At 59.0% G+C, this 57,322-nt stretch carries 55 protein-coding genes, 1 tRNA gene and 1 pseudogene (2 of these 57 only partly in view); 45 read left to right on the top strand and 12 right to left on the bottom strand.

What is annotated here, in order from left to right:
* The 7 genes from dxs to pdxA all read left to right on the top strand — a co-directional run.
* Window positions 1-1,693, top strand: partial view of a 1-deoxy-D-xylulose-5-phosphate synthase gene (gene dxs, locus SCM96_09080; protein MDW7760777.1) — the 3' portion only. 188 nt of this gene lie to the left of the window's left edge; the window shows 1,693 of its 1,881 coding nt (coding positions 189-1,881); the start codon falls outside the window, past its left edge; it ends in the stop codon at window positions 1,691-1,693.
* A gap of 37 nt (window positions 1,694-1,730) precedes the next feature.
* Window positions 1,731-2,528 (top strand): TlyA family RNA methyltransferase, encoded by a 798-nt coding sequence (locus tag SCM96_09075; protein MDW7760776.1) that lies wholly within the window; start codon window positions 1,731-1,733, stop codon window positions 2,526-2,528.
* Window positions 2,512-3,363 (top strand): NAD(+)/NADH kinase, encoded by an 852-nt coding sequence (locus SCM96_09070; protein MDW7760775.1) that lies wholly within the window; start codon window positions 2,512-2,514, stop codon window positions 3,361-3,363. Before SCM96_09075 ends, SCM96_09070 begins: the two co-directional genes overlap by 17 nt.
* 791 nt (window positions 3,364-4,154) lie before the next feature.
* On the top strand, window positions 4,155-5,639 hold the full coding sequence (locus tag SCM96_09065) for a glycogen/starch synthase (protein MDW7760774.1): 1,485 nt from the start codon (window positions 4,155-4,157) through the stop codon (window positions 5,637-5,639).
* Window positions 5,629-5,967, top strand: coding sequence for a thioredoxin (gene trxA, locus SCM96_09060; GenBank protein ID MDW7760773.1), 339 nt, complete (start codon window positions 5,629-5,631; stop codon window positions 5,965-5,967). The genes SCM96_09065 and trxA overlap by 11 nt, the downstream gene beginning before the upstream one ends.
* 141 nt (window positions 5,968-6,108) lie before the next feature.
* Window positions 6,109-6,432, top strand: a complete 324-nt coding sequence (locus SCM96_09055; GenBank protein ID MDW7760772.1) for an RNA chaperone Hfq — start codon at window positions 6,109-6,111, stop codon at window positions 6,430-6,432.
* Window positions 6,429-7,376, top strand: coding sequence for a 4-hydroxythreonine-4-phosphate dehydrogenase PdxA (gene pdxA, locus SCM96_09050; protein ID MDW7760771.1), 948 nt, complete (start codon window positions 6,429-6,431; stop codon window positions 7,374-7,376). The genes SCM96_09055 and pdxA overlap by 4 nt, the downstream gene beginning before the upstream one ends.
* Window positions 7,377-7,406: 30 nt before the next feature.
* On the opposite strand, the gene smpB is transcribed toward pdxA, so the two are convergent.
* Genes smpB through SCM96_09035 form a run of 3 tightly spaced genes read right to left on the bottom strand, consistent with a single transcriptional unit; the run spans window position 7,407 to window position 9,642 of the window.
* The gene (gene smpB, locus SCM96_09045) at window positions 7,407-7,856 is read right to left on the bottom strand and encodes an SsrA-binding protein SmpB (GenBank protein MDW7760770.1); all 450 of its coding nucleotides are present in this window, start codon (window positions 7,854-7,856) and stop codon (window positions 7,407-7,409) included.
* A complete protein-coding gene (locus SCM96_09040) occupies window positions 7,853-9,118 on the bottom strand; it encodes a hemolysin family protein (protein MDW7760769.1) in 1,266 nt (421 codons plus the stop codon). The genes smpB and SCM96_09040 overlap by 4 nt, the downstream gene beginning before the upstream one ends.
* A gap of 5 nt (window positions 9,119-9,123) precedes the next feature.
* Window positions 9,124-9,642, bottom strand: coding sequence for a CarD family transcriptional regulator (locus SCM96_09035; protein MDW7760768.1), 519 nt, complete (start codon window positions 9,640-9,642; stop codon window positions 9,124-9,126).
* Between the two features lie 131 nt (window positions 9,643-9,773).
* On the opposite strand from SCM96_09035, the gene rpmH reads away from it, so the two are divergent.
* The 29 genes from rpmH (at window position 9,774) to SCM96_08890 (ending at window position 39,535) form a co-directional block, all read left to right on the top strand.
* A complete protein-coding gene (gene rpmH, locus SCM96_09030) occupies window positions 9,774-9,911 on the top strand; it encodes a 50S ribosomal protein L34 (protein ID MDW7760767.1) in 138 nt (45 codons plus the stop codon).
* Window positions 9,904-10,257 carry a ribonuclease P protein component gene (rnpA, locus tag SCM96_09025; GenBank protein ID MDW7760766.1) on the top strand — a complete coding sequence of 118 codons (354 nt, stop codon included), beginning with the start codon at window positions 9,904-9,906 and terminating at the stop codon, window positions 10,255-10,257. The genes rpmH and rnpA overlap by 8 nt, the downstream gene beginning before the upstream one ends.
* Entirely contained in the window at window positions 10,254-10,463 is a 210-nt protein-coding gene (gene yidD / locus SCM96_09020) for a membrane protein insertion efficiency factor YidD (protein ID MDW7760765.1), read from the top strand. Before rnpA ends, yidD begins: the two co-directional genes overlap by 4 nt.
* A gap of 11 nt (window positions 10,464-10,474) precedes the next feature.
* Window positions 10,475-12,145 (top strand): membrane protein insertase YidC, encoded by a 1,671-nt coding sequence (gene yidC / locus SCM96_09015; protein ID MDW7760764.1) that lies wholly within the window; start codon window positions 10,475-10,477, stop codon window positions 12,143-12,145.
* Entirely contained in the window at window positions 12,129-12,800 is a 672-nt protein-coding gene (locus tag SCM96_09010; GenBank protein MDW7760763.1) for a Jag N-terminal domain-containing protein, read from the top strand. The genes yidC and SCM96_09010 overlap by 17 nt, the downstream gene beginning before the upstream one ends.
* 52 nt (window positions 12,801-12,852) lie before the next feature.
* Window positions 12,853-14,235, top strand: a complete 1,383-nt coding sequence (mnmE, locus tag SCM96_09005) for a tRNA uridine-5-carboxymethylaminomethyl(34) synthesis GTPase MnmE (GenBank protein MDW7760762.1) — start codon at window positions 12,853-12,855, stop codon at window positions 14,233-14,235.
* On the top strand, window positions 14,232-16,127 hold the full coding sequence (gene mnmG / locus SCM96_09000; GenBank protein MDW7760761.1) for a tRNA uridine-5-carboxymethylaminomethyl(34) synthesis enzyme MnmG: 1,896 nt from the start codon (window positions 14,232-14,234) through the stop codon (window positions 16,125-16,127). Before mnmE ends, mnmG begins: the two co-directional genes overlap by 4 nt.
* Window positions 16,120-16,875: a ParA family protein gene (locus SCM96_08995; GenBank protein ID MDW7760760.1), complete on the top strand. Its 756-nt coding sequence runs from the start codon at window positions 16,120-16,122 to the stop codon at window positions 16,873-16,875. The genes mnmG and SCM96_08995 overlap by 8 nt, the downstream gene beginning before the upstream one ends.
* A complete protein-coding gene (locus tag SCM96_08990; protein ID MDW7760759.1) occupies window positions 16,872-17,720 on the top strand; it encodes a ParB/RepB/Spo0J family partition protein in 849 nt (282 codons plus the stop codon). The genes SCM96_08995 and SCM96_08990 overlap by 4 nt, the downstream gene beginning before the upstream one ends.
* Window positions 17,717-18,118 carry a polymer-forming cytoskeletal protein gene (locus SCM96_08985; GenBank protein MDW7760758.1) on the top strand — a complete coding sequence of 134 codons (402 nt, stop codon included), beginning with the start codon at window positions 17,717-17,719 and terminating at the stop codon, window positions 18,116-18,118. The genes SCM96_08990 and SCM96_08985 overlap by 4 nt, the downstream gene beginning before the upstream one ends.
* Window positions 18,112-18,837, top strand: a complete 726-nt coding sequence (gene kdsB / locus SCM96_08980) for a 3-deoxy-manno-octulosonate cytidylyltransferase (protein ID MDW7760757.1) — start codon at window positions 18,112-18,114, stop codon at window positions 18,835-18,837. Before SCM96_08985 ends, kdsB begins: the two co-directional genes overlap by 7 nt.
* Entirely contained in the window at window positions 18,834-20,447 is a 1,614-nt protein-coding gene (locus tag SCM96_08975; GenBank protein ID MDW7760756.1) for a CTP synthase, read from the top strand. Before kdsB ends, SCM96_08975 begins: the two co-directional genes overlap by 4 nt.
* Window positions 20,413-21,255 carry a 3-deoxy-8-phosphooctulonate synthase gene (kdsA, locus tag SCM96_08970; protein ID MDW7760755.1) on the top strand — a complete coding sequence of 281 codons (843 nt, stop codon included), beginning with the start codon at window positions 20,413-20,415 and terminating at the stop codon, window positions 21,253-21,255. The genes SCM96_08975 and kdsA overlap by 35 nt, the downstream gene beginning before the upstream one ends.
* A gap of 29 nt (window positions 21,256-21,284) precedes the next feature.
* The gene (locus tag SCM96_08965; GenBank protein ID MDW7760754.1) at window positions 21,285-22,256 is read left to right on the top strand and encodes a KpsF/GutQ family sugar-phosphate isomerase; all 972 of its coding nucleotides are present in this window, start codon (window positions 21,285-21,287) and stop codon (window positions 22,254-22,256) included.
* Window positions 22,256-22,816: an HAD hydrolase family protein gene (locus SCM96_08960; protein MDW7760753.1), complete on the top strand. Its 561-nt coding sequence runs from the start codon at window positions 22,256-22,258 to the stop codon at window positions 22,814-22,816. The genes SCM96_08965 and SCM96_08960 overlap by 1 nt, the downstream gene beginning before the upstream one ends.
* A 13-nt stretch (window positions 22,817-22,829) precedes the next feature.
* Window positions 22,830-24,197 carry a phosphomannomutase/phosphoglucomutase gene (locus tag SCM96_08955; GenBank protein ID MDW7760752.1) on the top strand — a complete coding sequence of 456 codons (1,368 nt, stop codon included), beginning with the start codon at window positions 22,830-22,832 and terminating at the stop codon, window positions 24,195-24,197.
* The gene (locus SCM96_08950; protein MDW7760751.1) at window positions 24,190-25,269 is read left to right on the top strand and encodes a sugar phosphate nucleotidyltransferase; all 1,080 of its coding nucleotides are present in this window, start codon (window positions 24,190-24,192) and stop codon (window positions 25,267-25,269) included. Before SCM96_08955 ends, SCM96_08950 begins: the two co-directional genes overlap by 8 nt.
* A 51-nt stretch (window positions 25,270-25,320) precedes the next feature.
* Window positions 25,321-26,874 carry a hypothetical protein gene (locus SCM96_08945; GenBank protein ID MDW7760750.1) on the top strand — a complete coding sequence of 518 codons (1,554 nt, stop codon included), beginning with the start codon at window positions 25,321-25,323 and terminating at the stop codon, window positions 26,872-26,874.
* Window positions 26,875-26,912: 38 nt separating this feature from the next.
* Window positions 26,913-29,501 carry a hypothetical protein gene (locus tag SCM96_08940; GenBank protein ID MDW7760749.1) on the top strand — a complete coding sequence of 863 codons (2,589 nt, stop codon included), beginning with the start codon at window positions 26,913-26,915 and terminating at the stop codon, window positions 29,499-29,501.
* Between the two features lie 139 nt (window positions 29,502-29,640).
* Complete coding sequence (locus SCM96_08935) at window positions 29,641-30,339, top strand: glycosyltransferase family 2 protein (protein MDW7760748.1); 699 nt, start codon at window positions 29,641-29,643, stop codon at window positions 30,337-30,339.
* A 12-nt stretch (window positions 30,340-30,351) separates the two neighbouring features.
* A complete protein-coding gene (locus tag SCM96_08930) occupies window positions 30,352-30,723 on the top strand; it encodes a DUF2304 domain-containing protein (GenBank protein ID MDW7760747.1) in 372 nt (123 codons plus the stop codon).
* Window positions 30,720-31,073: an EamA family transporter gene (locus SCM96_08925; protein MDW7760746.1), complete on the top strand. Its 354-nt coding sequence runs from the start codon at window positions 30,720-30,722 to the stop codon at window positions 31,071-31,073. The genes SCM96_08930 and SCM96_08925 overlap by 4 nt, the downstream gene beginning before the upstream one ends.
* Entirely contained in the window at window positions 31,057-32,199 is a 1,143-nt protein-coding gene (locus tag SCM96_08920) for a GNAT family N-acetyltransferase (protein MDW7760745.1), read from the top strand. The genes SCM96_08925 and SCM96_08920 overlap by 17 nt, the downstream gene beginning before the upstream one ends.
* Window positions 32,200-32,874: a methyltransferase domain-containing protein gene (locus SCM96_08915; protein MDW7760744.1), complete on the top strand. Its 675-nt coding sequence runs from the start codon at window positions 32,200-32,202 to the stop codon at window positions 32,872-32,874.
* Entirely contained in the window at window positions 32,874-33,707 is an 834-nt protein-coding gene (locus SCM96_08910) for a polysaccharide deacetylase family protein (GenBank protein MDW7760743.1), read from the top strand. The genes SCM96_08915 and SCM96_08910 overlap by 1 nt, the downstream gene beginning before the upstream one ends.
* Window positions 33,708-33,858: 151 nt before the next feature.
* Window positions 33,859-36,573 carry a glycosyltransferase family 39 protein gene (locus SCM96_08905; protein ID MDW7760742.1) on the top strand — a complete coding sequence of 905 codons (2,715 nt, stop codon included), beginning with the start codon at window positions 33,859-33,861 and terminating at the stop codon, window positions 36,571-36,573.
* Window positions 36,574-37,479, top strand: a complete 906-nt coding sequence (locus SCM96_08900) for a class I SAM-dependent methyltransferase (protein MDW7760741.1) — start codon at window positions 36,574-36,576, stop codon at window positions 37,477-37,479. It begins immediately after the preceding gene.
* A complete protein-coding gene (locus SCM96_08895) occupies window positions 37,466-38,179 on the top strand; it encodes a hypothetical protein (GenBank protein MDW7760740.1) in 714 nt (237 codons plus the stop codon). The genes SCM96_08900 and SCM96_08895 overlap by 14 nt, the downstream gene beginning before the upstream one ends.
* Window positions 38,180-38,245: 66 nt before the next feature.
* Window positions 38,246-39,535: a TonB family protein gene (locus SCM96_08890; GenBank protein ID MDW7760739.1), complete on the top strand. Its 1,290-nt coding sequence runs from the start codon at window positions 38,246-38,248 to the stop codon at window positions 39,533-39,535.
* Between the two features lie 7 nt (window positions 39,536-39,542).
* Here SCM96_08890 and SCM96_08885 read toward each other — a convergent pair whose 3' ends face one another.
* On the bottom strand, window positions 39,543-41,294 hold the full coding sequence (locus SCM96_08885) for a hypothetical protein (protein ID MDW7760738.1): 1,752 nt from the start codon (window positions 41,292-41,294) through the stop codon (window positions 39,543-39,545).
* Window positions 41,295-41,427: 133 nt separating this feature from the next.
* Here SCM96_08885 and SCM96_08880 point away from each other — a divergent pair, with 133 nt between their 5' ends.
* The gene (locus SCM96_08880; GenBank protein ID MDW7760737.1) at window positions 41,428-42,663 is read left to right on the top strand and encodes an aldo/keto reductase; all 1,236 of its coding nucleotides are present in this window, start codon (window positions 41,428-41,430) and stop codon (window positions 42,661-42,663) included.
* Window positions 42,664-42,669: 6 nt separating this feature from the next.
* On the opposite strand, the gene SCM96_08875 is transcribed toward SCM96_08880, so the two are convergent.
* The 4 genes from SCM96_08875 to SCM96_08860 all read right to left on the bottom strand — a co-directional run bounded on the left by SCM96_08875 (window position 42,670) and on the right by SCM96_08860 (window position 47,475).
* Window positions 42,670-43,290, bottom strand: a complete 621-nt coding sequence (locus tag SCM96_08875) for an NYN domain-containing protein (GenBank protein MDW7760736.1) — start codon at window positions 43,288-43,290, stop codon at window positions 42,670-42,672.
* Between the two features lie 130 nt (window positions 43,291-43,420).
* On the bottom strand, window positions 43,421-45,184 hold the full coding sequence (aspS, locus tag SCM96_08870; GenBank protein MDW7760735.1) for an aspartate--tRNA ligase: 1,764 nt from the start codon (window positions 45,182-45,184) through the stop codon (window positions 43,421-43,423).
* A gap of 84 nt (window positions 45,185-45,268) precedes the next feature.
* Entirely contained in the window at window positions 45,269-46,522 is a 1,254-nt protein-coding gene (gene hisS / locus SCM96_08865; protein MDW7760734.1) for a histidine--tRNA ligase, read from the bottom strand.
* The gene (locus SCM96_08860; GenBank protein MDW7760733.1) at window positions 46,519-47,475 is read right to left on the bottom strand and encodes an acetyl-CoA carboxylase carboxyltransferase subunit alpha; all 957 of its coding nucleotides are present in this window, start codon (window positions 47,473-47,475) and stop codon (window positions 46,519-46,521) included. Before SCM96_08860 ends, hisS begins: the two co-directional genes overlap by 4 nt.
* A 179-nt stretch (window positions 47,476-47,654) precedes the next feature.
* Here SCM96_08860 and SCM96_08855 point away from each other — a divergent pair, with 179 nt between their 5' ends.
* From SCM96_08855 to SCM96_08825, 7 genes and pseudogenes are all read left to right on the top strand, one after another.
* A complete protein-coding gene (locus SCM96_08855; GenBank protein ID MDW7760732.1) occupies window positions 47,655-48,491 on the top strand; it encodes a 2-hydroxyacyl-CoA dehydratase family protein in 837 nt (278 codons plus the stop codon).
* Complete coding sequence (locus tag SCM96_08850) at window positions 48,488-48,931, top strand: 2-hydroxyacyl-CoA dehydratase family protein (GenBank protein ID MDW7760731.1); 444 nt, start codon at window positions 48,488-48,490, stop codon at window positions 48,929-48,931. The genes SCM96_08855 and SCM96_08850 overlap by 4 nt, the downstream gene beginning before the upstream one ends.
* Before the next feature lie 7 nt (window positions 48,932-48,938).
* A complete protein-coding gene (locus SCM96_08845) occupies window positions 48,939-49,718 on the top strand; it encodes an acyl-CoA dehydratase activase (GenBank protein MDW7760730.1) in 780 nt (259 codons plus the stop codon).
* 173 nt (window positions 49,719-49,891) lie between these two features.
* A pseudogene (selD, locus tag SCM96_08840) lies at window positions 49,892-50,899 on the top strand (selenide, water dikinase SelD).
* Window positions 50,900-50,911: 12 nt separating this feature from the next.
* Entirely contained in the window at window positions 50,912-51,301 is a 390-nt protein-coding gene (locus SCM96_08835; GenBank protein ID MDW7760729.1) for a carboxymuconolactone decarboxylase family protein, read from the top strand.
* A 16-nt stretch (window positions 51,302-51,317) separates the two neighbouring features.
* The gene (locus SCM96_08830) at window positions 51,318-51,506 is read left to right on the top strand and encodes a hypothetical protein (GenBank protein ID MDW7760728.1); all 189 of its coding nucleotides are present in this window, start codon (window positions 51,318-51,320) and stop codon (window positions 51,504-51,506) included.
* Between the two features lie 153 nt (window positions 51,507-51,659).
* Complete coding sequence (locus SCM96_08825; protein MDW7760727.1) at window positions 51,660-52,880, top strand: hypothetical protein; 1,221 nt, start codon at window positions 51,660-51,662, stop codon at window positions 52,878-52,880.
* A gap of 21 nt (window positions 52,881-52,901) precedes the next feature.
* Here the strand turns inward: SCM96_08825 and SCM96_08820 are convergent.
* From SCM96_08820 to SCM96_08805, 4 genes are all read right to left on the bottom strand, one after another.
* Window positions 52,902-52,998 (bottom strand) — tRNA-Sec (locus SCM96_08820).
* Between the two features lie 14 nt (window positions 52,999-53,012).
* Entirely contained in the window at window positions 53,013-54,923 is a 1,911-nt protein-coding gene (gene selB, locus SCM96_08815) for a selenocysteine-specific translation elongation factor (protein ID MDW7760726.1), read from the bottom strand.
* Window positions 54,924-54,942: 19 nt separating this feature from the next.
* Window positions 54,943-56,385 carry an L-seryl-tRNA(Sec) selenium transferase gene (gene selA / locus SCM96_08810; protein ID MDW7760725.1) on the bottom strand — a complete coding sequence of 481 codons (1,443 nt, stop codon included), beginning with the start codon at window positions 56,383-56,385 and terminating at the stop codon, window positions 54,943-54,945.
* Window positions 56,382-56,948, bottom strand: a complete 567-nt coding sequence (locus SCM96_08805) for a protein-disulfide reductase DsbD family protein (GenBank protein MDW7760724.1) — start codon at window positions 56,946-56,948, stop codon at window positions 56,382-56,384. Before SCM96_08805 ends, selA begins: the two co-directional genes overlap by 4 nt.
* 152 nt (window positions 56,949-57,100) lie before the next feature.
* Here SCM96_08805 and SCM96_08800 point away from each other — a divergent pair, with 152 nt between their 5' ends.
* A protein-coding gene (locus SCM96_08800; protein MDW7760723.1) for a TlpA disulfide reductase family protein crosses the window boundary here: on the top strand, window positions 57,101-57,322 show its 5' portion. 1,701 nt of this gene lie beyond the right edge of the window; 222 of the gene's 1,923 nt are visible here — the first part of the coding sequence; it begins with the start codon at window positions 57,101-57,103; its stop codon lies beyond the right edge, outside the window.

The raw sequence follows: 57,322 nt of genomic DNA, 5'->3' as shown, positions 1-57,322 counted from the left end.
GAAAAGGGACAAGATCATCTGGGATGTCGGGCATCAGTGCTACACGCATAAGCTTCTTACGGGACGCAGGGACAGATTCTGCACCCTTCGCCAGTGCGACGGCCTGCTGGGTTTTCCCTGCCTGGCGGAGAGCCCTCACGATGCCTTCAACACCGGGCATGCCTCGACCTCGCTGTCGGCCGCTTTGGGCATGGCCGTCGCCCGGGAAAAGAAGAAGGAAAAATTCAACGTCATCGCCGTGGTCGGTGACGGCAGCCTGACCGGGGGCATGGCCCTCGAGGCGCTCAATCAGATCGGACATCTCCGCGAGAAATTGGTCATCGTTCTGAACTTCAATGAAATGTCGATTTCTCCGAATGTCGGCGCCTGGTCGAAGTATTTGTCCTATCTCGTTTCAGGACAGCACTACCTGAGAATCAAGGATCAGGCCAAGTCCCTGCTCAAAACGATTCCGAAAATCGGCTGGCCGCTCATCCGCGTCGGTCGGGCCATGGAGGAAATGATCAAGAAGACCATTTTCCCCGGGCTCGTTTTCGAAGAGCTGGGCATCCGCTATATCGGCCCCGTGCAGGGGCACAGCATCGGATCGCTGATCGAAGTCTTTGAACTGGCCCGCGACTACGACGGCCCCATTCTGGTGCATTGCGTCACTCATAAGGGACGCGGTTATGCCCCGGCCCAGGCCAACCCGGCCAAATTCCACGGTGCGGGGCCTTTTGATATCGCCTCAGGCGAATCGTTGGACAAGGATCCCCGGCCGACCTATTCCTCGGTTTTCGGACGGACCATGATCGAACTGGCCGCGGCCGACGAACGCGTCCTGGCCATCACCGCAGCCATGCCGGAGGGCACGGGACTCGGCGCCTTCGCCGAGACATACCCCGACCGCTTCTTCGACGTCGGGATCGCCGAACAGCATGCCGTGACCTTCGCCGCCGGGCTGGCCATTTCCGGATTCAAGCCCATGGTGGCCATCTATTCGACATTTCTCCAGAGGTCCTACGATCAGGTCTATCACGATGTCTGTCTGCAGGATCTTCCGATCGTTTTCGCCCTGGACAGGGCCGGGTTGGTGCCCGACGACGGGCCCACTCACCAGGGTGTCAACGATATCGCCTATCTCAGCCACATGCCCAACATGATCATCATGGCGCCCCGGGATGAAAATGAAATGCGGCACATGCTCTATTCCGCATTTCGCTATAAACACCCCGTTGCCGTCAGGTTTCCCAAGGCCAAGGGCGCCGGGGTTCCCCTGGACAAGGAATTTCAGGAACTCCCGGTCGGCCGGGCCGAAGTCCTGAAGGAAGGCCGGGATCTTTTCCTGGCTCTCGGCAGCATGGTTGCTCCGGCATTGGAAGCCGCGATCCGGGTGGAAGAGGTCGGGATTTCCCTGGCTGTGGTCAACGCCCGGTTCGCCCATCCGATCGATGAAGCCTTGATTCTCGAGCGCGCACGGGACGGTGGAACGGTGTTGACCGTGGAGGAGGGCATCGTGACCGGAGGCTTCGGCAGTGCCGTCCGCACTCTTCTTGACCGTGAGAAGCGGTTCGATGTCCGCTTCAAGGCGATGGGGCTTCCCGTCGATATTTTTCCCGTCGGCCGGTCCGAGATCATCAGGAGCAGATATGGGCTGGATGTCGACGGTCTTGTGGCGGACATCCGGGCGTTTTACGGGAAGACCGCGTCCTGATCTCCCTTGAGACGGCGGGGTATCGAACGGAATGAGGATGAAGGAACGAGCGGATAAGCTCCTTGTCGAGCGGGGCCTGGCCGACACGCGCCAAAAAGCTCAGGCCCTGATCATGGCCGGGCGGGTCTACTCCGGCGAGGAAAAGGTCGACAAGGCCGGGCGTCTTTACGATGCCGTCGTCCCCCTTGCGATTCGCGAAGGCTTGCCGTTCGTCGGTCGCGGCGGACTGAAACTGGCCGAAGCGCTGGACCGATTCGATGTGGATGTCGGGAATGCGGTCGTCCTCGATATCGGGGCCTCCACGGGGGGTTTTACGGATTGTCTTCTCCAGCGCGGCGCCGGGAAAGTCATGGCCGTCGATGTCGATATCGCCCAGCTTGACCACGGCCTGCGCCGCGACCCCCGGGTGATCACCATCGAAAAGAACGCCCGCTATCTTTCTCCGGAAGATCTCCCCGAGCGACCCGACTTTGCCGTCATGGATGTCTCTTTCATATCCATAAGAAAAATTCTTCCGGCCTTGAAACAGATTCTAGGATCCGGCCTTCTGGCGGCGCTCATCAAGCCGCAATTCGAAGCCGGCCGCGGCCGGGTCGGGAGGAAGGGCATTGTCCGCGATCCGGCCGTTCACGAAGAGGTTCTGAGCGCCGTCGCCGCCGGAGTTGCGGAAGACGGATTCGCCGTTCTGGACATCATGTCCGTTTCGACGCGGGGACGGAAAGGCAACCGGGAGTTCTTTTTCCTCCTGGCGCCTGAAAGACGGTCTCTGTCGGAGAAGGAGATTTGCCGGCGGATCAAGGAGGCGATAGGAGAGGAGCATGAAAAAAATCACTAAAGCCGGGTTTGTCATCAAGCCCCACGCCGTCGGTGTGGAGGAAGTTCTGATGCAGACCATTGCTTATTGCGAGCGACGCGGCATTCGATGTCTTCTTGAAAAAGACGCGGCTGAAAAAATCGGCGCTAAAAAAGGCCTGGCCCGCGAACGGATCCCCGGCGCCTCCGATCTCGTGGTCGTGCTGGGGGGAGACGGCACTCTTCTCAGCATCGCTCACCTGGCTGCTCAGGCCGGAATTCCCGTCATGGGCGTCAACATGGGGCGCTTGGGATTTCTGACCGAAATCCCGACGGAGGAAGCCGTTCTGACCCTCGATAACCTGCTCGGCGGAAACCGGGATATCATCAGTTCCCGCTGGCTGTTTGAGGCCCGAGTCGGCCGGCGAAGGTCTTATTGTCTCAACGATGCGGTCATTACCAAGGGTGCGCTGGCCCGCATGATCGATTTCACGATCGCCGTCGACGGCGAGCCGGTGGCCCGGCTCAAATCCGACGGCCTGATCATTTCAACTCCGACAGGATCCACAGCCTATTCTCTATCCGCAGGCGGCCCCATCGTTCATCCCGGTCTTCATGCGACCGTCATCACCCCCATTTGTCCCCACACGTTTTCGTTCCGCCCGCTCCTCATCCCTTCCGAATTCCGGGTTTCCGTCCGGCTCCTGACGGCCGGAGAAGAAGTTCATTACACGCTCGACGGCCAGCGCGGCGGCGCCATGGTTGAGGGCGACGTGCTGAACATCCGACGGGCTCCGCTCGAACTGCTGCTTGTGACCTCGCCGAAGAGGAATTATTTTGATCTCGTCAAAGAGAAGCTAGGCTGGGCCACCTCCTAGGCCGAAACTGTGCGTTAAAAGAGCCGGGGATTTCAATTTTTTCCCCTATTTCCGGCTCTTTTAACCCTTCGGGCGTGCCGATCTTCCCGCATCGATTTCGTCCCGGCCTGCTCGACGTAGCTCAACTACGCCTGCGCAGTCCGCTCCTTATCGCTACGGCAATCTCGACCCGCGCACAGCCTCGGCCTTCCGGGCGAGCCGATCCGGCCGCATCTGCTGCGTCCCACAGTTTTTTCTTAGGCTTTCGCGGGGCGCAGGGGGGATCCCGGAGCAAGCCGTCGGAGGGTCGAGCGGGCACGGATCCGAAACCGCAGGTTGAGGAGAGCGAGACCCGGGAACCGAGACTGTGCGCAGGCCAAGATGGCCGTTCCGGCAAGGATGCAGTTTGTGAGGGCGTAGTTGAGCTACGTCGAACAGGCTGCGACGCAGCCGGAATGGCCAGATTGGCTTGCCCGAAGGGTGAAAACTCCAAATAAGAAGAAAGAAAAAAAATCTTGGAGTTTTCACGAACGGTTTCGGAGCCGGAGTGGACGGGACTCGCCGGGGCCCGGACACGTCTTGAGAAGGGATTCCCCCGAGCCCGAAGAGCGAAAGCCGTCTCCGCCGCCTCGGCCCGTGAATAACCAGTCTCCGCCCGAGGCTGTGCGTGAAAACGCCCGGATTTCTTCTTTTCTTCATATTTCCGGCTCTTATAACGCACAGCCTCGGCCCTGCGGGCGAACCGATCCGGCCGCATCTGCCGCGTTGCTCCGCAAGTTGACTTTTGGGAGGGCGTCTTCTATGATCCAAACATGAGACGGAACCTCCGGATTGTCTTTGTCACGCCCGAGATTTCCCCGCTTGCCAAGTCCGGGGAATTGGCAGATTTGTCCGGCTCACTGACACGGACTCTGGCTGACGCCGGGGCCGAAGTTTCCGTTTATCTCCCCAAGTATCGCAAGCCGGAGATCGATTCCCTGGCCGCCTCGGCCGTCCGGACGGAACTCACCGTTCCCCTTGGAGAAGATAGAGTCAGGGTCTCTGTCCTGACCGCGGTCATGGGCAAAGTCCAGGTTTTCATGATCGACAGTCCCCGGCATTTTTTAAGGGAAAGCATCTACGGTTCGCCTCAAGGCCCGTTTCTCGACAATGACGAGCGGTTCGTTCTCTTCGGCCGGGCCGTCTGCGAACACATGATCAAGTCCCGGATGAAGCCGGATATCATTCACTGTAATAACTGGCCGTCCTCTCTGGTTCCCGTTTTCATGCGCACCCATTATGGACGCCGGGTTCTTTTCAGGAACGCCGTTTCCGTGCTCACGCTTCACAACGCCGGCTACCAGGGAGATTTTCCTCCGGAAAGCCTGGCCCTGACCGGGCTCAACTGGGATTTTCTCAATTCCGAGGCGGCTTTTTTTGAAAACCGGTTCAATTTTCTCAGGTCGGGAGTTTTATATGCCGATGCGGTCAACACCGTCAGCCGGACCTATAAAAAAGAAATCCTTTCCGGACTTCACGGTGGTAAGCTCAAGGAAATCCTGAATCGGCGTCCACGGACGTTCTCAGCCATCCGCAACGGCATCGACCCCGTCGAATGGAATCCCGAATCGGACGCCTATATCGCCGCCGGCTTCAAAGGGTCCAATCTTGACGGAAAGGCCGTCTGCCGCCGGGACCTGAAAGAAGAACTGAGGCTGAAGAATCCGGAGTTGCGGCGGCCTCTTCTGGGCATGGTGTCCTATCTGGCTCCGCAAAAAGGGGTCGATCTCATCATGGAATCCCTGGGCGATATGATAGCCATGGATATCGGACTGGTTGTTTTGGGCGTTGGGGAGGAAAAATACGAAAAGTTTTTCCGGCAGGCGGAAATCGATTATCCGGGCCGTGTGGCGGTTCGATTTGAGCCCGGGACCGCTTTGACTCATAAGGTCATAGCCGGATCCGATATCCTTCTGATTCCTTCGATCCATGAGCCATGCGGTTTGAGCGCGATGTTCGCCATGAAATACGGAACAATTCCTGTTGTGCGGGCGACCGGAGGGCTTAAGGAAACCGTCTCTCCCCATGACCCGAAGACGGGGAAAGGCGTTGGATTTGTTTTTGAGGAATTTTCCCGTTCGGCGTTCATGGATGCCGTGAGACAGGCCGTGCGCATCTTCGAGCGGCAGGAGGAGTGGCGGGGCATCATGAATGCAGCTATGGACAGGAATTACAGCATCCGGAAAACCGCCGGAGAATATTTGAAGCTCTATCGAAAAAGTTTGGAAATTCAAGGAGGAAAAATCCATGTCGAGTGAACACATCATCGACGGCTCCGACGCCGGGTTCGAACAGCTTGTGCTGAAATCGGGACTCCCCGTTCTGGTGGATTTCTGGGCTCCCTGGTGCGCACCCTGCGGCATGATTGCCCCTGTTCTTGAGGAAGTGGCCCGGACTTATCAGGGCCGTCTTCAGGTCGTCAAGGTCAATGTCGATGACAATCCCCAGTCGTCCCAGACTTACGGTGTCATGACCATCCCCACCCTGATGCTGTTCAAGGGAGGAGAAGTCCGGGATAAAGCCGTTGGGGTTGTCTCCAAGGAAAAGATCGAGACGCTCATCGCGTCGCACGTCAAGGCCGGCTGACTCTTCGGGCGTACCGATCTCACCGCATCGATTTCGTCGCACACCCTCGGTTTTCGCAAAAAAGTTGCATTTTGCCGGCTCAGGATGTTATGATTCAAACAATAAGGCTGTCCAACCAGTAAAAACCGAGGAGGAGTTCCCATGAACAGGAAACTCATACGTCCCGATCTTTCGGAGATCAAAGAGAAGATGTCCCAGGAAAAAGATCCGGCGAAAAGGAAAATGCATCCTCCGACGGATACGCATGCCGAGAGCTACTATTATCTCAAGCAGATGAACAAGAAAACACCTGTTGCGGTTGTTTTAGCCGATGGAGAGGTGCTCAAGGGATCCATCGAGTGGTATGACAGAAACTGCATCAAGCTCACCCGCCAGGAAGATCCCAACCTTCTCATTTACAAAGCCAATATCAAGTACATTTATAAGCTCGAAGAAGAAGAAACGGCGGCAAAAAAACGGCGATGACGCCCCCCCGCATCGGGGTCACCCTCGGAGATCCGGCCGGGATCGGCCCTGAAATCGTCGTAAAAGCTCTAGCGGAGTTACAAACCCTCCCCTCCGCACAATATGTGATCTATGGAGAATCACGAATCATCCAAAGCGCCGAGCAGGCTTTGGGCCTGCGTTTGGGATGGAATCATGAGATTGAGCTGCGCGATCTTCCGCCCGGTGTCACTTATCCCAAGACAAGGGGTCCGTCTGAAGCCGGTGGACGAGCCTCTTTCTTATGGTTCGAGGCTGCCGTGGAGGATGCACGGCGAGGCGAATTGCAGGCCTTGGTGACGGCGCCCATTTCCAAGGAATCCTGGAGCCTTGCCGGTCTGTCCTGGCGGGGACACACGGAATATCTTGAACGCGACCATCCCGAGGCCATCATGTCCTTCTGGTCACGGAACCTGCGCGTCGCTTTGCTCAGCCATCATTTGCCGCTTCGGGAAGCGCTCGAGAGGATCAAAAAAGAAGCGATTCTGGCGTTTCTAAGATCGCTGCGGCAAAGCCTCGATAAACTGTCATCCGGGATTACGACGCTCCTCGTGGCCGGGTTGAATCCTCATGCCGGGGAAAAGGGAATTCTGGGGCATGAAGAGGAAACGGAGATCCGCCCGGCCGTCGAAGAGGCTGTCAAGGAAGGGATGGATGTCGCCGGCCCTTTCCCTCCCGATACCGTTTTCCTGATGTCCCGCGGCAAATCGGACAGAATGGTCGTCGCTCTTTATCATGATCAGGGTTTGATTGCCTTTAAAATGGAGGCCTTTTCGACCGGCGTCAACATGACGCTCGGGACGCCTTTTGTCAGAACGTCTCCCGACCACGGAACGGCCTTCGAAATCGCCGGGATGAATTGCGCGGATCCCTCGAGTATGCAGGAGGCCCTGATTCTGGCCGCAAACCTTGTCACCAAAAAATAACCCCGCACTTTTGATAGCCGACCCGTTCTATTAACGAGTCCGCTTGAGATGCCCCCGAATCTCCCGGTCCACGTCGCGCTTTTTGATCGTTTCGCGCTTCTCGTAGGCTTTTTTGCCGCGCCCGAGACCGAGCACGACTTTAATTTTTCCTTTGGGATTGAAAAACACCTTGGTCGGGATCAGGGTCAGCCCGCGCTCCTGGATCTTTCCGGCCAGCCGCCGGATTTCCCGGCGGTGCAAGAGAAGCTTGCGGTCCCGCAGCGGTTCGTGGTTGAAGATATTGGCCGCCTCGTAGGGACTGATATGGCATTTGACAAGAAAGATTTCACCGTCCCGAACATCGGCATAGCTCTCCTTGAGGCTGACGCGCCCTTCTCTCACGGACTTGACCTCGCTGCCGAGAAGCACAATGCCGGCCTCGAAGGTTTCCAGGATTTCGTATTCATGTGAGGCGGCTTTATTGACCGCGGCGGTTTTCACGGCGATTCCCCGGACACCCCGGTTTCCACCCGGATGAGGCTGATGTGACGCTTGTTCATTTTCTCGACGGTGTAGCGGTCGCTTCGGAAAATCAGAGTGTCGCCCTCTTTCGGCAACCGGCCGAATTCATAGAGAAAAAATCCGGCCAGGGTGGTGTAATCGGCTTTCTCGGGGATTTTCAAAGGGAGCCGTTCATTCACGTGCTTGATGGATGCCGAGCCTTTCATGATGTAGGCGTTGCCCCCGAGAGTCGTGAGCCAGTCCTCGGGACGGATATCGTACTCGTCGTGGATATCCCCCGTGATTTCCTCGATGATGTCTTCGAGAGTGACGAGGCCCTCGATGGTTCCGAATTCGTCGACAACCAGAGCCATGTGGACGGCCTTTTCCTGCATCTGGAGAAGAGCTTTTTCGAGAGGAGCCAATTCCGGAATAAAGAAAGGTTTCCGCAGAACGCTTCGGATATCGAAATCCCCCACGTCGCAGAGCTTGGAGATGATGTCCTTGGCGTGAATGACGCCTTCGATGTTGTCCAGTCTCCCCGTGTAGACGGGAAAGCGCGAATGCCCCGAATCCCGGATGGCGGCCGCGATGTCCTTGAGAGGCGTGTTGATCTCGATGCCCCGAACCTGGGGTCGGGGGATCATGATTTCCCGGACGGGCCGTGTGCTGATATCCAGGATGCCGGCGATCATTTTTTTCCTCAAGCTCGACATTCCCCGGATTCCCGAAGTCAGGAAAATACGGATTTCCTCTTCATTGAGCTTTCGGGCCAGAGGGTTTTCCTCGGACGTCAGTTTCGGGAAAACGATCCCGGACAGGACGGAAAAGCCTTTGGCCAGGGGAAAGAAAATCAGTTTAAAAAATCGGATGGGATGAATGACCAGGTAGGTCACCTTGAGCGGATTATGGGCGGCGTAGGTTTTCGGATTGAGTTCTGAGAAAAAAAGCAGAAGCGCCGTGGTGGCGACGGTTGCCAGCGCGACGGCCTGGTTCTGGTTGTCGGGAAAAAGAGACACGAAGATGTATGTGGCCAAGGATGCGGCTGCGGCATTGGCCAGGGTATTTCCTATGAGGATCGTGGCCAGGAGATCCTGGACCCGGGCCAGAGCTTTGCGGATGTGGGTCGCCCGTTTCTGGCCCTTTTCCTCCATGGAGGCGAGTGTGTAGGGATTGACGGCGATGAAGGCCGTTTCCGAAGAGGAAAAAAGAGCGCTCAGGGCAAGAAAGGCTATGAACAGAAGGACGGCGGTCAGTATCATTCCGGTCAGTGGTTGACCCGATGTTTATGATTCTGAAAGCACTTCGACAGGGCGTCTTCGATCTTCTCTTCGATCTTTTTGTTGGGCAGGCAGGACGCCGTCGAAATCTCGATGACGAGAAGCTCCTTGGCTTTTTCCATCATTTTTTTCTCGCGATAGGAAAGGGGCTTGATCATGTTCAGGCAGTGCAGGCTTTTCAGAACCTGGGCCGTGCCCATGAGCGTGCCGGACTTCATGAGGTCGATATGCTCTTTATACCGCCCCTTCCAGTTCATGATGATATCGTCGGGAGAGGATCGGATGTAGGAGAAAATCTTCTTGACGGCCTTTTCCTCCATCGGTCGCCGGACGCCGACTTCGGCGAAGACCGATACGGGCAGGAGAACCAAAGCATTGGAGGACAGGATACGAAGGTGGAAAACCTTGAATGTCTCTCCGTTATGAGTCGCCTGGTCGATGGCTTCGACAAAGCCAAGTCCGTGGTTGGGATAAATGATCTTATCCCCGACTTTAATAGGATTCATTCGCCCTCAGTATAAAGGAAACCGCTTCTCCCGTCAATCGATAAAGCCTCGGATTTGTCGTTTTCGTTCTTGACAGAGCGTAACATATTCAATTATCATACATTCCTAATTCCCCGAGGACATAGAACATCATGAAAAGAACATTTCAGCCGAACAATCGCAAAAGAAAAAAAACTCATGGTTTTCGAGTTCGGATGAGGACGAAATCCGGCCAGGAAGTGATCAAGAGCCGCCGCCGAAAAGGAAGAAAAAGAATCGCCGTTGGATGAAAGCCTGTCTTTTCGGGCGCGGCTTAGGAAAAAAGAGGATATTTCTGCGGTTTATTCCAGGGGATTGCGTTGCCGAGGGCGGTATTTCCACATTGTCTATCTGCCCGGTCCCTTAGAACATTCAAGAGCGGCTTTCGTGGCCGCCCGAAAAGTCGGCGGCGCTGTTGTCCGGAACAAAGCCAAGAGACGCATGAGAAGTCTTTTTCGACGGAACAAGAACTTGTTGCCCGCAGCCACGGATATGGTGTTTGTCGCCAAGACGAGCATGGCTTCCGCCTCATGGCGGGAGATACATGCCGATTTTCTGGCCATGGCCGGGTTCATGCGCAAACGCGCCCGGGGATGAAAAAGGCAGTCCTGTTTCTGCTTCGAGGATATAAAAAAATGTTTTCTCCGCTGTTGGGCGTCCGCTGCCGGTTTTTTCCCAGTTGCTCGGATTATGCTTCGGAGGCCATCGCCAAGCACGGATTGGCCAAGGGGTCCTGGCTGGCCGTCCGGAGATTGATGAAATGCCATCCCTTCCATGAAGGCGGTATCGATCACGTTCCCTGAGAGGTTTAGATATGGAAAAAAGACTCATCCTGGCCATCGGGCTTTCTTTTGTGGTTCTGGTGCTTTACCAGGCGTTTTTCGTCAAGCCGCCTCCCGAGGCGGCCCGCCGCCCCCAGGAAACGGTGGCCGCGCCGGACATCCCCTGGGCTCAGGATGCGCCGGCTGAAACGGAGGCCCCGGCTCCCGCATTGAAAATCCAGGAACCCGCCGAGCCTGAAATCGCGGGCGCGGTTTCCGCGGCACAGGAAGAAACCGTCCTGGTCGAGACGCCTCTTTACAGTGCCGTTTGGAGCAACCGCGGCGGCATTCTGACGAGCTGGAAACTCAAGGAACACAAGGCACGGGCCGTCAAAGGGCGGGAAGGGGAAAAGCAAGCGCTTGACATGGTTCCCCTGGAAGCGGCCGAAAAAGGGACATTTCCTTTTGCCGTCCGAACCGGGGACGAAGAACTGGATCGGATTTTGAACACCGCCTACTACCGGGTCTCGCAGACATCTCTCAATATTTCCGAAGGCCGAATCGCGGAAGTCGAATTTGAGTATTCCGATGGAAAAGGTATCCGGGCTGAAAAGCGCTTTGTCTTTTCCGGCGGCACGTATGCCATGGATATGAATATCCGGGTCTGGAAAGACGGGCGGGAAGTTCCCCTTGCGGTCATTTGGGGTCCCGGCCTCGGCAATCCGACCCCGGAAGAGCTGAAACAGCGATTCAGCGCCGCTTCGGGAGCCGCCGTCTTCTCCGGCGGGAAGGTTCATCGCATGGACGAAAGAAAGTACAAGGCCGAGAGAAGCGCCTTCAATTTCGTCGAGTGGGCCGCTTATGAAGACAATTATTTCGCCGCCATGTTCCTGGTCGGGAATCAGCGGGGGACGGCCGTTTTCGAGCTCCGGCCCGCCGAGGACGGACCGGACTATTTCCTGGCCGTCAGCGGGCCGGTCATGGCTTACATCGGGCCGAAGGAGATCGACAGGCTGAAGGCTTTCGGTCACAACGCCAAGGCCCTTATCAATTTCGGGTTTTTCGGATCGATCGCGGAAATCCTTCTCATCGGCATTCGGTTTTTTCACGGGCTTGTCCCCAACTGGGGCTTTGCCATTATCATCATGACCATTGTCGTCAAGATTCTCTTCTTCCCTCTGACTTACAGTTCTTCGAAATCCATGGCCAAAATGGCCGAGTTGCAGCCGAAGATCAAAGCCCTGCGTTCGAAATACAAAAAAGCCAAACAGGACATCGGGCAGAGACGCCAGATGAACGAAGAAATGATGAAGCTCTATAAGCAACACGGCGTCAATCCCGCCGGGGGATGCCTGCCGATGCTCATTCAGCTTCCCATCTTCTGGGGATTTTTCCGAATGCTGACGGTGGCGGTGGAATTCCGTCACAGCCCCTTCATCTTCTGGATCAAGGACTTGTCCGTCATGGATCCTTTCTACGTCACGCCTCTTCTGATGGGCGCCACGCAGTTCGTTTCCATGAAAATGACGCCCACGTCCGCCGATCCCGCCCAGGCAAGAATGATGATGATCATGCCCGTCGTTATGACGGTGTTTTTCCTGAGTTTCCAAAGCGGTCTTGTCTTGTATTGGTTGACGTCCAATGTTCTCCAGATCGGCCAGCAGGCTCTTATGAACAAGATGATGGCCAAGAAAAAAAGAGAAAGCCATGGAAAAAGAAAATAACGCCGCTGTGGTTTCCCAGGCGGACGAAAAGCGCGAGTTCAAGGGCCGCAATCTTGAGGAGGCGATCAGCCTGGCCGAACACCGGATGAAACTGCCGCGCGAGCAATTCTATTATGAGATCGTGGCCGAAAAGACCCGGCTTTTCGGAATCAAGGCCAAGGAAATCGTCATCCGGGCCTGGCCGAAAAAGGAATCCGAGGAAGACACGATCGAGAATTTCCTCGACCGGCTGAAAGACGTTTTTCCTCTGGAGTTGTCGTATCAGGTCAAAAAACGCAATGGGATGGTCTATGTCATTTTTAACGGTCCCGACAAAGCGCTGCTTCTCCGCGAGGAAGGGACGCTTCTTCTGGCCATCCAGCATGTTTTGAACAAAATCTCCCAGGTCAAAGTCCAGGTGGATTGCGAGTTCTTCAGGAAGAGAAAAGAGAACCGATTGAGGGACTTTGCCCATAGCGTGGCCCGGCAGGTCGCCGAGACCGGCCGTGACGAAGTTTTGGATTTCATGAACCCCTACGAGCGGCGCATCGTCCATATCGCGGTCAATCAAATCCCGGGCGTGACGACGGAAAGTCTCGGCGAAGGCTTTCTGAAAAAAATGAAAGTCTTCTCGGAACACAAACGGAACGCCCAGGACTTTCGCCGAGCCAAATAACCGTTCCGCAACCCGTGCCGTTCCTTTTCCGGCCCGGCCGGGGAGTTGAGCCATGAGATATCCAAACGGGGACACGATTATCGCTGTCGCCACGCCTCCCGGACGAGGCGGGCTGGCGGTCATTCGTTTGAGCGGCCGGAAGGCGCTTTCCATCGCCATGAAAATCTTCCGCCCGTCCGCGCCGCGAAAACTCCGGGATTTTCCCGTTCGCCGGCTGATTTTCGGAAAACTCGGGCCGAGCGGACGGGAGGCTTTCGGCGATTCCGCCTTTGCCGTCCATTTTCGGGCGCCCCGATCCTATACCGGAGAAGATGTCGTGGAGATCTTCTGCCACGGCAGCCCCGTCGTCGTCGAAGAAGCCGTGCGCCTGGGAATCAAGGCCGGGGCAAGGTCCGCCGCAGCCGGGGAATTCACGTTTCGGGCCTTTGCCAATGGGAGGATGGATCTTCTTCAGGCGGAAGCTCTGAACGATCTGATCGGTGCCGAGACTCTGACACAAGCCAGGCTGGCTTCCCGCCAACTGGCCGGAAGCCTGTCTGGACGGATCGCCGCCATCCGCCGGGGCCTCATCGATGCTCTGGCCGGCATCGAAGCCGCGATCGAATTTCCCGATGACGACATCGGCTTGAAGCCGGCATCGCCGGCTGACGGCCTGGCCGCTTTGTCAGCCGATGTCTCCGCCCTCGTCGGAACATACGAGGCCGGCCGGTCCCTGGTCGAAGGGGTCACGCTGGTTCTTGCCGGCGGGCGCAATACGGGGAAATCCACGCTTTTCAATGCCCTATTGGGAGAAGAGAGGGCCATTGTTACGCCGCAGCCGGGGACCACCCGGGATTTTATCAGAGAAAAATGGGCCGCCGATCGAACGCTCTTTAACTTAGTGGATACGGCGGGTTGGGGACGACCTTCGAATCCGGCGGAAAAAACCGGAATCGAAAAAAGCCGGGATCTGGCATCCGGTGCGGACGGCCTTCTCATCGTCCTCGACAGATCCCGAAAAGAGACCCGGAACGATTTCGATATCCTGACATTTTGTCCGGAGAAAAAAGCGGTTCTCATCTTTAACAAATCCGATCTTCCGGCGGTTGCGGATATCGAAAGCCTCAAGGCGACAAGACCTGGAGCCCCGGCTCTCGAAATCTCGGCTCTCTGCGGATCGAACCTGAAACAACTCCGGGAGACGATCCTTTCCGTTTTTTCCGCTCCCGAAGGCTTCGAGGAAGAAATGATTCTCCACGGCCGGCAAAAGACCGTCTTTCAGGATATCGGAGATGCTCTCGGACGGGCCGAGGCGCTTCTCCGCTCGGGACATTCCGAGGATATCGTCGCGGAAGAGATCCGGCAAACCCTTCCGCTGATCGGACGCTTGACGGGAGAAATCCGGGACGAGGAGATCCTCGAGGACATTTTCAACCGGTTTTGTGTCGGTAAATGATGCGCTTGCCCAGGTCCGAAAACGGCTGCGATTTTGATATCATCGTTATCGGCGCGGGCCATGCCGGGTGCGAGGCCGCCGCCGCCTCAAGCGCCATGGGGCACCGGGTCTGCCTGGCGACCATTCATCTCGAGACGATCGCCCAGATGTCCTGCAACCCGGCGATCGGCGGTTTGGCCAAGGGACATCTTGTTCGGGAGATCGATGCGCTGGGCGGACTCATGGGCCTTCTGGCGGATGAGACCGGCATTCATTTCCGGCTTCTCAATCGCAGCCGGGGCGGCGCTGTTCAAGCTCCGAGAGCCCAATGCGATAAAGCTGACTACCGCCTGGCCATGAAAAGGCGTCTTGAGGAGACTCCGGGGTTGACTCTTTTTCAGGGCATCGTCTCCGAGATCCTGATTGATAAAGGTCATGCGGCTGGTGTACGGCTGATCGACGGAACCCGGCTTTCCGCCCGTGCGGTGATCCTTTCCCCGGGAACTTTCATGAACGGAATCATCCACATCGGACTGAACAGCTACCCCGCCGGCCGGGCCAATGAGCCGCCGGCCATGGAATTGGCCGAGGACATTCGGAGGCTGGGGTTTAAGAACATGCGCCTGAAAACGGGAACGCCCATGCGCATCGACGGGCGAAGCGTGGATTGGAGCCGGTTTGAAGCCCAGGCGGGGGACGAAGAACCTGTCCCTTTTTCTTTCCGCACCGAAGGCCGTCTCGAAAACCGCGTTCTCTGCCATGCCGGTTACACCAGCGAGGCCACGCATGACTTGATTCGGGCCAATCTCGACAGATCACCTCTCTACAGCGGAAAAATCGCGGGAGTCGGCCCCCGATATTGCCCTTCCATCGAAGACAAAGTGGTCAAGTTCCCCCATCACCGTCGCCACCAGGTTTTTCTGGAACCCGAGGGGCTCGAAACCACGGAAATATATGTCAACGGGTTGTCCTCCAGTCTCCCCTATGACGTTCAGACAAAAATCTTGAAAACCATCGACGGCCTTGAAGAGGCCCGGATTCTGAGACCGGCTTACGGAATCGAATACGATGCCGTATCGCCGGCGGAACTTCTTTCCAGCCTGGAGACGAAGAAAATTCAAGGCTTATATCTTGCCGGCCAGATCAACGGCACATCGGGCTATGAAGAGGCCGCCGCCCAGGGGCTTATGGCCGGGATCAATGCCGCGTTAAAAATATCCGGGGCGAAGCCTTTTGTCCTCGGCCGCGAGGAAGCCTATATCGGGGTTCTGGTGAATGATCTGGTCACCAAAGGCGTGGATGAGCCCTATCGTCTTTTTACTTCGAGAGCCGAACATCGGCTGAGGCTGCGGATCGACAATGCCGACACCCGGTTGACGGGCTACGGAAAATCCCTCGGCCTTATCGACGAAAAAGCTTTCGTGCGCTTCGAGGAAAGGCAGGCCAGGTTGCGGGAAACGTTGGATCTTCTTCGCAAGAAAAAAATCAAAATCGACAATCAGACGATTTCTCTTCGGCAATTCCTGAAAAAACCTGAAATTGGAATCCGGAGTGTGCTAGAATATGCCGAAGTTTCCACACCCCTGAGTGACGAAGACATGAGAAGTATTGAATCCGAAGTCAAGTATGAGGGTTATCTCAAGAAACAGGATCGGGAAATGATTCGGGTTGCCGGGGCGGACAGAATGAAAATCCCTTCGGATCTGGAATATCCGACTGTTCCGGGGCTAAGCCGGGAAGTCGCCGAAAAGCTGGCCGCAGCCAGGCCCGCCACAATCGGCGAGGCCGCCGGCCTCCCCTGGATGACGCCGGCCGCCATGGCCAATCTTTCTTTTTTCCTTCAATCTCGCCATCGAAAGAACACATCCCCGCGCCGAAATGTTTCACGTGAAACACCGAGGGAACATGAATAAGATCATGGCTGTTGCCAATCAGAAAGGTGGTGTCGGGAAGACCACGACGGCGATTAATCTGGCTGCGGCTCTCGCGCTCAGGAACCGGAGAACGCTTCTTGTCGATTTTGATCCCCAGGGCATGGCCACCTTGGGGCTTGGCAAGGCCAAGACGCCGAACACAGGCATTTACGAAGCCATGATGAACGGCGCCGATGTCATGAGCCTGGTTCAGGGCACGGAAGTTGAAAACTGTTATCTATGCCCCTGTTCTCCGGAGCTTTCCGGCTTTGAAGCCGAGCTTTTTCCCCAGGAGTCCCGTGAGACGCGTCTGGGCAGTGCCCTGGAAAGCGTCCGCCGGTTCTTCAATTACATTCTGATCGACTGCCCGCCGTCTCTGGGTTTTCTGACAATCAATGCTCTGACGGCCGCCGATTCCCTGATCATTCCCGTTCAGACTGAATTTTTTTGCATGGAAGGCATCCCCGATCTTTTCCAAACCCTCGATACGGTCCGGACATATTTCAATCCCAAGCTGGCGGTGGCGGGAATTGTCCTGACCATGTACGACGAAAGAACCAACCTGTCCAAACAGGTGGCCGATGAAATTCGAAAATCGCTGGGGTCCGTGATGTTCGAGACCATCGTTCCGAGAAGCATCAAGCTGGCGGAAGCGCCGAGTTTTGGCAAATCCGTGTTGCTTTATGATATAAAGTCCAAGGGTGCCGCAGCTTACCTGGATCTTGCGGAGGAGTTGATGAAAAGATGATGAAAAAAGCATTGGGAAAAGGTTTGGGCGCCTTTATCCCGGAAGAATTCGGAATTCTCAAGGACGAGCGCTATGCTGAAATCGAAATTGAACGCCTCCGGCCGAATCCGGCCCAGCCGAGGACTCAATTTGACGAGGCGACCATCGAGGAGCTGGCCCAGTCCATCAGGGAATCGGGCATCGTCCAACCCATTCTGGCCGTTCCCGATGGTGATTCGTTCAAGATCATTGTCGGGGAAAGGCGTTGGAGGGCTGCGCGTCTGGCCGGTTTGAGGCGCGTGCCGGTCCTTGTCCGGTCCATTGCTGAAGACAAGCAGATGGAGATTTCTCTGATCGAAAACCTCCATCGGGAAAATCTCAATCCGCTTGAAGTCGCCCGAGCCTACCAAAGGCTCATTCAGGAATTGGGATACACCCAACAGCAATTGGCGGAGAAAGTCGGGATGGACAGGTCTTCCGTAGCCAACACCCTTCGCCTTCTCAAGTTGCCGGAAGATATCCGGGTTGCTCTTGAACAGGGGCGGATTTCCATGGGGCACGCCCGATCCATTCTCGCTTTGGATGACCCCGGGGTTCAGGAGGAGGCGTTCCGGAAAATCATGGATCAAAATCTTTCCGTTCGGAATACGGAAAAACTTGTCAACCGCCTCAAGGAAAGAGCGCCGAGAATCCAGAGACCTCTCGAGGATCCCGACCTCAATGCCGTCCAGGAGGACATGGTCAAATCCTTGGGAACCAAGGTGCTCATCTCGGGCAACCGCAACAAGGGTGTGGTCAAAATCTATTTCTATTCCATGGATGATCTCAATACCATTTTTTCCAGAATAAAAGGAGAATTCTCATGAAAGACAAACCCAGGGAATTCAACGAAACCAAGCTGGCCGGACTGATCGACCAGGAAACCCATCTCAAGGGGGATTTGTCCTTCAAGGGCTCTTTCAGAATCGAGGGTCAGTTCCAGGGCACCATTAACTCGGACTCTCTTCTCATCATCGGCGAAAAGGGCAAGGTGGAAGCCGATGTCAAGGTCGGCCAAATCATCATCAACGGCGAAATCAAAGGCAACATCCAGGCGGTTGAGAAAGTGGAAATTCACAACCGGGGCCGGGTCTTCGGGAGTATCGTGACGCCCCGGCTCATGGTTGAAGAGGGTGCCTATCTGGAAGCCAGTTGTCAGACGACGGACCGGCCCGGCGCCGGAAAAAGCACGACCGAGGTAAAACCGGGAGCCGAAAAATCTTGAAGAAAGCCCTCGGCATCATCCCGGCCCGGTTTGAATCCAGCCGGTTCCCCGGAAAACCCCTGGCTCTCATTCACGGTCAACCGATGATCCGGAGAGTCTACGAGGCGGCAAAAAGCGCGAATTCCCTTGACCGCATTATTGTGGCGACCGACGATGGGAGAATCGCCGAAGCCTGCCGCTCATTCGGCGCTCCGGTCGTCATGACATCTCCGCATCATCGCTCGGGAACGGAAAGAGCGGCCGAGGCGGCGGCGGCTTTTGACAGCCCGATCGTGGTCAATATCCAGGGAGATGAGCCTCTGCTCGACGGCCGGGATATCGACAAACTGGTCCAGGCTCTTCAGGATGAAAAAACGTCCATGGCCTCTCTGATGATCCGCGTATGCGAAACACAATCCATTCACGATGAGAATCGGGTCAAAGTTGTGGCCGACAAGAACGGATACGCGCTTTATTTTTCCCGGGCGGCGATCCCTTTTCGCGCCGTCGACGGTTTTTATCAGCATATCGGGATCTACGCCTTTCAAAGAGGGGTTCTGGAGGCTTTCGCGCGGATCGATCCTTCTCCCTTGGAAATCAGCGAAAATCTCGAACAACTGAGAGCGCTGGAAAACGGTTTCCGCATCCGCATGATCGAAACTCAAACCCCCTCGCGGGGCGTCGATGTCCCTGGGGATATCGTCGAAATTGAAAGGATCCTCGACGCGGGAGAACCATGAGCAAATACGTTTTTGTGACGGGCGGTGTGATTTCCGGATTGGGTAAAGGCATCGCCTCGGCTTCCATCGGCCTGCTTCTCGAAAGTCACGGTTACAAGATCACGATCCAGAAATTCGACCCCTACCTCAACATCGATCCGGGGACCATGAGTCCCTTCCAGCATGGGGAAGTCTATGTCACGGACGACGGCGCCGAAACCGATCTCGACCTCGGCCATTACGAACGTTTCACCTCCACCCGAACGACCCAGGCCCACAACTGGACGGCCGGACAAATCTATGAATCCATCATCCGCAAGGAAAGAAAAGGGGAGTTTCTGGGCAAGACCGTCCAGGTCATTCCCCATGTCACGGACGAAATCCGGGAAAGATTCAAAGCCGTATCCGAAGGCCATGACGTCGTCATTGTGGAAATCGGCGGAACGGCAGGCGACATCGAAAGCCTGCCGTTTCTCGAGGCGACCCGTCAAATGCGCCTGGTACTCGGTCCGGAAAACACCATATTCGTTCACCTGACTTTGATTCCCTATGTTGGAGCCTCTGGGGAACTCAAATCCAAACCCACGCAGCACAGTGTCCGGGAACTCCGGGCTATCGGGATTCAGCCCGATATTCTCCTCTGCCGAACCGACCGGGCTTTGCCCAATGAACTGAAGGCGAAGATCGCTCTGTTCACCAACGTTCCTCTTGAAGCCGTCATCGCCGCCCGGGATGCCGGAAACATCCTTGAAATCCCTCTCAATTTCGCCAAAGAGAACCTGGACGGGATTCTCCTCCGGCTTCTTCATCTTGCGCCGGGAAAACCAAACCTGTCCAAATGGCGCGGTCTGGTTCGGAAAATCCAAAGTCTGCGGGATGAGGTCCGCATCGCCATGGTCGGAAAATATGCCGGACTTCACGATTCCTACATCAGCCTCAATCAGGCTCTGGACCACGGCGGATTGGCCAACAACGTCAAGGTCCGCATCGACTGGATCGAATCCGAGGAACTGGAAAAAAAAGATCCGGCGAGAGTTCTTAAAGGGATGGACGGCATTCTTGTGCCCGGCGGTTTCGGGATACGCGGCATCGAAGGCAAAATCCGGGCCGTATCGTATGCCCGAAAAAAAAGCGTCCCGTACTTCGGCATCTGTCTGGGCATGCAGGTTGCCGCGATCGAATATGCGCGGAATGCAGCCGGGCTCAAGGCCGCCAACAGCACGGAGTTCGACCCGGGGACGCCTCACAAAATCATCACTATGTGGCGCGAACTGTCGCGGGACTGCGATCTGGGCGGAACCATGCGCCGGGGCCGATATCTCTGCCGGCTGAAAAAAAATACCCTGGCCTTCAAAGCCTACGGCAAAACCGTCACTCAGGAGCGCCATCGCCACCGTTACGAATTCAACCCGGAATATGAAGACATCCTGGCCGGGGCCGGGCTGGTTTTTTCCGGAGTCAATCCCGATTACGGCCTTGTGGAAATCATCGAGCTTCGGAATCATCCCTGGTTTCTGGCCTGCCAGTTTCATCCGGAATTTCTGTCGAAACCCCTGGATCCTCATCCTCTTTTCAAGGCTTTCATTGGAGCATGCCATGCCAATCGTCTCAAAAGAAATCCCCATCGCTGAGGGCGTGGTCCTGGGCGGGCGGCGGCCTCAGGCTCTTATCGCCGGCCCCTGCGTTATCGAAAGCGAGGACCATGCCCTGGCCCTGGCCGGATCGATCAAGGACATCTGCGTTCGGCTGAAGATGCCGTTCATTTTCAAAGCCTCTTACGACAAGGCCAACAGGACATCGGGAAAATCCTTCCGGGGACCGGGATTGAAAGAAGGCTTGGCCGTTCTGCAACGCGTGAAGGAGACCCTCGGCGTGCCTGTTCTCTCCGATGTTCACGAGACCGGCCAGGTGGATCCGGCGGCCGAAGTGCTGGACGTCATTCAAATCCCCGCCCTTCTCATCCGCCAGACCGACCTGGTCGTCCGGGCGGCCCGCACGGGAAAACCACTCAACTTGAAGAAAGGGCAGTTCATGGCGCCCGAGGACATGAAACATGTCCTGGACAAGGTCCTCGACCAGGGAAACGATAAGGCCATCCTGACCGAACGGGGCGCCTGCTTCGGCTATCACAATCTCGTTTTCGATGTCCGTTCGATTCCCATCATGAAAAAACTGGGATGTCCCGTGGCCGTCGATGCCACCCATAGCATTCAACGGCCGGGCGGTGAGGGCGATCGCTCCGGCGGCGACGCCGAATTCATTCCCACCGTGGCCGCGGCCGGAACGGCCGCCGGCGCCGACGCGCTTTTCGTCGAAGTCCACGATCAGCCCGACCGGGCTCTTTCGGACGGAGGCAACTCATTGAATATAAAAGATTTATATGATCTTTTGTCCATGCTCATGAATATCCGGAAGGCCGTCCTCGGGGGAGAGTCATGACCCCCGCCGTCCCCAAGAAGTCCCATGACATGACAAAAAAGGAAATTGTCGCCGCCGGCCGCGAAGTTCTGAACATCGAAGCCGCCTCGGTGGCCGCCTTGAGTCTGCGCCTCGGGGCCGATTTCTCTTCGGCAGTGGAACTCCTGAGCCGGGCGAAAGCCCGGGTCATCGTCCTCGGAATGGGCAAGTCGGGCCTTGTGGGGCGAAAGATGGCGGCCACTCTGACGAGCTGCGGAACACCGGCCGTCTTCCTTCATCCGGCCGAAGCCGGACACGGCGACCTGGGCGTCATTCTCAAGGACGATGTGGTGATTGCGATCTCCTACAGCGGGGAAACTCGGGAAATCCTCGATCTCCTGGATTTCATCAAGCGCATCGGCGTCAAGCTGATCGCCGCAACCGGCGATTCCAAATCCCGGCTCGCCCGGCACAGCGATATCGTCCTCAATGCCCGTGTGGACAGAGAGGCCGGGCCGGGAAATATCATCCCGACGGCCTCGTCGACGGCGACTCTGGCCCTGGGGGACGCGCTGGCTTTGGCGGTCATGAAAAACAAGGGTCTCGGAGAAGATGATTTTGCCGTTGTCCATCCCAAAGGCCAGGCCGGCCGAAAGCTTATCAAAGTGGAAAATCTCATGCATCGCGGCCGGACCATCCCCTGTGTTCGGGCTTCGACACCGATGAAAGAGGCCATCGAGGAGATGACGGGCAAGAAACTCGGCATGACCTGCGTGGTGGACGAAGAAGGCCGGCTGGTCGGAATCATCACCGACGGCGATCTCCGGCGCACGCTCCGTCGATACAAAGGACGAATTCTCAACAAAACGGCCGGACAATGCATGACGCAGAATCCTCAGACCATCGGCCGGAATGAACTTGCGACGCAGGCCTTGAACATCATGGAGAAGAAAAAAATCACCTCTCTCGTCATCAAGGGATGCGACGGCCGAATCGAAGGGTTGATTCACCTGCACGACCTGTGGCGCACGGAGATGTTTTGATGGATGCCGCGGAACGGGCCCGCCGGATCGCCATGATTCTCATGGACGTCGACGGGACGCTCACGGACGGGACGCTCTGTGTTCAGCCCGACGGGACGGAGCTCAAGAGCTATCATGTCCGCGACGGACTGGGCATTCTGATGGCCGGCGCGGCCGGGATCAAAACCGGAATCATCACCGGAAAGACATCACAAGCCCTGGTGGGAAGAGCGGACAGGCTGGGCATCAAGGATGTCTATCAGGGCGCCTTGGATAAGCGAGGCGCCTTCAAAGCGATTCTCGAAAAACACGAGTTGATGCCGGAGCAGGTCGCCTTCATCGGCGACGATCTCGGCGACCTGCCCGTTCTTGAGCAGGCCGGACTGGCCGGCGCCGTGGGCGATGCGTCCGCCGAAGTCAAAGCGCGTTGCCACTATGTCTGTTTTCTGCCGGGAGGCCGGGGGGCCGTCCGGGAGTTTATCGAGTTCATTCTCAAGGCCCAGGGCAAATGGGACGGGCTCTGCGCCCGGATTACGGAAATCGGGAAGCCGGCCGCGCCGGTTCCGGATCCGGTTCAATAAGAAGGAGGATTTTATGAAGATGAATCCGAGTATTTTCAGGGAATACGATATTCGGGGGATTGTCGGAAAGGATCTCGATGAGGCCGTCGTGGAAACCCTGGGCCGGGCCATGGGCACTTATTTCCTCGATCGCGGCCAACGTGAAGTCGCCGTGGGCCGGGACGGCCGGATCAGTTCGCCTGAATTCGCCGTGGCCCTCACGCGGGGGTTGACGGCCACGGGATGCAACGTGACCGATCTCGGCGTCATCCCCACGCCGCTTCTTTATTTCACCATCTTTCACATGAACAAGGAAGCGGGCGTGATGATCACCGGCTCCCACAATCCCCCGGAACACAACGGTTTCAAGATCATGTCCGGCCGTGATGCGCTCTATGGACCCAGCATCCAGGAGCTTCGACGGATCGTGGATGCGGGCGGTTTCAAGATCGGTGAAGGCACCAGAGACACCTTGGATATCATCCCGATTTACATGGACTATGTCGCCGAAAACATTCGAATCGATCGAAAACTCAAGGTCGTTGTGGATGCCGGGAACGGCACGGCCGGCGTTGTCGCGGTTCCTCTTTTCAGGAGACTCGGCTGCGAGGTCATCGCATTGTACTGCGATATCGACGGCCGTTTTCCCAATCACCATGCCGACCCGACCGTCCCGGAGGCCATGGAGGACCTCATCGCCAAAGTCCGGGAAACGGGCGCCGATCTGGGCGTCGGCTACGACGGCGACGGCGACCGGATCGGGGCCGTGGACGACACCGGGCGGCTCATTTGGGGAGACCAGCTTTTGGCGATCCTGTCCCGGGATATTCTGGCCCGCTATCCCGGAGCCCCCATCATCTCCGAAGTCAAGGCCTCCAAGGTCCTCTATGAGGAGGTGGCCCGGCTCGGCGGAAAACCCGTCATGTGGAAGACGGGCCACTCACTGATCAAGAAAAAAATAAAGGAATTGGGCGCCCCTCTGGCCGGTGAAATGAGCGGGCACATCTTTTTCGCCGACCGCTGGTTCGGATTCGACGATGCCGTCTATGCCTCGGCCCGCCTCTTCGAAATCCTGTCGCGGTCGAATAAACGGCTCTCCGAGATGGTCGATGAGTTGCCGAAAACCTACACCACGCCGGAGATCCGGGTTTATGCTTCGGACGAAATGAAATTCGCCATTGTCGATGCCGTACGCGAGGAACTGGCCAAGGAACACGAAGTCATCGACATCGACGGCGTTCGGGCCTCCTTTCCCGGCGGTTGGGGTCTTGTCCGGGCGTCCAATACCCAGGCCGTTCTCGTTTTGCGTTTTGAAGCGGACACGCCCGAACAACTCGAGGCCATCGAGAAAGAGGTCCGGGGGATTCTCGAGGCGGTCATTCGGAAGCTGGGCAATGGCTGACTTGAGAGCCGTCATCATGGCCGGGGGCAGCGGCACCCGGTTCTGGCCGCTCAGCCGGGCGAGTCGGGCCAAGCAGTTTCTGGACATTGTCAGCGCGAAATCCATGCTCGAGGAGACGGCGGATCGGATTCTCCCGCTCGTTTCTCGGGAGAACATCTTCACCGTGGCCGGGGCGGCCCAGACGAAGACCATCCGGAAGCTTCTGCCGGGTCTTCCCTCCAAAAACTATCTCATCGAGCCGCGGGCCCGGAACACGGCGCCTTCGCTCATGCTGGCCACGGCCCGGATTTATATCGACAATCCGGAGGCGGTTGTGGCCGCCCTTCCGGCCGACCACCTGATCCGCGACGGAAAACGCTTTTTGAAAAAACTCCGGGCCGGCGCTGATATCGCCGCCCGGGGCGACCGAATCGTCACTTTCGGTATTCCCCCGGCCTATCCGGCGACAGGCTATGGATATATCCACTATCGCGACAAAGATCCCCTGATGCGCCGCGGCGAGGCGTTTTATGACGTGCTGGCCTTCAAGGAAAAGCCGGCTTTGGCCAAGGCCCGGCGTTTTCTGGCCGCCGGCGGGCACGCCTGGAACTCGGGCATGTTCCTCTGGCGGGCCGATGTCTTTGCCGGCAAACTGAGAATTCATGCGCCCGAAATGTATCCTTTCTGGGAACGCATGCTCGCCGCCCTGAAGCGCCGCAACCGGTCCGCGCTGCAATCGGTCTTCGATGACATTCCGTCCATCTCCATCGATTATGCCCTGATGGAGAAAGCGCGGGGTGTTTATGTCTGCCGCGGCGATTTCGGCTGGTCCGACGTCGGCGCCTGGTCTTCGCTTGCGGAGATCTGGCCTGCCGATCGCTCGGGAAACAGCGCACGGGGGGAGACGATCATTCTTGACGCTTCCGGATGCCTGGTTTACAATCCCCGGAAACTTACAGCCCTCGTCGGAGTCCGGGATCTCGTCGTGGTCGATGCCGGAGACGTTCTTTTGATCTGTCCCCGCGATCGGGACCAGGAAGTCCGGGACATCGTTCAGGCCCTTGGTCAATCGGGAAGAACGGAATATCTTTAACGCCGCACCCGGAAATATTTTATCGAGTCAAAAAGAGGAAAGGAGAAGATCATGAATCGCAAGCTGAAAATGACGGCAGCCTGGGCCGCCCTGGGTCTGATTCTAATGTTGATTCCGGCATCAGCCCAGCAGAGGCCGGCCCGGCCTCCGGAATACGCGGAGTTCATGGAAGCGATCCAGATCGAAGATCTGAACGCCCGCATTGCCGAGCTCGAGCGGATCAAGACGGCCTATCCCGGAAGCATCATGGGGGCCGCCTTCGACAACGCCATTCTGAATGCCCGGATCGGATTGAGTACGGACGTCGAATCTGTTTTGGAGCTTCAGAAAGCCCGTTTGGAAACCGACGATGTGTTCGGCCGGATCGTCTATCTCTATGTCTCCGCCACGGACATTGTTCGCCACCGGAATCTCCCCCTCTTCGAAAAGCCTGCCGTCACCCGGGCCGTCCAGGACTATGCCGAGACTCTGCAGGTCCTCTCCCGTGACCCGGACGTTTTGAAATCGTTCAAGGACGACCAGATCCGATATGCCGGGATCTATGCGGCCAATATCCGTCTTCCGCAGGCCCTGGCCCATCTCAATGAGGGTCACCCGGAAAAAGCCACGGCCGCCCTGGAGATGTATGCCGAGGCGGATGGACAGAAAGACAAAAACTTTTTCCATATCAGCGGCCGGGTCTTTGAAGGTCTCGGAAAAACCCGGGAGGCCTATGAGGCCTATCTTGAAGCGGCCGTTGAGAGTTATGAGGATTCCGCCGAAAAAGCCCGGGATCTTCACGAAAAGCTCTTTGGCGATGCCGGCGATTTTGCGAAAATTCTGGAAACCCGGCAACGTGAAATCCCCTACGAGGTCGAGCATTTTCGTTTGGACAAGGAATGGACCGGCAAGACCGTTCTGGCCGAACTCTTCACCGGTTCGGAATGCCCTCCCTGTGTCGGTGCCGACCTTGGTTTCGATGGCCTTCTTGAGTCCTTCGAGCCCAAATACGTCGCTGTTCTCCAGTATCATCTTCCCATTCCGGGTCCCGATCCGATGCAGAACCATGCCACCGACATGAGAGCCGGGTTTTACGGCGTCAACAGCACGCCGACGACGTTTTTCGACGGCCAAAGAAAACACGGCGGGGGCGGCGGCCGGGCCCAGGCAGAAGGAAAATATGCCCAATATGCCGGGGAAATCCGATCTTTGGTTGCTGAAACACCCCCTGTCAAGCTGACGGCGTCCGCCAAACTGGACGGTGACTCGATCACCATCACTTTTTCAGCCGACCGGGCGGTCACCGGCGCCGATGTTCATGTCGCACTTGTGGAAAACGAGGTGGTGCATAAGGGCGGAAACGGGTTGTTATTCCACAAAATGGTGGTTCGGGAATTTATGACGTTTCCCGATACGACCGGCTTGGAGGGACAGCTCGGAATCGACCTCAAGGCCTCGGAGGTTGCGGCTGAGAAACACCTGGCCGATTTTGAAGCGGAGCGGAAGTTCACCTTCCCCGTCAAGAAAACGGCCATCGATCGCGATGCCCTCAAGGTTGTCGTTTTCGTACAGGACGGAACGACGAAGAATGTCCACAACGCAGTTGTCGTCGATGTGACAAGGTGACGCCGCTTTTTCGATCTTTCGATTGACCTGGGACATCCATGAGCTTTCCCTATTCCGTGCCCGCGATCCGTGAGCTTGAGCGGCTCTACAAGGATCAAGACCTGGTCCGGCGCCGTGCCATCCGGAGATATGAGGCCGGCGATGTCCTGAAATATGAAATCGTGGGAGTCCTTCCTCCACGAAAAGCCGACGTGGAGCTTTCCGTCGACCGCTATGTCGGTGGAGGATTCGCCGGCCAGGTTTACCGGACCACCGTTGCTTCGGTCCATGCCCCTGAAGGACCCGTCGACGGAATCGAGCCCGGTTCCACTCTGGCCTTGAAGCTTCTTGTCCCCGTATCGGGTTTTGCCCGCTTCTTCCGCGGTCTTGTCTACGGCATCGGATTCCAGGCGCCGTTTTCCCTGCAGTCCAACCCGGACGCCGTGCGGACGGGCGCGCTGTGGCAGAAATTCATCCGCCGGGCCGCTCGAACCGCGCTTGGATCGGAGGAGGCCGTGGTCGATATCCGGGCGACGCTTCTCGATCCCGTTCTCGGTGCATACGGCGAACTCAGCGAATGGATCGATGGACGTTTGTGGCGGTTCGAGGTCGACGACCGGCTTTTTGCCAGATTGCGTTGGAAACCCGGCCGTCCCGACGACGGTTTGGGATCGCCCGAATACCGGGCCAAGCGGGTTTTCATGCGCCGTCTGGTCGCGTTGATGCACGAGATGGGCGCGGTCGAACTGGCCCGCCAGTATGAGTGGTGGACGCTCAAGAGCCAACCCAATGCCCTCAAGAGACGGGAACATGACGGCGATCCCGCGGCGGGATTGACGGCCGTCGATTTTCGGGCCGGGCTGGCCGTTTTGCCTTTTCTCCCCCAGTCTCCGGCCGACATCAAGCTGATTTTCCGAGGCCTGTTTCAGGGACGGCTGGTCCAGTTCGACCGGGGGAATACGGAGAAACTCCGCGTTTATACGGCCGAACGCCCCCCCGAATTTTTCGATATGGGAAAAGCTCTGGAAGATCTGGAAACAAGCGACCGGGCCTATCGCGAATCCCAACCCGATGTCACGCGCCACCACGTCCGCCTTCTGACCCGCCGGCGGCTTCGAAAATCGATCGCCCGGAATCGCGTCCGAAGCTGGGCCGTTCGAAACGTTATCGACCCGGCCAGGGAGAAGGCCTTTTCGAAAAATTCCGCGGCGGCGATGCTTTTCTTTCTCATGGCTTTTCTTCCTCTACTGACCCCGGCGCTTCTTTATTTCGGGATTCGGGCCGGGAATCCCGGATTGATCGCCGCCGGCGTTCTGCCTTTGCTTGGACCGTTTCTCCGGAAACTCTGGGGACGGGAAGACTTCAGGCGTCATGCCGGGCGGCTTGTGCGAAGTCCCTCCTACGCCCTCCGGGCTCTTCGGGGCCGGGCCGCCGAAACCGTGATGTCCTGGCATCGTTCGGGTCGCGTTTCCGAATCGCGGGCTCTCCGCCTGGCGAAATTCCTGCCCTTGTGGCTTGCGAATCTCCCGCCGGCCGTTCTGCCTCCCGGCATGCACCGGTTCGTCACGGACCGCCGATTTGCCCGGGAACGGCTGCAACAGTTGTTTGTTCATCCCATCCGTCTCTACTTCAATGCCGAGCTTCGGGAAAAATGGCTTCTCGAAATGATTGCCCAGGGAGAGAAAAACGGAACGATCTCGGCTCACGATGCGGCCAAAATCCGGACTCAGGCCGGCGAGCCCTATATTCAGAAATATCTCAAAAGCCTGGCCGTTCATCTCTGCACGCTTTTCGTCTCCGAGACGGTTTACATCACGACCGCCGTCGTCTATGTTCTCAGAAATCCCGATTTGAGTTGGGCGCAGGCGACGCTTCAGGCGGGACTCATCGTCGGCGCCCTGAACCTCCTTCCGGTCTCGCCGGGCTCTCTCGTCCGGGGGATTTATGTTCTGGCGCTTATCGTCAAGGAAAAGAATTTCAAGGATTACGGAATCGCTCTTTTTATAAGCTTTTTCAAAATCATCGGTTATCTGGCCTTCCCGGTCCAGATGGCCTACAAGTATCCCGAACTGGCCCGGTTCATGGCCGGACACTGGGCGACCGAGGCGGTTCACATCGTGCCGGTTTTCGGCGAACGAGGCGCCTGGCTCGAACACGCCGTGTTCGACGCTTTTTACAACTATCCCCTGAGCCTGCGGCGGCGGATTCTGGAGAGAAACGGCGTTTTCGCAAATCTGAAGCCGAGAAAAACGGCGGCCGTTGCCGGAGCGGTGGGGGCGCTGGCCGCCCTCGCAACTCTCGGATTCGCGTTTTTCCATGTGGCCGGCCGATACCCGGCTTTTCGCGATTTCTGGTGGGTTTTTATCTGGATTCCGCTGATCGCCGGCGGCTGGGCGTCTCTCTTTTCCCGGCGGGCCGTTTTTTCGCGGCGCGTGTTTACGGGCGCTCTGGCGGGAGGACTTGCCGGCGCCCTCTATCCCGTCGTCCGGATTTATCTTTCGGGAATCCTGTTGCCGGAAACCGGTCTTCCGGCGTCCGAATGGATCAGTGCGGTGGGCGGGGCGGCGTTGGTGCAGGGGTTCTTTTTCGCGTTGGTCGGGGTGCTTGGCGCCACTCTCACCGAAAACCTCCGTCCAGGCCAGTCATAAAAATGCCGGTGTTTTTCTTTTTATTGTCGTAACCCTGATTAAATCCGGCATTTTTACCCTTCGGGCGAGCCGATCCGGCTATAGGGGGCCATTGAACCACCCCGGGGAATTATGTAACATAAGGCGGGACTCGGAATCCATGCGCAAAATTGTCATCATTCCCGCATTCAATGAAGAAAAGGCCATTGCCGGCGTTCTGCACGACGTGCGGAAACATGCCCCCGATTTCGACGTCCTGGTCATCAACGACGGTTCCGTGGACGGGACGTCGAAAATCGCCGGGGAAACCGGGATCGCCTCCGTCGTCGATCTTCCGAAAAACCTCGGCATCGGCGGCGCCGTTCAAACCGGGTTTATTTACGCCGTAAGAAAAGGATACGATATCGCCGTTCAGATCGACGGCGACGGCCAGCACAACCCCGAGGAGATTTCCCGTCTTGTCGACCCCATTCTCAAGGGCGAGTCCGACGTCGTCATCGGGTCCCGATTCGTGTCCGATTCGTCGTTTCGAAGCTCCCTGCCGCGCCGTCTGGGCATCAAGATGTTTACGCTCATGAATAAAATTCTTCTCCAGGAAAACATCACGGACAGCACCTCGGGCTTCCGGTCCTATAACAGAAAAGCCCTGGACATTCTGTTCCGCGACTACCCGGATGACTACCCGGAACCCGAAGCCGTCTATATCCTGATCAAGTCCGGACTGAGAGTCATCGAAATCGGGGCGACGATGAACGAACGCCAGGGCGGCCGGTCGTCCATCACGTTTCACAAGTCGCTCTTTTACATGGTCAAGGTGTTCCTGGCGATTTTCGTCCGGATGATGAAAAAGAAAAAATAGAAGGAGACCGCCATGGGAATGGATGACGTTCAGGGGATCCGAATCCAGATCCTGTCGATCATCGGAAGCATTCTGCTGATCATCTTCATTGTCGAGCTGATCCGGAGAAAACGGCTGCGGGAAGAGTTTTCCATTCTCTGGCTGGCCATGGGTTTTGTTTTCCTCGGAGTGGCCATGTTTCGTAATCTCCTCGACCAGTTCTCGTTCATGATTGGAATCAGCTATCCGCCGACCGCTCTTTTCCTTATCCTGATCATCGGATTGATGCTCATTCTTATGCACTTTTCGGTGGCCATTTCGGAACTCAAGGAGGCCAACAAAAAGCTGATCCAGGAAATCGGACTGATGAAACTCGAGGCGGAAAAAAGGGAAGGGAAACCATGAAAGGCCTTCATATCTTTATTCCGGTCGTGCTGGTTTTCGTTCTGTCCCAGATTCTTTTGAAAAAAGGTGTTCTCGACCTGGGTTCGGCCCGTGTGGACAAGGCCTTTTTTCTCCATGCCCTGACGTCTCCCTATGTCCTCGGCGCTCTGGCTCTTTCGGGAATCGGTGTGCTGGTCTGGCTCGTTGTTCTTTCGCGATATGATCTCGGATATGCGAATCTGATTATCAGTTTTGCCTACGTCCTCATCGTCGTTTCCTCCGCTCTGATTTTCAAAGAGGACATCTCCCCGATCAAGTGGCTGGGAACGCTGTTCATCACCCTGGGCGTCTACCTTGTCACCAAAAGCTGAGGCCGGTCCCCGCCCGGACGGCTCGACGCCGCCCGGACCGCTCGAGCCGGAATGGATCCCGTTCTCGGCCGGCCATGAGGCCAAATGGGATGCCTTCGTGGAGGGCCATCCCGGCGGCCGTTTCGTTCATCTTTCGGGCTACAAACGAGCCGTCGAGCTTGTCTATGGTTTCGATCCGGTCTACCGCCTCTGCCTGGATGGTCCGAACATCCGGGCCGTTTTTCCAGGATTTGTTCACCGCAGCCGGATCTACGGGCGGAAAATCGTCTCCCAGCCGTTCAATGAATACGGCGGACTTCTTCCGGCCGGAGATGCCGGACCCGGGGAAAAGATAGCCCTTGTGGAGAGTTTTGCCCGCGCCATCCGCCGGGAGATGAAGGCATTCGGCTGCCGCCACCTGGAAATGCGCCATCCGTTAAGTCTCGGAGACGATGTCGCCGGACCCTTTCAGGCCCTTCCCCTTTTCCGGCGCGTCGACCGCCTTCTGGAGCCTCCGGACATCCTGTGGAAAAAACTGGATGCCAAGGACAGAAGCCTCATCCGCAAGGCCGCCTCCTTCAACCTCGAATTCGCAGAGCGTCCGGGCTTCCGGCCCCTCGAGGAAGAGTTCTATCCGATTTACCTGAAAACCATGAAGAGACTGGGCACGCCGCCGCACCCTCTGTCTTTTTTCTTCGCTCTGCGCCGATATCTTAAAGACAACATGAAGCTTTTCATCATCGCCCACAAGGGGCATCCGGTTTCGGCGCTGATTGCCTGGCGAACCGGAACGACCGTCCAAATCACGGACATGTGTTCGGACGATGCCGCCTTCGCCATGAAACCCAATGACTTCGCCGTCTGGGAGTTTTTCCGCTGGGCTTACGCCGCCGGCTGCCGCGGTTTCGATTTCGGTCCGGTCAGGTACAGGGGCCAGGAAATATTCAAAAAGAAATGGCTGATGCAGTTCCATGACTACCGATATCTTTATCTGGACGATGGTGCGGCCGGCGTTCGGCCGCCGCGCAACCCCTTTTCCGGAAATTCTTCTCTGGCCGGCCATGCCGTTGAAGTGTGGAAGAAAGCCGTTCCCCAATGGCTGGCCCGATCCCTGGGGGCACGGTTTCGAAAGGAGATCGGACTCTGAATGGATCATAAACTCTGGACGGAATATTTCGACGGCCGGGCCGAACTCTGCGGCGATGCCGAAACCGCCAACAGCTATTTCAATTCGGCCAACTTCCGGTTCTTCAAAAAGCATGTCCTCCGGCTGGCCGGCGATCTCCGGGGCCGGGCCGTTCTCGACTCCGGCTGCGGCACGGGCCACTTCACGGCCGGCCTGGCCGCTGAAAACTTTCTTGTCGGGGCCGATATTTCCCGGGGCATGCTCCTTTTGGCCGGCGGCAAGGGGCTTGTCTCCGTTCAAATCGGGCCCGGCGGACTGCCGTTTCGTGACGGAAGTTTCGACTTGGTTTTTTCGAACAGCGTGATCCAGTGCGTCGAAGACGGCCGGGCTCTGATCGCCGAACTCGTCCGGACGGCCCGGCCAGGCGGCCGGATCATCATCAGCACGGCCAATGGGGAAAACCTGGCCTTTTCCACCATGCGCCGCATCAAGGGAGGCGTCGACCGGTATCTTCATGTCCGTTCCCAAACCGAAGTCCGAAGCGGTCTTGAGGCCTGCGGCGCCCGGGTGTTGTCCGTCGTGAACATGTACTTTCCTTTCGGTTTGGCGAAGAAGCAGGACGGGCGGAAGAAGCCCGGCATTCCGGCGCGCCGGTTGGCAACGGCCTTTGCCGTCGAGGCGGTCAAAGAGGCGTGATGACGTCCCGCGGCGGATTCCTCCTCTCCTTCGATGTCGAGGAATGGTTCCATGCCAACTACGACGCCGTGGGTCCGGAGCCGCCTCAAGGCCATGACAACCGCCTTATGGATAACATCCGGACCATCCTCGAGCTTTGCGCGGAAAACAAAGCCCGGGCGACATTTTTCATTCTGGGAAGAACGGCCGAAAGACATCCGGGACTGGTCGAAACAATCCGGGATGACGGTCACGAAATTGCCTCTCACGGACTCAGCCATAGACCGGTATCAAGCATGAGCCCGAAGGAATTCGAAGCCGACCTCGATCGATCGCTGGATATTCTCAAGACAAGAGCCGGAACGGAGATTGTGGGGTATCGGGCGCCGTCCTGGTCGGTTCGCCGCGACATGGATTGGTTTTTCCACATCCTCGAAACCCGCGGGCTCCTCTACGATTCCAGTCTCTTTCCGGCAAAAACCTATCTCTATGGCGATAATCGCATACCGCGCTTCCCTTTCCGGATCGGCGGACTTCTTGAAATTCCGCCCAGCACGCTGAACCTTGCGGGCCGCCGCCTTCCCTTTTCCGGAGGCGCTGCCTTTCGGGTCTGGTCCTATGCGGTGCTCCGGGCGGGTCTGAGTCGATTCGAGCGCCGGGGCCGGCCCGGAATCGTCTATCTTCACCCCCGGGAAGTCGATCCCGGCGGCCTGCGTTTGTCTCTGCCGCTTCGCGACCGGATTGTTCACTACGCCGGCCTGAAAACCGCCCGGAAAAAACTGTCCCGCCTCCTCGCCGCCTTCCCCTTCATCTCGTTCAGGGATTATATTGACAGCCTTCCGAACCACCCTTGAACTTGAGCCCGAAGAGCGGAAGCCGACGCAGCGTACAGCAATCTCGACACGCGCACGGCTCCGGAGCAAGCCGACGGAGGGTCGAGCGAACGCTGTGTCCCGGGTTGAAGTTGACAATCCGGAAGCCCTGTCGATAAAATGTGGGCTCTTCATGGATAACCTGAAAGATTTCCTGCGCCGCAGAAAGACCCTCATCCTGCTCGCCGGGCTTCTGCTTCTGGGGATATTTCTGCGTTTTTGGGGTCTCGGCTCCGTCTACCAGCGGGTGGACGACTACCCCCTGGCCCGGCACATCCAGGTCATTTACGGGGGCGATTGGCGACCCGACCCCTACTGGTTCTACCCGATCTTTTTTAACTATATCGTGGCCGTTCTCCTCAGGCTGATTTCAGGGATTCTGACCGTCTGCGGCTTCAATCCGGTGCCGGGTCTTTATCCTTTCTCCTTCGATCAAATCCTCCAGATCGCAAGAGTCACGGCGGCGCTCATGGGGTCCCTGACCATCCCTCTTGTTTTTCTCACGGCCCGTCGTCTCTATTCGGAAAAAGCCGCACTCATCGCCGCATCCCTTTTTACATTGTCCTTCATCCATATCCTCTACAGCCATCAGATCGTCCTCGATGTCCCGATGACGTTTTTCTATGCGCTGTCACTGTATTTTTGTACCCTTTTGCTGGCCCGGGGTAACATCGCCTTCTATATCCTGGCGGCTTTTTCCGGCGGGCTGGCCGTTGCGACCAAGTACAACGCGATTTTCATCGGCGCGGCCATCTTCGCCGCCCATGCCATTCGGGAACTCGGCCGGGGCACGAAAGTTTGGCGTATACCGCTCGATGTCCGGCTCGCCGCGACCGCGGCGGCGGCCGCCGCCGGATTTTTCGCCGGCCACCCCTACGGGCTGATCCGTTTCCGGGAATTTCTTCAGGCCTCGAAAAACCTGGTTGGACTTGTCCATGAAACGGAGTGGTTCCTGCGCCCGATCGCGCCGACCAATCTCTGGGAACACATCAAGTTCAGCAAACACCTGCAGGCGGTCTGGAATGTTTTCATCACGGAAGGTTGGCCGCTGTCCATCCTGATCGTCCTCGGCATCATCCATATGATCCGGAAGAGGCGTCCGGCCGATTGGTTTGTCGCGATCTCCGGAACGGCCTATTTCATCGGAGCCCTGGGCTTCATCGGGTTTTCCCGTTTGCGCGACCTGGCCACCCTGGCTCTCTTCCTGGCCTTTCTGGGGATGAGCGGCGTTCTTTTCATACGGGAGGTTTTCGGCCGTAGAAAGGCCGCCGCCGTTCTTGTCGTTTCGCTTCTCCTCGTCTGGATATCCTGGGGAACCGTATCCCGATCCTATTATCTCTGGGAAGACGACACGACCGAAATTGGAGAACGCTGGATCGTCAGGAATATCCCCGAGCGGACCCGCTTCGGCAAAGAGTGGTTTTCGCCGATGAACCCCGTCAAGGAAGGCCGGCGATACCGGTTTTTTTCCCGGGCCTATCTTTTCTGGAGGGATTTCCCGCCGTTCCAGCAGTTCGATTTCATCATGTCGTCGAGCGCTTCGTCCTCCCTGTTTCTGAACAACCGGAAGTTCTATCCGGAGTGGGCGGCCGTCTATGTGAACCTCTTCAGACAGCACGAGCCGGTGAAGAGCTTCTTTTTCCATGACATCGAATACAAGAATCCCGAGGTCCGCATTTTTTCCGGGAAAATTCCCAGGCGGGAGAAACAGGCGGTGTCGCTGCCGACGGCCGTCCCCGCCTCCAATCCGGTGCGGGAGTTCGTCATGATGGACGGATCTCCCTATGAAAAGGATATCAACGCCTTCTTTATCGGCGGTGGGGAGAAAGTCATCCGCTTCCTTGTCAACCGGGAAAAAATTCCCCGGATGACGGTTTTCGTCATCGCTCCGGAAAGCGACGGCGAGATCGTTGTCGGCGGGGGCCTGATCTCCCGAAAAATCAAGGTCCGGGCCGGAGAGAATGTCTGGGTCGATATCCGTCCGGCTCGGGCGTTCCCATTTTTCCGGTATTGTTACCGATTGACGGTCAAAGCCTCGCCCGGGCTGGCTGCCGCCTTTATCCGGCTGGCCGCCGACGACATGACGGCCGGGCTTCAGTTTTTCGATCTTGGAGATTACGATCGTGCCCGAACCGCACTCGAGAATATTTTTCCCGGCCGTCCCGGCGAAGAAGGCCCCGTTGAGTCCGCACTCTACTTTGCGGCCGCCGCCGATCAGCTCGGGGATCGCCGGGAATCGACGGCTGTCCTGGAACGCCTTCGCGAAAGGCCGGAGTTCCGGCAATACCAGGCGCTCCATGCCGCGCTGGCATCGGATGACGAATGGGTTCGGAGATTCGAGAGACATTCCGGCGTGGACATGGCCCTGGCTCGAGGCTCGCGGACCGAGCTTGTCGAGGACAAAGACTTCGAGATCACGGGCGGCATCAGGCTCGAATCCGATATTTTTCTGGACAGGAGCGCTGTGGCGCCTTTTCCCGGCACCGAAGCCGGATTGATAGCCGTGTCCAAGGAATTCCGGCTGCCTCCTCAGGGCTATCAGGTGGAATTCCATCTTCACAACCCCGCGAATGATGTCGGCGTTCGGGGCACGGCATCCGTGATTCAAACGCAGGACGGTGTTGAGACCTCCGTCGACGTCCCGGCGGTTCTGGAGGCGCCGGGCGCGGACGGCTTCTCGCTTGTCCGGATGCGGTTTCATCATCGGGATTATCGCGACAGGGTCCGGTTCGTTCTTCGGCTGGATGAAGGCTTCCGAGGGGCTCTTGACCACATCAAGTACCGGCCGAACATGGAAAGTTTCTGGCGGGCGAAGAGCGATCTTTTTCGACCTTATCTGGATCAATAAATGTGTCCTGAAAGGTCCGATGCCCTTTGCCCCGCCTGTGGATCGCCGGTTTCGGATTTCCGGTTCCGCATCGATGCCTGGCGCTATGTCGCCTGCCGGAGTTGCGGTCTTGTGCGGATGTCTCCGATCGTCGTTCCGGAGCCGATGGGCGAGGATTATGCGGGAATCGATCTCGAAGCCTATCAGGAATTTGTCCGGCGCTTCCGGACGCCGCAGCACGTTCGCGCCGTCCGCATGATCCGGAAGCATGCCCCGGGCGGAACGCTTCTCGATGTGGGCTGCGGAACTGGCGGGTTTCTCGATGTCGCCGCCGAGGCGGGTTTCCGGGTTTTCGGCATCGAACCCTCCCGGATCGCCAGCGGAGTGGCCGCGGAAAAACACCCGGTTTTACGGCGCGACTTTCAGCATGTGTCGCTTCGGGATGAGACTTTCGACGTCGTGACGCTCTGGTCGGTTCTCGAGCATGTGGCTGATCCCGGCCCGCTTCTCGACCGCGTGCGTTCGGTTCTCCGAAACGGGGGGCTTCTGGCCCTCCGGATCCCCGTGGCCGACGGATTGATTCCCAAGCTGGCCTTCGCCCTGCACAGGGCGACGCTCGGCGCGGTGGATTTTCCCCTCAGAATCATCTTCCAGCTCGACTGGCACTACAAACACTATTTTCTTTTCAATCTCCGGAACGCCCGGATTATGCTCGAATGCGCGGGCTTTCGGGTCCTTGACCGGAGGCTTGAGGACAGCTGCGACCGGGCGAGCCTGGATTTGCGTTTCGCCCATCTCGACATGAACCCCGCGGCGCGCCTCGTTTTGAAAACGGGACTGGATGCCCTGCTCCGGGCCGCCTCTCTTTTCGAAATGCGGGACGAGGCGGTGATTGTGGCCCGGAAGGCGGATTGTGGACGCCTATAACAAGATTTTTCACGGCTGGCAGAGCCTCTATCACCGGCGCCGCTTCGTCTGGATTCTGAACAAACTGCGTCCCTATGATTTGTCAGCCATGCGGATCATCGAGCTGGGATGTTTCGACGCCAAGCTGCTGAACGTGCTGCCTCAAAAACCCGGATACTATCTCGGCCTTGACGCCGGATACGAAAACGCCGTTCTGGCCGCGGCGAGGTTTCATTGCGGCGACGACCGGATCGATATCCGTCTGTCCACCCGCCCGGAAGACATCCCCGACGAACGCTTCGATTTCGGCATCGCCATGGAGACCTTCGAGCACATCCGGCCGGATCTTGTCGAGGACTATATCGCCCGGCTCGCCCAAGTTGTCGGCAGGGAACTGTTTGTCACGATACCCGTGGAAAGGGGTTTTCAGTTTCTGATTGCGACATCGGTCCGGCTGATAAACAGGGATTTGAAAAAGCATACGTCGGCGGAGTTCTGGAATTCCCTTCGTGGACGTCCGGATCTCGTCGTCCGCGACGAGCACAAGGGATTCGATGACAGGGGTTTTATCCGCCGATTATCCCGTCGTTTTGAAATCCGGTCGGTCGAGAGTCTTCTCGGGCCGTCGTGGCTGGGTTTGAATCTCGGTCTGGCGATTGCGGCTGTTCCCCGCGAATCTGCTTCCCCGGTGAAAGCGACACCGGGCGGCCGTGCGAAATGACATCGGGGGAAAAACGTGATATCTTAACAGAGAAGAAAGAATTCCGTATGATATTGATTGATAGACATGGAAAACCGCAAGCCGCCGGCATTTTTGGAAGAGGCCGATCGCAACATGGCCTTCAAGGACGACCTCACGGGTCTGTTCAATCGGCGGCTTCTTATGCATCTCTTTCGCAATTTCTGGGATGATCTGGCCCGCAAGAACGGCTTTTTATCCCTCTTGATGCTGGACCTTGACGGGTTCAAAGCCGTCAATGACCGCCACGGACATCTGGCCGGGGACGCCGTTTTGTGCGATGTCTCCGCCATTCTCAAAAAAACATTTCGGACGAGCGACATCGTCGTCCGGTACGGCGGTGACGAGTTTGTCGTGGTTCTTCCAGGGGCGGCCGCGGCCGAAGCCGAAAGTCTCGGAAAAAGGGCGCGGACGGAACTTGAAGCCTATGAATTCGGACCTGCGGCCGGGTTCGGGAAAGACAGCCCGGCCCTGTCTTTCAGCATCGGTGTGGCCGCATATCCCGACGACGGCCTTTCCGGAACCGATATTCTTCAGAAAGCCGACAACCGGCTCTATGAGGAAAAAAAATACCGATATCCCCAAAGCCCCGCTCTGCGCCGGAAAAAACTTCGGCGTTTTCTGGCCGCGGCCGCCGGAGCGACCGTTGTTGTTTTTATTATCGGTGCCTATGTGGCGGGCTGGGTGCGGATTTCGGGTTTTTCGGCCGGTCCGATGTCCGCCGGGACTCGGGCCGCCCGAGCCCTGGTTCTCGAAAGAGAAAACGTCCTCCTGGCCGAGATCGAAAGGCTTCGGGCGGAGTTGGCCTCCCGCGAGGATCGGAGCGAATCCGCCGATCCCGGGTCGATCGCACCGCCCGTCGATGCGAACCTCGTTGGCCGTCTCAAAGTGCGCCTGGACGAGCTCGAACGCGAACTGGCCCTCGAGCGGGAGTCCGGTCCGCCTCCGGAAAGCGGGGAGGAATCCATCGAGGACGTGTCGATGACAAGCCTTGCCGATGAGAAGGCCATGGAAACGGACGGCGTGGCCCCGATCGATCCCGAGCCTTCGGAGGCGGCGGAAATCCGACCCGTCCTTCTCGGTTTCGAGCCTCCTCCTTATCCGCAGGCCGCCCGTCTTTTCAGACGCGAAGCGACCGTGGAGTTGAAACTCCTGGTCGACGAAAACGGCCGTGTTCTCCAGACTGATATCGTCGGCTCTCCGGCCGGATTCGGTTTCGACGAGGCGGCCCGCGAAGCCGCATTCAAAGCCGTCTTTCAACCCGGAAGGCGGGATGGAAGCCCGGCCGTCATGGAAGCCCGGCTCGCCGTGAATTTTCGATTCCGCGACCCGCGCTAGCGTCTCCCTAGTGGCGCCAGCTCTTGAGGTCGGCGCCGGACGGAGCCGACTTCCGGATGCGCTCCATGATCTTCGGGATGTGGATCTGGTGGTAGCGCAGGCGCGAGAGATGATTGGGAAGCTCGTGGACGCCGTTCCAGCAGTGTTCGGCCCGATCGCCGTAATCGACTTCGCCCGAGTAGTGGGGATCGGTCGTGCTTTCCAGGAATTCCTCCATCAGGTAGACGGCGTTGTTCAGGTAATAGTTGTCCATGTCGCCGCAATAGATGTGGATTTTTCCCTGAAGTTTCGGACCGAGGGCTTTCCAGTCGCGTTCGAGAATGTACCGAAGGTCGTAATTCTCCCGCCAATGTTCGGCCGTATTCCGGTCGATGACGCCGGTTCGTTTGTCCCAGATCCGCACGGGATAACCATCCGTTCCGACAGGAGAATAGACAGCCTCCCAGATATCGAACTGCTGGCCGGAGCGCGACTTCGTGCCGAGGACGAGTTCCAGGCGGTTCATCTGCTCCAGGGTGATGCCGACCTCGCCGAGATAATTCCTTTTGCCGGGACGCGGCACGACGAGCCAGGGTCCGCGGTCGAAATATGCGTTGTCATGGCGGTAGATGTCGACGAGGGTGTAGGCACGGAAATCGATGGGATCAGGGCAGGCGGCCCAGCAGCCGTTATATTCGTCGGGATAAAACACCTGGGCGGCCAGTGCTTCCCATCCGCCCGTCGATCCGCCGTAAAGGAATCGGGCCCAGCCTTGCCCGATGCCCCGGAATTCCTCCTCGATTTTGGGAATGAGTTCATATGTGATGGCGTCGCCGTAGGGACCGAGGTTGGATGAGTTCACGGCATAGGAATCGTCATAATAGGGGTTGGGGTGCTGAATCTCGATGATCAGCATCCGCGGGGTATCTTTCGCCGTCCAGTATTTATAGAAGGCGTAAGCTTCCTCCTGGACGATCCTGTTGTATCCGTGCAGCTTGAATCGCTCGCTGTAGTCCGGCTCGAGATCAGGATCCGGCGGTTCCTCCCGGAATCCGCCGAACGTGTAGGGGAAATGGCCGTGAAAAATGACCAGAGGGTAGCGCGCTTCGAGACGGTCATCGAAGCCCTCGGGGACGAGAACGTGGGCGCCGAGATGCATGGGCCGGCCCCAGAACTCCGAGAGAAGCTTGCTTTCGATGCGGATGTGCCGGATGTATTTCGTCTGCGGGGGATCGGGAATGGGCGGGATCTCGCGGTCGAGAACGATCCGCAGGGTTTCACGGCGGGACGGATCGATCGTCATACGCTGGGGTTCGCTGATGAGATTTCCGGGGGCGCGGTTCCACTGCTGGCCCTCGCCGCGATCCATGGGCAGCTTGACGATGTGACCGTCGGCCCGGTGGAAGGTTTCGTATTTGTGGAGCAGAACCTGAACCGTGTATTCGCCGGCGGGAACGTCGGCCAGATTTGCCAGTGGATAGCCGAGAATCCCGCCGCCGAAAACGGCCTCCTCACCGGCTTTCCATTCGTCGACGTCGATGCCGAAGATCTGCTGGGATCCGAGGCTGTCGCCGATCTGGAAGCGGGGCTCGGCGCCGTTGTCGGTTGAAAGCATCAGGAGCAGGCGTCCGTCGAGAGGCTCCGCGGACACCTCATAAGGGAAAGCGACGGCGATCCGAAGGCGCGCTATGTTCTCTCCTTTCCCTTGTTGGGCATCCGGAGAGCAGGCCGGAAGAAAAAGAAGGAAAGCGAGACAGACGACGATGACATTTTTACTCATGAGCGAACCTCCTTGCCTGCCCAGTTTACGTCTTCCCCTCTTGGATATCAACCGGGCCGCCGGTTTTCTTTGACACGGCGGTTTTCTCCGGTTACCCTATTTATAGTTAATATTTTGAAAGGAAAGGGAAAACATGACGCAAAAAGGACGCATCAAAAGACGCGACTTCATTAAAGGCTCCGCCGCGGCGGTCGCCGTCGGGATGGCCGGCGGTCTTCACGGACGAGCCCATGCGGAATCCGCCGCCCTCACGGTCGAGGAAGCCGCCAACAAGGTGGGGCGCTTCCCGCGACGGCCTCTCGGCTACAGCAAGCGGGAGGTCTCCATCATGATCGGCGGCGCGGATTTTGCGCCGTTTCCCACGGCGGCCGGGATTCTCTGCGGCATGAACTACTGGCACAAGGCCAACCGGTGGGCCCGAACGGGCGTTCCGGACGATGTCAAAAAGAATCGCGAAGCCCACATCTGCCAGGTCAACGTCGACCGCATCGCCGGGAATCACGAAACAGGCCGGATCGATGAGGAATCGCACTATAAATTCGTCAGGCAATCCCTGAAAGACACGGGACTCGGCTATTACGACGATATGCAGTTCCACTACGGATATCACAATGTGGACGAGGTCAAGAACAACAAGGGATTCGTCCGCGCCTTCGAACGGTTGAAAAAAGAGGGGCTGGTCATGCATCTCTGCATTTCCCAGCATGGTTATGCCGGAAACAAAAAAGTGCCGCACGGCGAAAGCGCCGCCGAAGTCCTGACCGCCGTTGTTGAAGAAGGGCTCTACGAACACGCTCAGATCATCTACTCCTACGGCGCCGATCCGGAAATCGATGCGTTTCTCGAACTCGCGCAGAGCAAAGGCTTCGGCACGATCGCCATGAAGACGGCCCGGGGAATCGGGCGGATGAAAGAAGACGCGGCCTTCATGGCCTCCCTGCCGCCCGGTGTCGCGCCGCACAACGCCCTGGCCCGCTGGCTGACAACGGCCACGCGGCTCGATGCCGCGGTCATCCGCGTCCGCAATCTGGACGAATTCGTCGAGACCTATTCCGGTGCGGGAAAAAGCCTGACCGCCGGCGACAACCGGGCCATCGCCATGATGACGGCCCGGGCCGACGAGACGGCCTGCCGCTTGTGCACTTGCTGCCAGCCCCACTGCCCGCAGAACGTCCCGATCACCGAGATCCTGCGCTTCGAACGCTATGCGCTCGACGACGGCGACCGCGGCAAGGCCCGGGCGCTCTACGCCGGGCTCGACCGGCGCGCCGACGCCTGTGCCGCCTGCGGGACATGCCTGCCGCATTGCCCGCAGAGTCTCCGGATTCCGGATAAACTCGCGGCGGCCCACCGCCTCCTTCACACGTAATGCTTGTTATTGATGAAGAATGACATCAACATGGACTTTAAGGTCGCGGGATACCGGATGTCCGAGATGATCCAGAATAATTCGAACTCCTTCTTTTCGAGCAAGCTTGAATGAAGGGACAAGGTCGACATCTCCGGCTACGACAACAATCGTATCAACGAGTCGCTTTAGCGCCATCCATGCAATATCCAGTCCGATACGAAGGTCAACCCCTTTTTGCTTGATGTCGGGGATAAAATCTTTTGCAGTTGGTGTTCTTGGAGCCTTTTGAATTGCTTTAACGGCTGCGCCTCCCAACTTCCAGCCCTGAAAAAGGATTTCACCACGACGAACTGCAAAATTCGGCGAGAGATCAAGTGTTTCCTGTAAAGAAGTCGCTTCACGCGATCGCTTGGTGCAACCTAAATCGAGGATATACCCATCAATTGGATTTCTTACAATTTTTTGCAAGGGAGGAGCATCATAATAAAATATTCTGAGCAGATTGAGGCTTTCAAGTTGCGAGGATTCCATTATCCGTCGGCATACTTCTTGAATGTCGGATGCTCTTGGGTAACGAAGAAGTTTTTGTTGGAGTTTCTTGGTGACAAATCCCCCATCCAGAATTATTGAAAACTTATTTGCCATCTCACCCCCAATAAAAATGGCCCGTTCCTCTCGCGGTGCCTCTAAGGCACGCTTGAATCAAGGGCGAGAGGCTTGGGCCGTTGCTATCAATACTAATAAACACGAAATAAACTGAATAGTCAAGAGAATATTAACCCGAATTCTTGATTTTCAGGCCCAGATCGGCAAGCTGCCGTTCTGAGACGGGTGAAGGGCTTCCGGTCAGGAGGCACAGCGCGCTTGTCGTCTTCGGAAAGGGAATGACCTCGCGGATGGACTCCTCGCCGGCGAGCAGCATGGCGATGCGGTCGAAACCCAGCGCGATCCCGCCGTGGGGCGGCGTGCCGTAGCCGAGCGCATCCAGGAAAAAGCCGAACTTCTCCCGCGCTTCCTCCTCGCCGAGCCCGAGCGTTTTGAAGATCCGGTTTTGCAGACTCCGGTCGTGAATTCGGATCGAACCGCCGCCGATTTCGTAGCCGTTGAGCACGATGTCGTAGGCCAGAGCGCGGACCGAGCGGGGGTCGGATTCCAGGCGTCCGATGTCGTCGGGATGGGGGGAAGTGAACGGATGGTGGACGGCGACGAGCTTCCGTTCCTCATCGCTCCATTCGAAAAGCGGGAAGTCGGTGACCCAGGTGAAGGCATAGGCATTTTTTTTCTTGACCCGCTCGAGGATGAAATCCCGCCGGATTTCACCGAGGACGCGAAGCGCCGTCTCTTCGGTATCGGCGACGACAAGGGCCAGATCCGGCTCGCCGGCTTCGAGTTTTTCCCAGAGGGCCCGAAGTCCTTCGGCGGCCATTTTCAGGGAGGATTTCAGACCCTCTTCGGGCGCCGCCGCTCTTTTGATCCAGGCGACACCGCGGCCGCCGAGTTCCCGGGCCCGGAGGTTCAGCTTGTCGATGCGGGTTCGGGATAAGGCTCCCCCGCCTTCGACGACAAAACCCTTGACGCATCCGCCCTCGCCCACTGCCTTCATGAGGATTTCAGAATCCGTCCCGGCGGCGATCTCCGTGAGATCCCGGATTTTCATCCCGGCCCGCAGGTCGGGCTTGTCCGATCCGTAGCCGTCCATGGCCTCCCGGTGGGAAAGCCGGGGGAAGGGCGTTTCGATCTTCTGCCCGGTGAGGGCGAAGACCTCGGCCATGAGCCCCTCGATGAGCGCGAAGACGTCTTCGCGGCCGGCGAAACTCATCTCGATGTCGATCTGGGTGAACTCCGGCTGGCGGTCGGCCCGGAGATCTTCGTCTCGGAAACAGCGGACGACCTGAAAATACTTGTCTGCCCCTGCGATCATGAGCATCTGTTTGAAGAGCTGGGGCGATTGGGGCAGGGCGTAGAAGCGGCCCTTGTGAACGCGGCTGGGGACGAGATAGTCGCGGGCTCCCTCGGGCGTGGATTTCGTCAGAAAGGGCGTTTCGATTTCGAGAAAGCCGCGGCCGCTCAGGTGGTTGCGGACGGCCAGGGCCGCGTCATGGCGGAGGCGGAGGTTTTTCTGCATGGACGGGCGGCGGAGATCGAGATACCGGTATTTGAAACGCAGCTCTTCACTCGCCTGGAGGGGATCCGTGATGACGAAGGGCGGGACGTCTGCAGTGTTGAGGACCGTGAGCGCCGAGGCTTCGACTTCGATCTCTCCCGTGGCCATCTTGGGATTCCGGCCTCCCTCCGCCCGTAGCCGGACCTTGCCCTGGATGGAGACGACGAACTCCGGTCTCAGCGTCTTGGCTTCATCGCGGAGATCGGGCCGCTCCGGCCCGAAGACGATTTGGGTCAGGCCTTCGCGGTCCCGGAGATCGACGAACACGAGTGTCCCCATGTCCCGGACGCGCTGAACCCATCCGGCCAGAAGAACGTCGCGGCCGGCGTCCGATGCGCGGAGATCCCCGCAGGAGTGAGTGCGTTTTTCGTTCATCTTTTTATCCTTCATCCCGCCGGCTCTCCGGGAGGGCCCCATGGCTTTGGCTCCTCGATAGCCGCGTTTCGCGAGCTCTTCCGGCTAGGGTTGCCGGAACAAGATTTCGAGAAGTTCCTCCCGGCGGCCTTCGCGCTGCTCACCCGTGGCCATATCCTTGAGCTTGAGACGTCCGCTCGCCAGCTCGTCATCCCCGATGATCAGGGCCCAGGCGGCATTGAGGCGGGCGGCGCGGCCCAAATGGGATTTCAGTCCCTTGTCCTTGAATTCGAGGAGGCACTCGATGCCGTTACGGCGGAAAAAACGGGCGATATCGAGAGACGCCCTCAAGGCCTCTCGCCCGATGGGAGCGAGATACACGACGCGGCGCTCCTCCAAGGGAGGCGGGACCACGGCCAGGAGTCGTTCCATGCCCATGGCGAATCCGGTCGCGGCGAGATCGGGGCCGCCGAAGTTCTTGATCATGTCGTCGTAGCGCCCGCCGCCGAGAAGGGAGTTCTGGGCGCCGAGGCCTGCGGCCGTGATTTCGAAGGTCGTCCGGGTGTAATAGTCGAGGCCGCGGACAAGGCGGGGTTCGACTGTGTATTTCAGCCCGAGAGTGTCGAGACAGGCCTGAAGCTCTTCGAAATGAGCCCGGCATTCGCCGCAAATGTGATCCGTGATCCGGGGGAAACCGGCGGCCTCGGCCCGGCAGGATTCGACCTTGCAGTCAAAAATCCGCAGGGGGTTCAGTTCGGCCTTGCGACGGCAGTCGGGACAGAGCGATTCGAGACGCGACCCGGCCGCCTCCCGCATCGCCGCGCTGTAGGCCGGACGGCAGGCCCGGCAGCCGACCGAGTTGATCAGGGTTTCGGTTTCCCCGACGCCGAGTTTTTCCAGGAGTTCGCGGGCGATGGAGATGAGTTCGGCGTCGACGGCGGCGTCCTTTTCGCCGAAAACCTCGACGTCGATCTGGTGAAACTGGCGGTAACGGCCCTTCTGCGGCTTGTCGTACCGGAACATCGGCCCGATGAAATAGAAGCGCATCGGTTCGGGTTTCAAATGGAGGCTGTGTTCGATCGCCGCCCGGACAACCGAGGGCGTGTATTCCGGACGCAAGGTCACCGAACGGCCGCCCTTGTCCGTGAAGGTGTACATCTCCTTGGTGACGATGTCGGATGTCGTGCCTGTTCCCTTCTCAAAAAGCTCGGTCATCTCGAAAACCGGGGCCCGGAGTTCGCGATAGCCGTAGAGTTCAAAGAGGGCTTTGGCCGCCGACTCGGCCTTTTGCCAGGCCGCGATTTCGCCCGGCAGGATGTCTTTGGTTCCCTTGACGGCGGAGATCACCGTTCCGCTCACTCTTCGACGAAGGCGCCCTGTCTGCGGATTTTTTGGTAGCGCTCTGCGAGAAGGTCTTCCAGGGATTTTTCGGACAGGTGTTTGAGGGCCTGGCCGACATAACGGTCGACGTTTCGAAAGGTCGTTTCAGGGTCGATATGGGCGCCGCCCGGAGGTTCGGGAATGATTTTGTCGATGATGCCGAGCTTGAGCAGGATTTCGGCGCGGATGCCCAGATTTTCGGCCGCCTTCTCCATGGCGCTCTGATCCTTCCACAGAATGGCGGCGCAGCCTTCAGGGGAGATCACGGAATAGAATGAATGTTCGAGCATCATGAGCTGATCGCCGAAGCCGATGCCCAGTCCGCCGCCGCTTCCGCCTTCGCCGATGACGACATTGACGATGGGCGTGCGCAGGGTGGAGATGATTTTCAGGTTATAGGCGATGGCTTCGGCCTGGCCCCGCTCCTCGCCTCCGATGCCGGGATAAGCCCCGGGCGTGTCGATCAGCGTTATGACGGGGAAGCCGAACTTCTCGGCCGTCTGCATGACCCGAAGGGCTTTGCGGTAGCCTTCGGGGTTGGGCTGGCCGAAATTCCTTTCGATCCGGGTCTTGGTCGTGCGCCCCTTCTGGTGGCCGATCACGGCGACGGTCCGGCCCTTGTAAAAGGCCAATCCGGCGACGATGGCTTTGTCGTCGGCGAAGCGGCGGTCACCGTGCATTTCCATGAAATCCTGAAAGAGGGCGTCGATATAGTCGAGGGTGTAGGGGCGTTTGGGGTGGCGGGCGATCTGGACGATGTTGAGGGTGGTCACGCCGGGCCGGATCTTTTCCCATTCCTTTTCGATTTCCGCGCGCAGCCGGTCGATCTTTTCCTTCTTGCCGGCGTCGTCGCTTTCCTCGATGACGTCGATCCGGCCCTTAAGGGCGATGATATGTTTCTCGAGAGTATAGAAGTCGGGGGCTTTTTCCATAACCGGCCTTTCCACACGGATTCCAGTCGGTATTCTAAGGGCGGGGGGAGGGGATGTCAAGGCGCATCCTTGACAGGGCACGCACGCGGGATTATTCTCCCCATATTCTGCAGGAACCGGCGCGAAAGAATGCCGCCGCTGCAAACGGATGGCGGTTTTCTGAAAGGAGCAAAAAGAGGGTGAAAACGGACATCCGCAAACTCTGGGCCGAACTCGAAGTCAACATCGACCTCCACGACGAGCTCCTGGCCGTCATGGCCCGGAGCCACGAAAAGACCCATCTCTCCCAAAAGAACCGCCCGAAAGGCATGGCCTTTTTCGACCATGCCCTCCATGCCAGCCACGCCGAACGCGTCGCCGAAATCCATGCCTTCCGCAAGCAGGGCGGAAAATCGATCGGCACGTTCTGCATCTATGTCCCGGACGAAATCGCTCTCGCCGCCGGCGTCTGGCCCCTTCCCCTCTGCGGAGGAACCGGATGGTCGGTCAACTCCGCCGACAAAATGTTTCCCAGAGATATCTGCCCCATCATCCGTTCGACGTTCGGCCTGGCCTTCAGCGGAACCTGCCCCTACAAGAAGCTCAAGGATTTCGCGGTCGGCGAGACGACCTGCGACGCCAAGAAAAAGGCCTGGGATCTCCTCGGATTCAAGGTTATGGAAGTCCCCCAGAAAAAGAACGCCGTGGACCGTGAACTCTGGCTTCAGGAAGTCTACGCCTTCAAGGACATGGTGGAGACTCTTTCGGGAATCCCCGTCACCGCCGAAGCGCTGGCCGCCAACATCAAGCTCATGAACCGCAAACGCAAAGCCCTGCGGCGCATCAACGCCTTCCGCAAGCTCGAGGCTCCGCCCATCTCCGGTCTCGACGCCCTCCTCGTCTCCCAAGTCGCCCTCAATCAGGACACGGCCCGGTTCGCCGCAGAAGCCGAGGCCCTCGCCGACGAGCTCGCGAGGAACGGGCCGGGACCGGAATTTCGGCCTACGGCCCTGAGAACGGCCGTCCCCGGGTCATGATCGCCGGAACGCCCTCCCCGCTGGGCTTCGCCAAGGTCCACTTCGCCGTCGAATCCTCCGGCATGATGATCGTCGCCGACGAATCCTGCACCGGCACTCGCTACTACACCGAGCTCGTCGACGAGAAGCCGGCCGATCTCGACGGTCTCATGAAGGCCGTGGCCGACCGGTATTTCTCCATCGACTGCTCGTGCTTTTCGCCCAATACGGAGCGGCTGGACAACGTTGTCGCCCTGGCCGGAGAATTCCGCGTCCGGGGCGTCGTCCAGTCCGTCCTGCAGTATTGCCACGGCTACAACATCGAGGCCAAGGCGGTCGAGAAAGCCCTGGCCAAGAGGAACATCCCCTCGCTCAAGATCGTGACCGATTATTCGGACGAAGACATCGAACAGCTCCGGGTCCGGACTGATACCTTTGCCGAGTTGCTCAAGGCGAAGTGAGGCCGCCGTGCTGACGTCCGGCGTCGACATCGGGGCGCGCAGCATCGACATCGTCCTTCTCGAAGACGGACGGATCGTTGCCTCGTCCGTGACCGAGACCGGCCCCGCGCCCCGGGACAACGCCCGGCGGGCCTACGACGCCCTCCTCAACTCCGCCGGAATCCCCCCCTCCGGCGTCGCCCGCACCGTGGCCACGGGCTACGGCCGAAACGCCTTCGAGGGCGCCGACCGGACGGCCTCCGAAATCCTGTGTCATGCGGCGGGGGCGGCCTTCATGTTTCCGGAAGTCCGGACCGTCATCGACATCGGCGCCCAGGATTCCAAGATCGTCCGCGTGGAGCGCGGCGGGGCGGTTCTCGATTTCGCCATGAACGACCGCTGTGCGGCCGGGACCGGCAAATTCATCGAAATGGTCGCGGCCATGCTCGGCCGGACGCTCGACGAGGCCGGCGTCCTGGCTCTCGACGCGTCCGAGTCCGTCGAGATCTCCTCGATGTGCGCCGTCTTCGCCGAGTCCGAGATCGTCGGCCTTCTCCACAAGGGCATTCCCCGCGAAACGATCCTCCATGGCGTGTTCCGGTCCATCGCCCGCCGGACGCTGGGCATGGCCGGGAGGTTCGGTTTCGAAAAGGACATCGTCTTCACGGGCGGCGTGGCCCTCAACCGGGGGATCGTCGAAATCCTGAAAAGGGAAGCGCGCCTCGACGACCTTTGCATTCCTCCCGACCCCCAAATCACCGGCGCCCTCGGGGCGGCTGTTCTGGCCCGGCGCGATTTGATAAGATAGCGGCCATGGATCCCAAAGAAAAGCGCAAACGGGTCATGGCCCGATCGATCAAGATCGGCCACTGCGTCTGCGACCCCCGCCAATCCTGCCCCTGCTCCCTGTTCAAGGAAAAAAATGTCTGCACCTGCGCCGGAGAGCGGGTCCCGGCCGAAACCGCAGGCGAAAAAGTCCGGCTGACCGAATTCGTCAGGCATGCGGGATGCGCCAGCAAGATCAGCCAGAAAGACCTCCACGAAGTCCTCAAGAAGCTGCCCGCGGTCGAGGATCCCCGCCTGATCGTGGGCACGGCGACCGCGGACGACGCCGGCGTTTTCTCGCTCACCCCGGAGCTTCTCATCGTCCAGACGACGGATGTCTTCACGCCGGGCGTCGACGATCCCCGCACCTTCGGACGGATCGCCGCCTGCAACTCCCTCTCCGACGTCTACGCCATGGGCGGGCGGCCCGTCACAGCCCTGTCCATCATCGGCTTTCCCGTCGAACGGCTCCCCCTCGAGGCCATGGCCGAAATCCTCCGGGGCGGCATGGAGGTTCTGGCCGAGGCCGGAGCGATCCTCCTCGGAGGGCACAGCATCAACGACGAGGAGGTCAAATTCGGGTTTGCCGTGACCGGTCTCATCGACGCCCCGTCGATCGTCACCAACGCCGGGGCCCGGCCCGGCGATGTCCTGGTTCTGACCAAGCCGCTCGGCACCGGGATCGTTTCCCTGGCCGCCCAGGTCGGGAGGGCTTCTGCGGAATCCGCCGCGGCGGCGGAGAGAGCCATGACCACGCTCAACCGGTCGGCCGCCGAGGTCATGGTCCGGCACGGCGCGACGGCCTGCACCGACGTGACCGGGTTCGGTCTTCTCGGCCATCTGGCCCAACTGGCTGTCGAGAGCAAGGTCACGGCCGAAATTTGGGCCGATGTCCTGCCTCTTCTTCCCGGCGTTTCCGACTATGTCGCCCAGGGACTCTACTCGGGGGCCAACGAACGGAACGCCGACTACAGCGCCGCCCTCACAGAGTTTTCCGGAGACGTCGGTGAAGACATGAAGGCGGTTCTCTATGACGCCCAGACATCGGGCGGCCTTCTCATCGCTTTTCCTCCGGAGAACGTCGAGGCCGCCCTGGAGGACCTGGCGGCGGCGGGCGTCGCCGACGCGGCCGTCATCGGCCGGATCGTGGGTGCATCGGACGGAAAAATCCGGGTGATGTCGGGGCGGGTCGAACTCGCCGGGCGTAAAGCCTCCCGGATTGAAAATGAGGAATCCATGAGCGAACAAAAAGACATCCCGCACGAGGCCTGCTGCGCCGAAGGCTCCGGAACGCCGGACAGGGCCCTGGACATGTTCCAGGATTTCATGAGCGCGGCGCTCAAACCCGGCGCCCTCGATGTCGTCACCAAAGAGCTTATCGCCGTGGCCCTCGGACTTGCGGTCAACTGCGTCCCCTGTTCGAAAATCCACATCCGCAAGGCCCGGGATATGGGCATCGGCGACGCGGAGCTCGAGGAAGCCGCGGCGCTGGCCGCGGCCTTCGGCGGCTGCCGGGCGATGATGCTGTGGAACGAACTCAAGGAAGCCGATGCCGGCTTGAAATGATTTGACACCCCTGCCGATGATCGCGTATCTTGGTTTCGTCATGCACACCACAGCATCGAAAATCACCACCGCCGCCGCCGGGCTCCTGCTCTTTGCGGCATCCGCCGCGGGACAAATCTGGTTCAAGGGCGATTTCGAGGACGCCCTGGCCCAGGCCCGCACGGAGGGAAAGAAGGTCCTCATCGATTTCTACTCCGGCGGCTGAGGCGCCTGTGTCCTGCTGGGTCAGCAGGTCTACGCCAACGCCGAATTCCACGAACTCCTGAACGGACATTTCGTCCTCTTCCGCGCCGACCGCGACGCCCCGAACGGTCCCCCCGTCTTCAGCCGGTACGACATCCGGGCGACGCCCACGACCATGATCGTGGACGGAGACGGGGCCGAGATCGACTGGCACGTCGGTTACGGTCCGCCGGCCGCGAAATTCGTCGAGAAACTCGATATGTCCGCCCGCGGCATCGACACCACCCGGACCCTCTCGGCTCAGTACGCCGAAAATCCCGATGATGTCTCCGTCGTCTTCAAGCTGGCCGAAAAATACGCCGGCCGGTACGTCGAGGAGAAAACCCTCCGAGCGCTCGAACTCCACCGGAAAGTCATCACCCTCGATCCCGAAGGAAAAGCCGGAACGACGGAATATCTCGGGGAGAAAGTCTCCTACCGCGAGGCCTCCGCATACGCCGCGGCCCAGCTCCAGCTTTTCGACCGGGGCCGGGACATCGCCCCCATGAGGGCCTTTATCCGGGACTACCCGGAAAGCCCGATCCTCAAACAGGCCTGTTCCATCCTCGGCTCCTTTTACTCTTATTCCGGAAGCCGCGAGGATGCAACCGCCTTCTTCGAGGACTACGTCGCACGATACGGCGACGATCCCAGCGCCCTTAACGCCTACGTCACCCGGATCATCCGTGACAAGGGACCGGTCGACCGGGGGATCGAGCTGGCCGAGAAAATCCGGAATCTCACCCGCATCAACCCCGTGCCGGCCTTCGCCCAAAATCTGGCCCAGCTGCATATCCTCAATGACGAGAAGAGCAAGGCCGACGACGTCTACGGCCGAACCTTCATTGAAGGCCGGGTGACCGGCCTGGCCTGGGATCTTGCGGGTTTCGCCAACTTCTGGCACGACCGAGACGCCAATCTCGACGCCGCGCTCGAAATGGCCTTGACGGCGATCCGGCTTAATCCCGATCATCCCTACTTCCTGCAGACCGCGGCCAAACTCCACATCAAGACCGGCAACGAGGCCGAAGCCCTGGCCGTTTACGGCCGTCGATTCGCCTCGACGTGCGCCGATAAACCCAACGACCTTATCAGTTACGCGAGGTTCTGGTCCGGCCGCAAAACGAATCTCGAAAGCGCCCTGGAGGCCGCTGAGAAGGCCGCCGAACTCCAGCCCCAAGCCCCCCATATCCAGGACACCCTGGCCATGGTTTACCTGGCGCTTGGCCGAAAGGCTGAGGCTTTGGAAGCGGCCGAAAAGGCCGCGGCCCTGGCCGCGGACCAGCCCGGCCTGGCCGACTTCTACAATCAACGGCTGGCCGCCGTCAAGGAGAGCATCGTAAAAAAAGACGACTGACCGGCGATCCGGAGGATGATTTGGCGGGAGAGTGTGGGAGTCGAACCCACCCGGGGCTTTTTCAAGGCCCCATGCAGGATTTGAAGTCCTGAAGGCCCACCGGGACCTCGACTCTCCCGTATCCTCGTCCGATCATTTTAGCACATGCCGGTCGCCGGAGCGCCGGGTGAACCCGATCTTGTCGAAATATTCCAGGATGGCGCAGGCGTACTTCCGCGAAAGATCGAGCTTATCCCTGAGCTCGGCGATGGTGATGCCGCCCGTCCGCCGGATCCGGTCGGACACGGCTTCCCGGGCCCGGGCCAGCGCGTCCCGGTGATAAGTGACCTTGGGACCGAGCCGGACGATGACGCCGGTCCGGGCGAGCTCGTATAAGATCTCGCGGAAAAACCTCGGCTGGAGCCCGGCCTCGCGCATGACGTCCTCTTCAAGCGGCGCGGCGAGACCCGCCCGCCGGTAAATGAGCTCCACCCGGTCCTGCGCCTCCCGCCGTTTGCGGTCGGGATCCCGGTCCCGGCCCGGCAGTCCGACGTCGCGATCCTTTTTTTCCAGGACTCCCGACCGGCAGAGAGCGTCGAGAACGGCCGGGAAAACACCCGGTCCGCTCCACTTCAGGAACTCGGCCCGCAGTTCGGCGAAGGGCATGGCCGGCCGGTGCGGGTTTTTTTCCAGGTAAGCCTTGACCAACCCGGCCGTCTTCTCCGAAAGCAACCGGAACGCTTCCGGATGAATGTAAAGGACGCCTCTTTCGCCCGGAACACGGACCAGGCGGTCCGCGCCGCAGAGCGTCTCAGCCGCCCGCTCGACGTCGCCGGCGTCCGCCCCCAGAGACCGGGCCGCATCCAACACGCCGCAGGCTCCGAAACCGCACTTCCGGACGGTCTCCTCAACGGCGTCCTCGAGCCCGCCTTCGAGCCTCTTCAAACCATCGATGACCCGGTCGTCCAGGCGCCGGTGCCGGGCCGGCCGGGCGTCGACGACGCGGCCGCCCCCGAGCGTCGCCTGGGGCGAGAAGGCCCGGACGACGAACCGGTCGCCGGGCAGGGCCGCGGTCGGCGATTCCAGAAAAGCCTGGACGGGCGCCGTCTCTCCCGGCCGCAGAACGCCCCTGTCGAGGATGGCCAGCCGGGCAATGATCTCGTCCGTGCCGACGTGGATCCGGACACGCTCCCTGTTCTTGACGTCCTTCCCGTAGCGTTCAAGAACGCGGAGACGGAGATCGAGACGCTCCGTCGGCTCCAGGGTTCCCGGCCTGGCCGCGCACTGGCCGCGCCGGAGATCGTCCTTCTTCAAGTCCATGAGGTTGAGGGCCGTCCTCAGGCCGATTCCGGCCTTTTCGCGGATCTCCCCGTGGACGTGGATGTTCCTCACCCGGGCGGTCAACCCATCGGGATAGATCTCGACCTTGTCTCCGACCCGGACCTCGCCGCCGAGGACGGTGCCGGCGACGACCGTGCCGAAGCCCTGCAGGACGAACACCCGGTCGATGGGCATGCGGAAGAGGCCGCGGTCCTCGCGGGGCCGGACGGACCGGCCGAGATCGCGGAGCGCCGTCCGAAGCTTGTCCATCCCCTCGCCCGTCGCCGCGGACACCGGCAGAATGGGTGCCCCGTCCAGGAAACTCCCGGCGACAAGGGCCCGGATCTCGGCCTCGACCTCGCGGCTTCGGGCTTCGTCGGCCAGATCGATCTTGGTCGGGACGACGATTCCGGCCGGAATCTCGAGAAGACGGAGAATATCGAAATGCTCCCTCGTCTGGACGTTGACGCCCTCGTCGGCCGCAACGATCAGCAGGGCGGCATCGACGTTGCTTGCACCCGCGGCCATGGTCCGGACGAATTTTTCGTGCCCGGGCACGTCGATGAAGACGATCTGCTTTTCGTAGTCGGGATCGTCGAGGAAGACGAAGCCGAGTTCGATGGTCAGGCCGCGCGCCTTCTCTTCGGGGAGAGTGCCGGGGTCGATCCCCGTCAGGGCCCTGACGAGCGTGGATTTTCCATGGTCGATGTGGCCGGACGTTCCGACGATGACATGGGGTTTCACGGCCTTTCTCGCTCCCCGGTCAAGTCTCCAACGCCCGGTAGACGGCCTGAAGGACGACGGCGTCCTCGTCCGGCCGGATCGTCCGGAGATCGAAGAGCACGGCGTCCCTGTGGATGCGGGCGAATACGGGCGGGTCGTTCCGCCTCAACCGGCGCGCCAAATCCTCGGCCGAAGTTTTCCTCGGCCGGACGGTCAGAAGTTTGGTCGGCAGCGTCTCGGCCGGAACGGATCCGCTCCCGACCTCGGAGGCGCCGTCTTCCAGGGCGGCCGAGGCGACGCGTTCATCGATCCGGGCGGAGACCCCCCGCACGAGCTTCCGGCCGCGCCGGACGAGATCGGCCGGCTTCAATGCCAGCATGCGGTAGACCGGATGGATCCGAGCGACCGTCTCCGGGTCGAGAAAGAGTTTGAGAGTCGCTTCCAGGGCGGCGATCGTCAGTTTGCCGACGCGGAAGGCGCGCTTGAGGGGATTTTTCTTGATCCGGCGGACAGCCTCTTCCCGGCCGGCGATGATTCCGCACTGGGGACCGCCGAGAAGCTTGTCGCCGCTGAAGCAGACCGCGTCCGCCCCGGCAGTCAGGCTGTCCCGGACGAGCGGCTCGGATGAAATCCCGAAAGACGCGAGGTCGACGAGGGCTCCGCTTCCCAGATCATCGACGACCGGAAGACCATGTTTCCGGCCAAGGGCGACAAGCTCTCCGATTCCCGGCTCCCCGGTAAAGCCGATGATCCGATAGTTGCTGTGGTGGACGCGGAGAAGAGCCCCTGTCCGCTCCCCGATTGCCTGCTCATAGTCGGAAAGCTTCGTCCGGTTGGTCGTTCCGACCTCGCGGAGGACGGCGCCGCTCGCCGTCATGACGTCGGGCATCCGGAAAGAGCCGCCGATTTCGACAAGCTGACCCCGGGAGACGACGACCTCGCGCCCGGCGGCCAGGGTGTTCAGGATGAGAACCGTGGCCGCGGCATTGTTGTTGACGACGGTGGCCGCCTCGGCCCCGGTCAGGCGGCAAAGCAGGTCTTCGGTGTGGGCGTCGCGGTCGCCGCGTTTTCCGGATTCGGCATCGACGGCCAGGTTGCAGCAGCCGGCTGAAACGGCACGCAGGGCTTCGACGGCCGCTTCTGACAGAACGGCCCGCCCGAGCCCGGTGTGAATGACGACGCCTGTCGCATTGATGGCCGGGCGGAGAGAAGGCGATCGGCGCGCCACCAGGATTCCCTCGGCTGCCGAGGCGACGGCATCCGGCGAAAAGGCCGCATCCTCCGCAGGCGCGTCTCCGCCGGCGATCCGCGCTCTCAGCCCGGCCAGCGCCTCGCGGACGGCGTCACTCGCCGCCCCGGAGCCGTACTTTTCCGCAAGGCGGACGGCCGCCCCGTCCCGGAGCACGGCGTCCACGGATGGGATGCGGCGCAGGACCATGCGGTCCGGTGCAGCTCCGTCCGGCGATCCGTCTCCGGGCCTCATTTCTTCTTGAACTCGATCCCGGCGAATATTTCGCTGTGGAGTTCGGTGGTCGCCGTTCCGGCCGCAACAACGACGACTTCGATTTCGAACGGCTCAGACTTGGGCGGCAGGCAGCTCTCATCGTCGCAGGCCTGGTAGCTCAGCCGCCCCTTGATCGTCACCGGGCCGGCCGGAGCGTTTTCGGCGGCCTGCATAAGAAACCCCAGGACGATGTCCCCGTCGTAAAACGCGATTTCGCCGTCGGAATAGCCGAACCGGGCGATGCGGGCCTCGGGATAGAATGTTTCGACGACGGTCAACCCCTCCATCTCCTCGCAGGACAGAACCGAGGGGATGATGAACGGATCATCCTGGACCGGTCCGTTGATGTGCCAACCCGGAATGATCCGGGCCTTCACGGCGAGCTTGATCGTCCCGCCGGCGGGGACGCCGTCCGCCGAGAGAATCGGCGCGACGACGACGATGGGCGCGTCCTCGGTCCCGGCCGGAATCTCCTGGCCTGAGACCATGACCGCCGCGGGGAAAACACAGAGAGCCAGTGCGAGAATTCTTCGAATTATCATCTTTCTTCCGACCTCCTTCGCACAGGGTGGTTTATTTTATGACGATTCCGCCTCCCTTGTAAATAACCGCCGCCCTCACGCCGGCTCCATGACGGATCTCTGTCGGATCTCCGGCTTGACAGTCGAAAAGATGCTGGAGTAGCATTCTTAGGATGCACCGTCTTATCGTCATGACGGCGGCGGTTGTCGCCCTTGCGGCTCCGGTGTCCGCCCAGAAAGCCATCGATTTCGCCCTGAGGGACCTTGACGGAAACACCGTCCGCCTGAGCGACCACATCGGCGAAAAGGTCATCCTCGTCGATTTCTGGGCAACTTGGTGCGTCCCCTGTGTCAAGGAGCTGCCCCATTTCCAGAGATTCCACGAGACCTATTCA

The sequence above is a fragment of the Acidobacteriota bacterium genome (genome assembly GCA_033549365.1).
Taxonomy (GTDB): Bacteria; Acidobacteriota; Aminicenantia; order Aminicenantales; family Saccharicenantaceae; genus JAWSUF01.
The sequence above is the reverse complement of the archived record's forward strand: the minus strand, read 5'-3'. Positions and strand labels throughout refer to the sequence as shown.

Coding starts and splice junctions, on each gene's coding strand:
- SCM96_08885 (MDW7760738.1), bottom strand. CDS start 41,294: ATGAGTAAAAATGTCATCGTCGTCTGTCTCGCTTTCCTTCTTTTTCTT.
- selA (MDW7760725.1), bottom strand. CDS start 56,385: ATGAGGCCCGGAGACGGATCGCCGGACGGAGCTGCACCGGACCGCATG.
- SCM96_09075 (MDW7760776.1), top strand. CDS start 1,731: ATGAAGGAACGAGCGGATAAGCTCCTTGTCGAGCGGGGCCTGGCCGAC.
- rpmH (MDW7760767.1), top strand. CDS start 9,774: ATGAAAAGAACATTTCAGCCGAACAATCGCAAAAGAAAAAAAACTCAT.
- SCM96_08850 (MDW7760731.1), top strand. CDS start 48,488: ATGATCGCCGGAACGCCCTCCCCGCTGGGCTTCGCCAAGGTCCACTTC.
- SCM96_08925 (MDW7760746.1), top strand. CDS start 30,720: ATGAAAGGCCTTCATATCTTTATTCCGGTCGTGCTGGTTTTCGTTCTG.
- SCM96_08825 (MDW7760727.1), top strand. CDS start 51,660: ATGATCGTGGACGGAGACGGGGCCGAGATCGACTGGCACGTCGGTTAC.
- SCM96_08935 (MDW7760748.1), top strand. CDS start 29,641: ATGCGCAAAATTGTCATCATTCCCGCATTCAATGAAGAAAAGGCCATT.
- SCM96_08890 (MDW7760739.1), top strand. CDS start 38,246: ATGGAAAACCGCAAGCCGCCGGCATTTTTGGAAGAGGCCGATCGCAAC.
- SCM96_09040 (MDW7760769.1), bottom strand. CDS start 9,118: ATGATACTGACCGCCGTCCTTCTGTTCATAGCCTTTCTTGCCCTGAGC.
- SCM96_08900 (MDW7760741.1), top strand. CDS start 36,574: ATGTGTCCTGAAAGGTCCGATGCCCTTTGCCCCGCCTGTGGATCGCCG.
- SCM96_08910 (MDW7760743.1), top strand. CDS start 32,874: ATGACGTCCCGCGGCGGATTCCTCCTCTCCTTCGATGTCGAGGAATGG.
- pdxA (MDW7760771.1), top strand. CDS start 6,429: ATGACGCCCCCCCGCATCGGGGTCACCCTCGGAGATCCGGCCGGGATC.
- SCM96_08805 (MDW7760724.1), bottom strand. CDS start 56,948: ATGATAATTCGAAGAATTCTCGCACTGGCTCTCTGTGTTTTCCCCGCG.
- SCM96_08875 (MDW7760736.1), bottom strand. CDS start 43,290: ATGGCAAATAAGTTTTCAATAATTCTGGATGGGGGATTTGTCACCAAG.
- yidC (MDW7760764.1), top strand. CDS start 10,475: ATGGAAAAAAGACTCATCCTGGCCATCGGGCTTTCTTTTGTGGTTCTG.
- yidD (MDW7760765.1), top strand. CDS start 10,254: ATGAAAAAGGCAGTCCTGTTTCTGCTTCGAGGATATAAAAAAATGTTT.
- SCM96_08950 (MDW7760751.1), top strand. CDS start 24,190: ATGGCTGACTTGAGAGCCGTCATCATGGCCGGGGGCAGCGGCACCCGG.
- SCM96_08940 (MDW7760749.1), top strand. CDS start 26,913: ATGAGCTTTCCCTATTCCGTGCCCGCGATCCGTGAGCTTGAGCGGCTC.
- trxA (MDW7760773.1), top strand. CDS start 5,629: ATGTCGAGTGAACACATCATCGACGGCTCCGACGCCGGGTTCGAACAG.
- SCM96_08960 (MDW7760753.1), top strand. CDS start 22,256: ATGGATGCCGCGGAACGGGCCCGCCGGATCGCCATGATTCTCATGGAC.
- SCM96_09010 (MDW7760763.1), top strand. CDS start 12,129: ATGGAAAAAGAAAATAACGCCGCTGTGGTTTCCCAGGCGGACGAAAAG.
- SCM96_08905 (MDW7760742.1), top strand. CDS start 33,859: ATGGATAACCTGAAAGATTTCCTGCGCCGCAGAAAGACCCTCATCCTG.
- SCM96_08955 (MDW7760752.1), top strand. CDS start 22,830: ATGAAGATGAATCCGAGTATTTTCAGGGAATACGATATTCGGGGGATT.
- SCM96_08990 (MDW7760759.1), top strand. CDS start 16,872: ATGATGAAAAAAGCATTGGGAAAAGGTTTGGGCGCCTTTATCCCGGAA.
- SCM96_08880 (MDW7760737.1), top strand. CDS start 41,428: ATGACGCAAAAAGGACGCATCAAAAGACGCGACTTCATTAAAGGCTCC.
- SCM96_08860 (MDW7760733.1), bottom strand. CDS start 47,475: ATGGAAAAAGCCCCCGACTTCTATACTCTCGAGAAACATATCATCGCC.
- SCM96_08835 (MDW7760729.1), top strand. CDS start 50,912: ATGTCGGGGCGGGTCGAACTCGCCGGGCGTAAAGCCTCCCGGATTGAA.
- SCM96_09055 (MDW7760772.1), top strand. CDS start 6,109: ATGAACAGGAAACTCATACGTCCCGATCTTTCGGAGATCAAAGAGAAG.
- SCM96_08915 (MDW7760744.1), top strand. CDS start 32,200: ATGGATCATAAACTCTGGACGGAATATTTCGACGGCCGGGCCGAACTC.
- aspS (MDW7760735.1), bottom strand. CDS start 45,184: ATGAACGAAAAACGCACTCACTCCTGCGGGGATCTCCGCGCATCGGAC.
- SCM96_09035 (MDW7760768.1), bottom strand. CDS start 9,642: ATGAATCCTATTAAAGTCGGGGATAAGATCATTTATCCCAACCACGGA.
- SCM96_08985 (MDW7760758.1), top strand. CDS start 17,717: ATGAAAGACAAACCCAGGGAATTCAACGAAACCAAGCTGGCCGGACTG.
- SCM96_09070 (MDW7760775.1), top strand. CDS start 2,512: ATGAAAAAAATCACTAAAGCCGGGTTTGTCATCAAGCCCCACGCCGTC.
- SCM96_08965 (MDW7760754.1), top strand. CDS start 21,285: ATGACAAAAAAGGAAATTGTCGCCGCCGGCCGCGAAGTTCTGAACATC.
- SCM96_08945 (MDW7760750.1), top strand. CDS start 25,321: ATGAATCGCAAGCTGAAAATGACGGCAGCCTGGGCCGCCCTGGGTCTG.
- SCM96_08975 (MDW7760756.1), top strand. CDS start 18,834: ATGAGCAAATACGTTTTTGTGACGGGCGGTGTGATTTCCGGATTGGGT.
- SCM96_08930 (MDW7760747.1), top strand. CDS start 30,352: ATGGGAATGGATGACGTTCAGGGGATCCGAATCCAGATCCTGTCGATC.
- mnmG (MDW7760761.1), top strand. CDS start 14,232: ATGATGCGCTTGCCCAGGTCCGAAAACGGCTGCGATTTTGATATCATC.
- SCM96_08830 (MDW7760728.1), top strand. CDS start 51,318: ATGATCGCGTATCTTGGTTTCGTCATGCACACCACAGCATCGAAAATC.
- SCM96_09065 (MDW7760774.1), top strand. CDS start 4,155: ATGAGACGGAACCTCCGGATTGTCTTTGTCACGCCCGAGATTTCCCCG.
- kdsA (MDW7760755.1), top strand. CDS start 20,413: ATGCCAATCGTCTCAAAAGAAATCCCCATCGCTGAGGGCGTGGTCCTG.
- mnmE (MDW7760762.1), top strand. CDS start 12,853: ATGAGATATCCAAACGGGGACACGATTATCGCTGTCGCCACGCCTCCC.
- SCM96_08995 (MDW7760760.1), top strand. CDS start 16,120: ATGAATAAGATCATGGCTGTTGCCAATCAGAAAGGTGGTGTCGGGAAG.